Here is a 57,671-nt window from a genome sequence, read left to right as displayed (position 1 = left end):
AAGAGCACACCCCACAAGCAGCACAAGAGCTGTCTACTAAATGATTGTAATATTTTTTAATATCCTTTAATTTTGCTTTTGACTCATCATCATTTAAGCTTTCAAGGCGTTTAATCTCTCGTAAGATCGCAATTCTTTGTCTTGGAGTAATTGTATATTCATTTGATGGACAAAATCTTTCGCAAAATCCACATTCCATACAGGTATTTAATTTCTCATCAATCCAACTGACTTGTTTGATATTTTTCTTATAAATATCTTTATCATCGCTAATGATTACATCGGGATTAAATAAACTATCCTTATCAAAGATACTTTTGATTTTTTTATTGATCAAATAAGCTTGCTTACCCCACTCTACCTCCACAAAAGGTGCCACCATACGCCCTGTGCCGTGTTCAGCTTTTATACTTCCACCATAAGAAGCTACTATATTAGACATTTCTTTAACTAGATTTGAAAAATTATCAAATTCAAGCTTATTGCTTAAATCCGGTGTGATAATAAAATGGATATTGCCCGCTAATGCATGGCCAAAAATGATTCCATTATCACTAAAACCATATTTATAAAACAATTCTTGAATGCTTTTAATTCCATCAGCTAAATCCTCGATATTAAAACACACATCTTCAGTAATTACCGTTGAGCCTGCCTTTCTAAGACTAGCTGCTATAGGCAAGAGTGCTTTTCTAATCTTCCACCATAAATCATATTCGGCCTTATTCTTGCTAAAATATGACTTATAAGCCAGTTTGGAAATTTCTTTTATTTTATTTATATTTTCATCAAGCTTAAGCTCATTACTATGCTCACTTTGGATCAATACACAAGTATTACCCTCTTTAATATCAGCTAAAATATCTCTTAACTCATCATAAGTTGATGCAGCTTTTAAACTTGCATAGTCCATTATTTCAGCAGAACTTACAAAATCAACTTTAGCAAATTCTTTTATAGTGTTTGCAGCATTATTGATATTATCAAAAAACAATAAAGCAGAGGCCTTAAATTCCAAATCATCCAAAACAGCAAGCTTAACTTCGCTTACAAATCCCAAAGTCCCTTCAGAGCCAATAAGCAAGTGTGCTAAAATATCTATTTCATCATCATAATCAACAAAGGCATTAAGGCTATAACCTGTGGTGTTTTTGATTTTAAATTTTTTGATTATTAAATCTTTTAATTCTTTATTGGCATTAATCTCTTCTTTGATCTCTCTAAGTTCATTAATTAATTTTTTATTTTCATCTTTAAATCGAGCCACACTTAAAGCATCGCTGGTATCAAGCATACTACCATTTGCCAAAATCACCCTAATACTTCTTAAGGTTTTATAGCTATTATCCTTAGTTCCACAGCACATTCCGCTTGAGTTGTTATTTATAATCCCTCCAATTAAAGCTGAATTTATAGTAGCTGGATCAGGTCCTATTTTTTTCTTCAAAAAAGCAAGACTTTCATTAGCATGAATGCCTACTACACCACATCCTAAAGTAATTTCGCTAGCGTCTTTGTTAATTTTTATTTTTTTAAAGGCAAATTTAATCACTACAAGTACTCCATCACAAGAGCTTTGTCCACTTAAACTTGTACCTGCTGCTCTAAATGTTATAGGAGTTTTATAAGTATTTGCTAATTGAATAATTTGCTTAATTTCATCTTCATTTTTAGCAATAATCACTATTTTTGGAATATAAAAATAACACGACGCATCAATGCCATAAGCATAGCATCTAGCATAATCATTAAAAATTCTATCCTTAAAAATATACTTAGCCTCATTATAAAAAGCTTTAAAATTTGCCATAGTCCCTCTTTTTAATTTATTATCAATTATATAATTTAATAATTTAAAGATAATTTTAAATTTATATTTTTGAGCATAATTTTAACACAAGTCAATTTTTTTCTCCTTTTTTAAGATATAATATCTCTTTTAAAAAGGAGAAATTATGACAAAAGAACAAATACAAATCATCAAAGATAGTGTGCCTATTTTGCAAAAAAATGGAGCAGATTTAACCACTGAGTTTTATAAAACACTGTTTAATGATTATCCTGAGGTAAAACCTATGTTTAATATGGAAAAACAAATTTCAGGAAAACAACCAAAGGCTTTAGCGATGGGGATTTTAATGGCAGCTAAAAATATAGAAAATTTAGAAAATATGAGAAGCTTTGTTGATGAAGTTGCCATAACTCATGTTGCTTTAGGGGTTAAAGAAGAGCATTATCCTATAGTTGGAGCTTGCCTTTTAAAAACTATCAAAGTAGTATTAAATGCAGATGAAACCACACTAAAAGCTTGGGAAGAAGCTTACAAAGCTATCGCACAATTTTACATAGACATTGAAAAAGAAATTTATGCAAAAGCTGAGTAATCATAGGCTTTGATGTTCAAAGCCTATTTTAAAAATGCTATCCCTGCTTTAGCTATTTTTACATCCTCATCTAAGTGTGCTCCACCCACACCTATACCACCAACAACAACTCCATCTATAAAAATCGGCACCCCACCAGGCATAATGGAAAACTTATCATCTAAATAACGAATATCTTCAGGTATTTTACCATCTTTTACACCTTTAAAAATAACCGCTGTTTCTCTTTTTTGTGAAGTGGCCGTATAAGCTTTTTTATAACTAGCATTAAGTGTATGCACGCCCGCCTTATCATCTCTTAAAACTGCTAAAATTTGGCCAGATTTATCTACTATAGTAATACTTACATAAAAGCCATTTTTTCTTGCTTCTTTCTTTGCAAGCTCCAAAATCCCTTCAACCATTTGTGTAGTTAACACAGGCTCTTTTACAAGCTCAAAAGATTTTGCCATTAAACTTACTCCTAAAAATACACATAAAATGAGTAATTTTTTCATTTTTTTCCTTTAAAATTTTTCTACCGCATTTTTTGCTAGTTCTTTTATATCGCCTTTTAATTCACAAATTTGACCATTTTGTGCAAGTAAAATTCTATCAGCCATATCAAAATACACATCATCATGTGTGATAGCAAAGATTGTTTTACCTTGCTCTTTTAGCAAAGGTAAAAGTTTTTTATAAAAAAATCTTCTAAAAACAGGATCTTGATCAGCCGCCCATTCATCAAGCACTAAAATATCCCTTTCTTCAAGCAAGGCTATAAGCATAGCTAAACGCTTTTTTTGCCCTGTAGAAAGTTTGGTTAAAGTCAGTTCATTATCTTTGACACTTGTTTTATCTTTAAGTTCTAAAAACTCCAACCAAAAAGCAATTTTTTCTTCGCTTGCAAAATTTTCTTTATTTAAGGTTTTAGTAAAAAGATGAAAATCGCTAAAAACAGCAGAAATAAGAGATCTATACTCATCTAAATTTTTATCATCTATAAGCGTATCATCAACATAAATTCCGCCTTTGCTTGGCTTAAAAAGTCCTGTCAAAAGCATACAAAAAGTGGATTTACCACTTCCATTTTTACCTATTAAAAATACCAATTCACCTTTTTTAAGTTCTATATTTACAGGATTTAAATGAAAATTTTCTTCATAAGCAAATTGAGTATTTCTAAAAGAAATTTTTTTCCATTCACTGATATAATGTGTTTTTTTAAAACCTTCTATATAATCATCTAATTCCAATTTTGCGATCTTATCCAAAGCGATTTTTGCCAAAAGCAAAGTAGGAAAAGATCCTATCATAGATACTAAAGGGGTTCGTAAAAACAAAATAGAAAGAGCTATAGTTGTAGTATCTGCAACACTTGCCCATTCAAATTTTAAAGCTAAGTAAAACTCTACACCCACTAAAGCCAAAAGAGTTACATTTGTCCAGTTGTTTGAGAGATTGTTAAAAAGATTACCTAAAGTACTATTTTTCTTTTTTAATCTTGCATTATTTTCAAATTCATCTTCATAATAAAGCTTGGCTCTATCACGATTGATCAAAAGTTCTTTATGTCCATCTAGTATATTTTGGTAATTATTTTGCAAAGCATCATCATTTTCCCTTGCCTTTCTAAAATACTGATATACTTTCATCATCAAAAAATTATTAGTAATAAAAATAACCATAATCCATACCACACACAAAGCAAAAATTTGTGGTGAAAGATAACATAAATAAACACTAGTGCATAAAATCAATATACTTGATTGTAAAAAATCAGGCAATCTTAAAAGCCCAAAAGATATATTTCTCACATCACTTCCCAAAGAAGCTAAAATTCTAGCCTTACCTACTTTAGCGACTCTTAACAAAGGGGTGTCTAAGATCTGCTTTACTACGCGCCTTTGCATTTTAAAAATAAAATTTTGTCCAAAAATACTAAGTCCAAGTTCAACTATGGTAGAACTTATAAAAAAAATCAAAAGCAAAACAATAAAATAAAAAATAGGAATGTTTTGTGCATTTTTAAGCAAATAATCATTGATAAAAACAAGAGTTAAAACTCCAACAGCGCTTGTAATAAAAGAAAAAAGCAAAAAAGAAATCAACTTTAATTTATTTTGCTTAAGTAATTCCATAATAAAAGGCATTTATAAACTCCAAAATATAATTTTAATTATAACACTTTAAGAGTGATTATCAAAATTTTATTTTATCTTTTACTATAAAAACGGCACAAATAGCTAATAACGCTAAAAAAATCATATATATACTCATACCATATAAAAATGGATTTTCATTTTTACTCGCAAGTGTATTAAGCCAAAAAACGAGTTGCGGAGTAATACCGCCTGAAATTGCATAAGCAATATTATAAGAAAAAGAAATTCCTGAAAATCTTATTTTAGCTCTAAAAACTTCACTCATTAAAATAGGTGCGAACACATTAATCCCACCTAAAAAACAAACAATCGAATACAAAATACACACCAAAACCAAATTTTTAAGCTCATATAAAGCATAAAAATATAAAAAAGAAAAAAATACAAAAGCTAAAGAAAAGAAAATGCAAATTTTAAATAAACCAAATTTATCTACAAGATAACCCATAAAAACCCCGCCTAAAGCTATTCCCAAAATTCCTAATATCTGTAAATAACTTCCTTCAACCCCACTTAAATTTAAAATACTGGGCATAAATTTAGGCATTAATAAAACAAGCACAATAACACAACCTGTTAAAACCCAAGTCATCATCATTGATGAAAATAAATTTTTTACAATATCCTTTTCTTTAAATAAATCTTTAAGTGGAAAAGCACTCAAGCTTCGTTCTTTTTGCATTTGTTTAAAAATAGGAGTTTCTTGTAAAAATCTACGCAAATAAATAGAAATAATCCCAAAAATTCCACCCACAAAAAAAGCAATACGCCATGCATAAGCTGCAATTTCTTCAGTACTAAAAAAAGCATTAATCAGTAAAAATACCATACTTCCTAGTAAAATTCCCAAAGCCATAGCCGAATTTAAACAACTCAAAGAAAAAGCCTTTTGATTTTCTTTACAATGTTCCCTCACAAAAACCCAAGCACCGGGCAATTCCCCACCTATAGCTATACCTTGAAAAATTCTTATAAGTATAAGCAAAAACGGCGCTAAAAAACCAAGAGTTTCATAACCAGGTATAAAAGCCAATGTAAAAGTAGGAAGCACCATAAGCAAAATACTTAACATAAACATATTTTTACGCCCAAATTTATCACCAAAATGCGCCATCACTATACCACCTAAAGGGCGCGGCTAAATAACCCGCAGCAAAAGCTCCATAAGTATTTAACAAAGTCCAAAATTCACTCATATCTTTAGGAAAAAATACTTTTGCGATATATTCAGCAAAAAATACAAAGATGATAAAATCATAAAATTCTAAAGTTCCACCTAGTGACGAAAGTCCTAAAATTTTAAATTCTTTTGTGCCTAGTTTTGATTTTTTCATTATTTTATACCTTAAAGAATTTTAAAAATAACCATTATACTACAAATATTTATAAAACAAACAATCATTTTCAATTTAATTTAACCCATTTTGATGATAAAAACCATAAAACATAACTTAAGCAAAATTTTTAATAATTTTTGATAAAATTAGCAGTTTTATTTAAAATTTTAATGAGAGGAGAAAATTTTGGCAAAAGATGATGTGATTGAAATCGATGGCACAGTGCTTGAAGCATTACCTAATGCAAATTTTAAAGTTGAACTTGACAACAAGCATGTGATTTTATGTCATATAGCAGGAAAAATGCGTATGCACTATATAAGAATCATGCCAGGGGATAAAGTTAAAGTTGAACTTACACCTTATAGCCTTGATAAAGGGCGTATCACTTTTAGATATAAATAATATAAGTTATTTAAAAGCTAATTTTAGATAAAATTAGCGTTTTTGCGACAAAATGTATCGAACTATATGAAGAGGTATTTTTAAAATTCACCACTTATTTTAAAAATAGTTGGTTATTCATAAAACCTGATGCAGTCGTAAATGAAGTGGAATTCATTTAAGGAGAACTCATGAAAGTGAGACCATCGGTTAAAAAGATGTGCGACAAGTGCAAAGTAGTTCGCCGTAAAGGCGTGGTTCGCATTATTTGCGAAAATCCAAAACATAAACAAAGACAAGGATAAACATGGCTCGTATCGCAGGTGTGGATTTACCAAAGAAAAAAAGAGTTGAGTATGGACTTACCTATATTTATGGTATAGGACTTTTTACTTCAAGAAAAATCTTAGATAAAACAGGCATTTCTTATGATAAAAGAGTGCATGAACTAAGTGAAGATGAAGCAGCAGCTATCAGAAAAGAAATCCAAGAAAACTATATGGTTGAAGGGGATTTAAGAAAACAAGTTGCTATGGACATAAAAGCACTTATGGATTTAGGAAGCTTTAGAGGCTTAAGACACAGAAAAGGCTTACCAGTTCGCGGACAAAAAACAAAAACAAACGCAAGAACTAGAAAAGGTAAGAGAAAAACTGTTGGTGCAAAATCATAAGGATAAAAGATGGCAAAAAGAAAAATCGTAAAGAAAAAAGTAGTTAAAAAAAATATAGCAAAAGGTATTGTTTATATCAGTGCAACTTTTAACAATACCATGGTAACTGTTACAGATGAAATGGGAAATGCTATCGCTTGGAGTAGTGCAGGCGGTTTAGGATTTAAAGGTTCTAAAAAATCAACTCCTTATGCAGCACAACAAGCAGTAGAAGACGCTTTAAATAAAGCAAAAGAACACGGAATCAAAGAAGTAGGCATTAAAGTGCAAGGACCAGGAAGCGGTAGAGAAACTGCTGTTAAAAGCGTAGGTGCTATGGAAGGAATCAAAGTAACTTTCTTAAAAGATATTACTCCATTAGCTCATAATGGTTGCAGACCGCCTAAGCGTCGTCGTGTCTAAGATATAAGAAAAAATTAGGAGAATTAATTATGGCAAGATATAGAGGACCAGTAGAAAAATTAGAAAGACGCTTTGGTGTTAGCTTAGCATTAAAAGGAGAAAGAAGGCTAGCCGGAAAAAGCGCATTAGATAAACGCCCTTATGCACCAGGACAACACGGAGCAAGAAAAGGTAAAATCAGCGAATACGGACTCCAATTAAGAGAAAAACAAAAAGCTAAATTTATGTATGGAGTAAGCGAAAAACAATTCAGAAGACTTTTTGCAGAAGCTGCTAGAAGAGATGGAAACACAGGGGTTTTACTTATCCAACTTTTAGAGCAAAGACTTGACAATGTAGTTTATAGAATGGGCTTTGCTACAACTCGTCGTTTTGCAAGACAACTTGTAACTCATGGACACATTTTAGTAAATGGAAAAAGAGTAGATATCCCTAGCTTTAGAGTAGAAGCAGGAGCAAAAATCGAAGTAATAGAAAAAAGTAAAAACAATCCTCAAATCACAAGAGCGATCGAGCTTACTGCTCAAACAGGTATCGTTGCTTGGGTAGATGTGGAAAAAGATAAAAGATTTGGAATTTTCACTAGAAAACCTGAAAGAGAAGAAGTTATCATTCCAGTAGAGGAAAGATTCATCGTTGAGCTTTACTCTAAATAATAGGGGCTAAATCATGAGAAACATTACAACATCTGCTTATACGCCGACAGAATTCACTATAGAAAATATTAGTGATACTGTGGCTAAAATCAGTGCATGGCCTTTTGAGATCGGCTATGGTATTACCCTAGCCCATCCTTTACGCCGTTTACTTTATACTAGCACTATAGGCTATGCTCCAACTGCTATTCATATCGATGGCGTGGCGCATGAATTTGATAGTATGCGTGGTATGCTTGAAGATGTAGCACTTTTTATCATCAATCTTAAAAAATTACGCTTCAAACTTAAAAGTGATTCTAATAAAGAAATCGTTGAGTTTAGTTTCAAAGGCCCTAAAGAAATTTATGGCAAAGATTTAAATAATGATCAAGTTGAAGTCGTAAATACAGATGCATATTTAGCAACGATCAATGAAGATGCTGAACTTAAATTTACTCTTATCATAGAAAAAGGCATTGGTTATGTACCAAGCGAAGAGATTAAAGAGCTTTTAAATGATCCAAAATTCATAGCTCTTGATGCTTTTTTCACTCCTGTAAGAGAGGCGACTTATGATATTGAGAAAGTTTTATTTGAAGATAATCCTGACTATGAAAAAGTAGTTTTAACAGTAACTACTGATGGACAAATCACTCCAAACGAAGCTTTTCAAAATGCTTTAGAAGCTATGTATAAGCAATTATCAGTATTTGATAAGATTACAAATGTTAGAAGCATCATAAAAAGTCAAGCTACAAGCAATGAATTAGAAAATACTAAATTATTGCAAAATATTACTGATCTAAATTTAAGTGCAAGAAGTTACAATTGCCTTGAAAAAGCAGGAATTGTTTATATCGGAGAGCTTGCTTTAATGAGCGTTAATGAACTTGCTGGACTTAAAAATTTAGGCAAAAAATCTTTAGATGAAATCAAAAGCATTATGGAAAGCATAGGCTTCCCTGTGGGTACTTCTAAGCTTAGTGATAATAAAGATTTGCTTAAGAAAAAAATCGATGAATTAAAAGCACAAAACGAAGGATAAAGAATGAGACATAAACACGGATATAGAAAACTTGGCAGAACTTCATCTCATCGTGCTGCCTTGTTAAAAAATTTAACTATAGCTTTAGTTAATAGCGGTAAAATCGAAACAACTCTACCAAAAGCTAAAGAATTAAGAGGCTATGTAGAAAGATTGATTACTAGAGCAAGACTTGGAGATTTTAACGCTCACAGAGCAGTTTTTGCTGCTTTACAAGATAAAAATGCTACAAATAAACTTGTTACAAAAATAGCTCCAAATTTCAAAGAAAGAAATGGTGGCTATACAAGAATTATCAAAACAAGAATTCGCCGCGGTGACGCAGCTGAAATGGCTTTTATTGAATTTGTAGCCTAAAAATTCCAGCTTAAGCTGGAATTTTAAAATTCATTTTTCTTATATTTTTCTAATTTACTCCAACTTTTTATAAATCTAAAAATTCAAAATCATCTTTTAAATCCAATTCTAAAAATAAAAATTCTTAAATGATTATTTAAAAAATAATTTTTAGCCAAAATTTTAACTACTTATGCTAATATGTTTTTTTATTTTTATAAATGCAAGGATATAAAATATGCAAGAAAATTCTCGTTTGCGTATAGCTATACAAAAATCAGGCAGACTCTCTAAAGAATCCGTAGAACTTTTAAACAAATGCGGAATTAAAATGCATATACATGAGCAAAGCCTCATAGCTTTTTCAACCAACCTACCCATAGATATTTTAAGAGTTAGAGATGATGACATACCTGGTCTTATCTTTGATGGAGTCGTAGATCTTGGCATTATAGGGGAAAATGTTTTGGAAGAAAACGAACTCGAAAGAAAAAGCTTAGGCGAGGAAGCAAATTACAAGCTTTTAACAAAGCTTGATTTTGGTTATTGTAGACTTTCACTTGCCTTGCCTCAAGAGAAAAAATTTGATAATTTGAAAGATTTTGAAAATTTAAGAATCGCCACTTCTTATCCACAGCTTTTAAAACGCTTTATGAAAGAAAACAACATTCATTATAAAAATTGTATGCTTACAGGTTCAGTTGAAGTAGCTCCAAGAGCAAATTTAGCTGATGCGATTTGCGATCTTGTTTCAAGCGGTGCAACACTACAAGCAAACAATCTTAAAGAAGTTAAAGTTATTTACCAATCTCGTGCTTGTTTGATACAAAAGCAAAATACTCTAAGCGATGAAAAACAAGCTTTGGTTGATAAAATCATGCTTCGCGTTGCAGGAGTAATGCAAGCAAGGGAAAGCAAATACATCATGCTTCATGCTCCAAAAGAAAAACTTGATAAAATCCAATCCCTACTTCCAGGCGTAGAAAAGCCTACTATCTTGCCTTTAGCACACGATGAAAAAAATGTAGCCTTGCATATGGTAAGTAAAGAAAACCTTTTTTGGGAAACTATGGAAGCTTTAAAAGAAGAAGGTGCGAGTTCGATTTTAGTTTTACCTATTGAAAAAATGTTAAAGTGAGTAAAAAATGCAAATAATAAATTTTAACGAATTAGACGAAAAACAAAAACAAGAAGTATTAAAACGCCCTGCAATAGCAGCAAAAGATAAAATTTCACAGATAGTGAGCTCTATCATCAAAGAAGTTAGAGAAAAAGGCGATGAAGCTTTGATAGAACAAGCTTTAAAATTTGACAAAGCCCAAATTTCAAGCATTAAAGTAAGTGAAGAAGAGCTTGAAAACGCAAGCTTACGCTTGGATAAAGACTTAAAAGAAGCGATTTTAATCGCTTATGAAAATATCAAAAAATTCCACGAAGCACAAATTCCAAAAGAAATAGCCATTGAAACCACCAAGGGTGTAAAATGCGAAGTTTTAACACGCCCTATTGAAAAGGTAGGACTTTATATACCAGGGGGTTTGGCGCCTTTATTTTCAACGGTTTTAATGCTAGCAATTCCTGCAAAAATAGCTCAATGTGAAAAAATCGTTTTGGCAAGCCCTGCTAAAATAAACGATGCCACACTTTTTTGCGCCAAGCTTTGCGGAGTAGATGAAATTTATCAAATGGGTGGTGCAGGAGCCATAGCAGCACTAGCTTATGGAACCAAAAGCGTTTTAAAAGTAGATAAAATCTTTGGGCCAGGCAATGCCTTTGTTACCGAAGCTAAACGCCAAGTAAGTAGTGATATAAACGGAGCTGCTATAGATATGCAAGCTGGACCTAGTGAAGTTTTAGTCATAGCAGATGAGAAAGCAAATGTTAAATTTGTAGCAAGCGACTTGCTTTCACAAGCTGAACACGGCGCAGATTCTCAAGTGATTTTAGTATGCTTAAGCAAAGAATTTGCACAAGGTGCGAGTGATGAAGTAAGCCGCCAACTTGAAAATTTACCCAGAAAAGAATTAGCGTCTAAAAGCATTGCAAATTCTAAAATCATCATTGCAAAAAACTTAGATGAAGCTCTTTTAATCTCAAATCTTTACGCACCTGAGCACTTAATCATACAAACACAAAATCCTCGCGAACTTTTAGATAAAGTCAAACACGCTGGATCTGTATTTTTGGGTGAGTTAAGTCCAGAATCCATGGGTGATTATGCAAGCGGAACAAATCATGTCTTGCCAACTTATGGACTTACTAAAACGCATTCTAGCTTGGGCTTGGCTGATTTTAGTAAAAGAATGAGCGTGCAAGAACTTAGCAAAGAAGGCTTTTTAAATTTAGGAAAAAGTGTTGAAATTTTAGCTGCAAATGAACATTTAGACGCACATAAAAATGCAGTAACTTTTCGCTTAGAAAGTCTAAAATGAGTGAAAAAATCCTTTTTATCGATAGAGATGGCACCATCATAGAAGAACCAAAGAGTGATTTTCAAATCGATAGCCTTGAAAAACTTCGTTTTGAAAAAGGTGCTATCCCTACTCTTTTAAAACTTAAAAATTTTGGCTTTAAATTTGTACTTGTTTCTAATCAAGATGGTCTTGGAACTCAAAGCTTTCCTAAAGAAGATTTTGAAATAGTACATCAAAAAATGCTAGATATTTTACAAAGCTGTGGTATAGAATTTAAAGATATTTTCATTTGTCCACATTTTGAAAATGAAAATTGCGAGTGTAGAAAGCCGAAAACCGCCCTTTTAGATGAGTATATCAAGCACAATCTTTACAATAAAGAACAAAGCTTTGTGATCGGTGATCGAGATACTGATATGATCCTAGCTTCAAATTTAGGTATTCGTGGGCTAAAATACAGCGAGAATTTCACTTGGAAAGAGATAGAAGAAGAGATCCTAAATTCCTTTCGCACCGCAAGCATTTCGCGTATCACTAAAGAAACCAATATCCATGTAAAAGTATGTTTAAATGGTGGAAAAATTGCTATTAATACAGGAGTTCCTTTTTTTGATCATATGCTCGAGCAAATCGCAGTGCATGGGGGCATAGGACTTGAAATTTCTTGCAAGGGTGATTTGGAAATTGATGAGCATCATAGCGTTGAAGATGTTGCTTTGGCTTTAGGAAGTGCCATAAAACAAGCTTTAGGGGATAAGATAGGCATCACAAGATACGGCTTTGTCTTGCCTATGGATGAGTGTTTGGCAAGTTGCGCGATCGATTTTTGCAACCGTCCGCATTTGGTTTATAAAGCCAAATTTAAAAAGGAAAAATTAGGCGAATTAAGTACTGAAATGATAGAACACTTTTTTTATTCGCTAAGCTACTCAATGGGAGCGAGTTTGCATTTAAAGGTTAAAGGTAAAAACGATCATCACAAAGCCGAAGGGCTTTTTAAAGCTTTTGCAAAAGCCTTAAAAATGGCTGTAAAAATTGAAAGTGAAAATTTAGCCAGCTCTAAAGGGGTAATATGAAATTAATCATCATTGATACAGCATGTGCAAATTTAGCATCTTTGAAATTTTGCCTTGATAGACTAGGCTTTGATGCTAAAATCAGTAGAGATTTAAAAGATTTAGAAAATGCAGATAAACTTTTTTTACCAGGGGTTGGAACAGCAGCAAAAGCAATGAGCAATTTAGAAAGTTTTAATCTAACAAATTTTATCAAGAATACCAAAAAACCTTTACTTGGAATTTGCTTAGGAATGCAAATTTTAGGGAATTTTTCAGAAGAACTCGACCAAAAAACACTAAGTATCATCCCCTTTAAAACTCAAAAATTTGAACTTCCAAAAGAATATTCTTTGCCGCACATAGGGTGGAATAAAGTTGCAAGCTCGCACCCGCTTTTTAAGGGTTTAAATGGGGCTTATTTTTATTTTGTACACAGTTATTATATAGCATTAAATGACTATACTATAGCTACAAGTGATTATGGGATAAAATTCAGCGCAAGTTTGGCAAAAGATAATTTTTATGGTGTACAATTTCATCCTGAAAAAAGTGGAGAAGCGGGGGAAATTTTAATATCAAATTTCATTAAGGATATAGCATGATAATCCCTGCACTTGATTTGATCGATGGGCAAGTAGTACGCCTTGTTAAAGGTGATTATGAACAAAAAAAAGTATACAAATACGATCCTTTAGAAAAATTTAGAGAATACGAAAACGCGGGAGCAACTTGGCTTCATTTAGTGGATTTAAGCGGAGCTAAAGATCCAAATAAAAGACAGCTTGCTTTAATAGAAAAATTAGCAAATGAAGTCAGTGTTAATTTGCAAGTAGGTGGTGGAATTCGTACCAAAGAAGAGATACAAGCTTTGCTTGATTGTGGAATAAAGCGTGTAGTGATCGGCTCTTTAGCGATTACAAATCCTACACTTTGTGTTGAAATTTTACAACATTTTGGAAGCGAAGCTATCGTTTTGGCACTTGATACAATTTTAAAAAAAGATTATATGATAGCTATTAACGCTTGGCAGGATACGAGCGATAAAAGACTTTTAGAGGTTTTGGAATTTTATAATATCAAAGGCCTAAAACACATACTTTGCACCGATATTTCAAGAGATGGCACAATGCAAGGAAGCAATGCTGAACTTTACGCACTCATCCATAAAAACTTTCCTAAAATTCACACTCAAGCAAGTGGAGGCGTAGCAAGCTTAGAGGATCTTAAAAAACTCAAGGGTGTTTGTAGTGGGGTTATCGTAGGAAAAGCTTTATTGGATGGAGTTTTTAGCGTAGAAGAAGGGATAAAATGTCTAGCAAATTAAGCTATAAAGAACTTGCTCTAGAAATCTTAAAACAAAGTGCTAGACCTTTAAATGTGAATGAAATTTGGCAAATTGCTTGTGAAAAAGGATTGGATAAAAAGCTTAGTAGCATTGGACAAACTCCAATTGCTACATTAGGGGCTAGAATATATATGGATATAAAAGAAATGCGTGATAACTCCTTATTTATCAAAGCCTCTCAAAAACCTACAACCTTTTGGTTAAAAGAAAAAGAAAATGAACTCTTAAAATTTGAAAATAAAAATGAAATTATCAATGAAAAACAAGAAAAAAATAAATTTCACGAAAGGGATTTACATCCTTTACTTGTCAAGTTTCTATATGAAAATTTAGATTTTAATTTAAATTGTAAAACAATCTATCACGAACAAAGCAAAAAAGGCAAAAATGGAGAAGACAAGTGGAATTATCCTGATATCGTAGGGGTTTATTTTCCTTATGATGATTATGAAAAAGAGACCATAACACTTTTAGAAAATATCAAACAAAACAGCTATAAACTCTTTTCCTTTGAACTTAAAATTGCTTTAAATTTTTCAAATTTAAAAGAATGTTATTTTCAAGCTGTAAGCAATTCTAGTTGGGCAAATGAGGGCTATTTGGTTATTCTAAAAGAAATCGATAGTGAGGTTTTAAGTGAGTTAAGACGCTTAAATCAAAGTTTTGGCATAGGAGTGATAAAACTTGAAAAAGATATTTCAAATTCTCAAATTTTGCTTAGCGCAAAAGAAAGAGAACTTGACATTCAAACCCTCAATATGCTGATTAACAAAAATCCGAATTTCAAAGAATTTATAGATGATATAAATAAACAAATTAAAGTAGGCAAAGAAGCCAAAATTCAAGCCAAATTTGATAAGGTTAAAAGTGATGAAGAAATGCAAAAATATCTCAAAGAAAAAGATATTTGAAAGGATAAAATGCTTACAAAACGCATAATTGCATGTTTAGATGTAAAAGATGGTAGAGTAGTAAAAGGAACACAGTTTAAAAATCATAAAGATATGGGGGATATCGTAGAGCTTGCAAAGCGTTATTCTCAAAGTGGGATCGATGAGCTTGTGTTTTATGATATTGCTGCAAGTGCTAGAAAAGAACGCATTTCAAGAAAATGGGTAAGCGAAGTGGCTAAAAATATCAATATCCCTTTTTGTATAGCAGGCGGCATTAAAAGTGAAGAAGATACAGCCGAACTCTTAGCCAATGGAGCGGATAAAATTTCTATCAACTCCCCTGCTTTAAACGATCCAGATCTTATCACTCGTTTGGCCAAAAGTTTTGGGGTACAATGCGTTGTAGTGGGCATTGATAGCTTTAAAGATGAAAATGGAAATTTAAAGGTTTTCAAATACACAGGTGATGAAAACACGAGTAAACATAGCGGGAAAAATACGATCGAGTGGATTAAGGAAGTACAGGATTTGGGCGCTGGAGAGATAGTGCTAAATATGATGAATCAAGATGGTGTTAAAAATGGATATGATTTAGAACAATTAAGCCTTGTAAAAAAAGAATGCAAAGTACCTTTGATCGCAAGCGGTGGAGCAGGAAAGATGGAACACTTTTTAGAAGCCTTTGAAATAGGAGTGGATGGGGCTTTAGCAGCTTCTGTTTTTCATCAACAAATCATTGATATTAAAGAATTAAAAAACTACTTAAAAACCCAAGGTGTAAGTATAAGGATATAAAAATGCAAAATTTCCAAAATTTAAATGAAAAAATCGATTGGCAAAAAGTAAATGGGCTTATCCCTGTCATAATACAAGATGTAAAAAGCTGTGAAGTTTTAATGCTAGGTTTTATGGATGAAAAAGCTTTAGAAAAAAGCTTAGAAAGTAAAAAAGTCGTATTTTTTTCGCGTACTAAAAATCGCCTTTGGATGAAAGGTGAAGAAAGTGGAAATTTTTTAAATATCGTTGATTTAAGCCTTGATTGTGATAATGATACACTTTTGATTTTGGTTGATCCTATAGGAGCTACTTGCCATATAGGCAATATCTCTTGCTTTGAAAATGTATCAAAAAATGCAGATTTTGTCTTTTTAGCAAGATTAGAAAAACTTATAAATTCACGCAAAAATGCGGATGAAAACACTTCCTATACTGCAAAGCTTTTTAAAAAAGGAACAAAACGCATCGCACAAAAAGTCGGCGAAGAAGGTGTGGAAACTGCCTTAGCAGCGACTGTTAAAGATAAAGATGAGCTTATTTGCGAGGCGGCTGATTTGATGTATCATTTAAGTGTTTTACTCGCAGATGCAAATTTAAGTTTTTCAGATGTCATCGCTAAGCTTAAAGAAAGACATAAAGAATAAATTGAAAAATATTATTTTAGGCTTTTTGATCTTTTTTATCTACCCTGCATTAATGATATTTTTCATCTTAATGCATAGAAAATATATATCTGAAGTGCCAATGTTAGGTTTTCATACAAACATGGAAATTTTTAAACGAGCAGGTATTTATTATTTTTATCTTTTAGTAATTCATATCCCTTTATTTTTAGTGTGGAAAAAAGTTATTTCAAAGATAGAAAGTTTAGATTTTATAAATACTTTTTATTTTGGGATTGCTTTTAGCCTTTGTGTTTTTCTTGCTCACCTTGCCTTTAGATGGGCATTTAGCTTTAGTGCCTTTGCTATGCGTGTTGTTTAGTTTTGTCTTTGTTTTTAAATTTATTTATTTTTGTTTTAAGAAAATTTCTTATTTTACTTGGAAAAAACTTATTTTTATAATAACTACATTACTAGGTATTTGTGCAGGTTTAGCTTATATCTTTTTTTGCCTTTATTATCAACTTTATATTTTTGACAATTACGATTTTTTAGGTAAATTTTATAATATCCCTTCTTATAAAAGGCCTTTGAATTTTATATTTTAATGAAAAGTATGGACAAAAAAGCCTAAAATTAGGCTTTTGTCGATAATCTAGGGTAAATTAATGCAAAGCTTCGTTAAGCTTGATCGCTTTTTTATTTAAACTTACTATCATCGCTCCGCTGATAGAATCTTGACGGAAATGAAGTCCATTTAAGCCCTTAAGCTCGATACCCTTATAAATCTCTTTACTAAAATCAAAATAAGGATTAAGTTTAGTAAGCTCTTCACGATCTTTAAGTAAAAATTTCGTTCCTTCAAGCACTGCAATTCCCGCATCTACGATACAATTATCACCCAAAGGAATTCCTGTTACTGAATTTGCTCCTAAAAGACACGCTTTGCCTACACTTATAGCATTTCCACTTGTTCCACTTAAAACACCTAAAATCGAAGCACCACCGCCCACATCAGAACCTTCGCCTACGATAGCACTCGAACTTATACGACCTTCAACCATACAAGCCCCTGTTGTTCCTGCGTTAAAATTCACATAGCTTGCACCTGGCATGATTGTAGTACCCGCAGCTAAAGATGCACCCATTCTTACCTTAGAGCTTTCTAGAATTCTTGTATTATCTTCAGGAATGATATGTGCTAAAAATCTTGGGAATTTATCCACAAAATCGATTTTTGGATACTGATTGCTCATTTTTAAACGCATTTCATTTGCTCTTAAATACTCAAGCTCGATAGGCTTATCATCACTCCAAGCTACATTGCTTAAAAGTCCAAAAGCTCCATTTAGATTGATACTTCTTAAAGGTACTTTTTTAGTAGAAAGCAAATAAAGTTTCAAATAAACACTTTCCACACTCAAAGGCTCTTTATCTTCAAAAAGACAAACAAAAGCAAATTCATCGTCTTTAAATTTATCTTTGATAATCTTTAAAATATCGATATTTTTATGTCCCTCTTCTTCTAAAAAAGGTTTAAAACAAGCAAGCGCATAATCAATATCCTCAAGCTTAAGAATTTGTACAAATTCACTTGCTTCAAAATCAATCTCAACACCCCTTTGCATAAAAGCCTCAAGCATAATTGCTGCAGAACCAAAATTTTGCTCATAATTTACCAAAGCAAAACTGGCTTGTAAAATTTTATTTTTATTAAGCTGACCACGATCAAGTCTTGCTATACCAAAAGCTTTAGGTTTACTATATCCATTTTTTTGTTCAATTTGTTTGATTAAAAGTAAAAAATCTTCTTTAGTATTAATAATCATTTTTTCTCCTTCAAAATTTTAATGCGAACAAGCACTTTTTCCATTCATCACAGGTTGGATTGCAGAATTATCTACACCGCCTTCATTATTGATTTTTTCTATAAATTGCCAAATTTTTTCAGCTGCCATTAAATAACGCCTTGAACTCACACTTTCAGGGTGATAAAAACTCACAGGTTTTCCTTCATCTCCACCCTCTCTTACTATCATCTCTATAGGAATTTGTGCTAAAACTTCACTCTTATAAGCTTTTGCCATCTCCTCTGCAGTGCCTTTACCAAAAATATCATACTCTTTGCCATTATCAGGACATAAAAAGCCACTCATATTTTCTATCACGCCAGCGATTGGAATGTGAAGTTTATTAAACATATCTAAAGCTCTCTTACTATCATCTAAAGAAACGGTTTGTGGAGTACTTACGCAAACACCCGCAGTAATTGGAATGCTTTGTGCTGAAGTAATTTGCGCATCTCCTGTTCCTGGAGGCATATCTAAAAACAATACATCAAGTTCAGGCCAAATCACATCTGCAAGTAATTGCTCGATAGCTTTCATGATCATAGCTCCACGCCACATAAGCCCTTGACCTTCTTCGATTAAAACCCCCATACTCATCATATAAACACCATGACTTAAAATCGGCTTTAATCTTTGTCCTACTACTTCAGGTTGAGTTTTAGTTTCGCCTAACATCCTTGGGATATTTGGCCCATAAATATCTGCATCTAAAATCCCTACTCTTTTTCCCATTTTAGCCATAGAAATAGCTAAATTTACAGTGGTTGTAGACTTACCTACTCCGCCCTTTCCGCTTGAAACCATGATGAAATTTTTTACTTGAGGTGCGATATTTTTACCACTTCTTGAATTGCTTTTTTCTTCAGGAATTTTTGGAGTAATGATATGAATTTGTAAATTCTTTAAATTTAAAGAAGCTAAAGCCTCATCAATATTTTTGCGTAATTCTTCGCTTACTTGCGGATTTGATGAAACAATTTCAAGCTCAACGATAACATTCTCATTTTCGATTTTTATATCTTTTACAAAATTAAAACTCACTATATCCTTATCAAAACCTGGATATTTTACACTTTTTAATTTCTCTAAAATTTGCTCTTTCATCTCTTTTCCTTAATTTTTAAAAAATCAATTTTACTAATAAAATGATAAAATTTAGCTTTTTATAAGTGTATAATATGGTAACATTATATATAAAATTAATATTATAGCAAAGGGAAAAAATGGCTAATCTTAGCTTGATTATGCTAGCAGCTGGAAATTCTACTCGCTTTGATACGGGAGTAAAAAAACAATTTCTACGCCTTGGCGACGATCCTTTATGGCTTTATGCTACGCGAAATTTAAGCACTTTTTATCCTTTTAAAAAAATAGTTGTTACTTCTAGTAATACTTCTTACATGAAAAAATTTGCTAGAAATTATGAATTTGTTGAAGGTGGTGCCACTAGGGCAGAATCCTTAAAAAAAGCCCTAGAAATCATAGACAGTGAATTTGTAATGGTAAGTGATGTAGCAAGAGTTTTAGTAAGTAAAAGCTTGTTTGATCGTTTGATTGAAAATTTAGATAAAGCTGATTGTATCACTCCGGCTTTAAAAGTCGCAGATACCACGCTTTTTGAAAATGAAGCCTTGCAAAGAGAAAAAATCAAACTCATTCAAACTCCTCAAATTTCACGCACTCGCTTACTCAAACAAGCCTTAAATCAAAATTTAGATTTCACAGATGATAGCACAGCTATATCTGCAGTGGGTGGAAAAATTTGGTTTGTTGAAGGTGAGGAAAATACTAGAAAAATAACCTTTAAAGAAGATCTTAAAAAGCTTGATTTACCTCGACCAAGTAATGAAATCTTTTGCGGAAATGGTTTTGATGTTCATGAATTTGGAGAAGAACGCCCCTTGCTTTTAGGTGGAGTTGAAATTCATCCTACTATGGGCTTAAAAGCACACAGTGATGGAGATGTTTTAGCTCACTCTTTAACCGATGCGATTTTGGGTGCTGCCTGTCTAGGAGATATAGGCGAACTTTTTCCTGATACGGATGAAAAATTTAAAAATGCAAATTCTATGAATCTTTTAAAAGAAGCATATAAAAGAGTTAAGGAGTTTGGCTTTGAACTTCTCAATATAGATATTTGCGTGATGGCACAAACTCCAAAACTTAAAGATTTTAAAGAAGCCATAGCTCAAAATATAGCAAATACTCTTAATATCGATGAATTTAGAGTAAATATCAAAGCTACCACTACTGAAAAGCTAGGTTTTATAGGGCGTAAAGAAGGTATGGCTGTTTTAGCAAGCGCAAATTTAAAATATTTTGATTGGACGAAAATATGAAAGTTTTAATTATAGAAAATGAAATTTATCTAGCTCAAAGCATAAGTATTAAGCTTAGTGATGTGGGTTATAGTTGCGAAATTATCAATTCTTTTGATGAGCGTAACCCTGAAAAATATTATGATATTGTTTTACTTTCTACTAATACTAGTAATTTTTTAAAAGCGGTTACAGAATTTAAACATAGCATTATTATTTTGCTTATTTCTTATATCAGCACAGACACAGTTTCAAATCCTTTAAAACTTGGTGCGTGCGATTATATACAAAAACCTTTTATGATAGAAGAATTGATACGAAAAATCAAACATTATCAAGATTTTAAAAAGCTTTCCATTCTTAATAAAGCTTATAAAAGCTATATTAAATCAAGACTTCAAACAGTTAAAATTCCAGAATACAACTATAAAAAACTAAAACTTCCTGTTGTTTTAAAATCCAACAAACAAAGCTCAGCTGATGCCTTTGTATTTAATTATATCAACGAATATGACATCACTCTTTCTTATGTTGATCTATCTGTGAGTAATTCCGTAGAAAAAGCGATGAAACTTACAACGGAAAACAATCTTTTATTCTTGAGTAATTTTCAAGTTTTAAAACCGCTAGAGCGTGAAAAATTGCTTGAATTTATCAAAAACAAATCAGTTATTTTACATACTAATTCAAATATAGAAGATTTAGAGCTTCCGTGTATCAATCTTAGTGATAATGAAAAAAATATCGATAGTAATCAAATTTTAACCATAGATGAATATGTTAAATATATTATTTTAAATTATCAAAATGTCTTTCCTGATACAGATCTTTCAAAAAAATTAGGAATTTCTCGTAAGTCTTTATGGGAGAAAAGGAAAAAATATGAAATCAGCAAAAAAAAATAAAAGCATTATCATAGACAAAAACGAACTAGGCATTCTTTCTCTTATCAAAGAGGGTTTGCTTGGCAGTTGTACTCATTTAATGGATGAGAGCGAGACAAAACAAATTTTTAAAACGGGCAAATCCAACAACGAAAGCTTTCCTTATCCTCTATCCTTTGCTCCAAAAGTTTCAGAAGAATTTATTAAAGATATTCGCATAGGAAGTAAAATTGACCTCATTCTTGATGATGAAATAGTAGGAAATATCACGCTTAAAAGTAAATTTAAAAATGATAAAAATTTTTCCAATATCTTTAGCCCACACACCTGCTCTTTAGATAATATGGGTGAAATTTGTATCGGTGGAGAGATAGAAATTTATAATTCCACAATCCAAAAAATCAAAGAAGAATTTCATAAAACCAAAGAAAATCTTAATGCCCATAAGATTACCGCTATAGTTTCAAGCTTTGATCCTTTGCATAGAGCGCATGAAAGAATGTTTCGCTGGACTATAGATAAGGCGGATTTGGTTGTTGTTTTTCTTGTAGAATCTTTTGATGCCAATGGCTTTGATTTTGATTTGAAGCAAAATTATTTGAAAAAATTTATTCAAAATTATTTGCCACCGGATAGAATTTTTATCTTCCCACTTAAAGATATCAATCTTTTCCATGCTCATTTAAATCCTAGCTTAGAAAGCATTTTAGCTAAGAGTCTTGGATGTACCAAACTTGTCGTAGGGCAAAATCACACAGGACTTGGAATGTTTTATGATGATAATCAGCCTAAAACCATACTGGATGATTTTTCTAAAGATTATGATATAGAAGTGATTGTTTTGCCTGAATTTGTATTTTGCGATGCATGTCGTATGATAGTAAGTACTCGATCTTGCCCTCATGGATGCCATCATCATTTACATTATAATTCTCAATCCTTAAAAGAATTGTTAAGAGCAGGTATTGTGCCTCCTGCTGTTTTTATGCGAAAAGAAGTTTCAAGTATTATCTTATCTTCTATTTTTCCTAATCGATTTAAGAATTTGCAAAAAATCTATAATGATCTTTTTGCAACAGATGGAATTTTAGAATACAAAAGCGATGAAGAATTTTATCAAAAGCTTTTAGAAACTCATCAAATGTCTTATATGGTTTGAAAGGAAACAATGCAAAAACTTTTTTTAACTTTTTTTTATTCAGGGTGTGCAAAAAAAGCACCGGGGACTTTTGGAACTTTAGCAGCTTTAATTCCTGCTTTTTTTATATTAAAATATCTAGGAATCACTACCTTATTTTTACTCAGCATTTTAATTTTTATTGCTAGTATAAGAGTGATTGATGATTATGAAAGAAAAACAGGAATTCACGATGATAAACATATAGTAATTGATGAAGTTGCAGGGGTTTTTCTAGCATGTGCCATCGCTGCAAGCGGCGCTAATTCTTTACTGAATTTTTTTATGGCCTTCGTGTTTTTTCGCATCTTTGATATCACAAAGCCTTCTATCATAGGAAAAATCGATAAAAAAACCAAAGGTGGATTGGGTGTTATGCTAGATGATATGCTAGCAGGATTGTTTGCAGGGCTTTTAAGTGCAGTGATTTATGGTTTTTTGCTTAAATTTGATTTAGTCTTTTGGGATAAAGACTTGATAAATTTATTTTGAAATTTTGCTTAAATTAATATATTTTTAAATTTTATTCTTATATAATTTAGTCTTTAATTTCAAAAAAGGAAAATAAATGGCAAACCACAAATCTGCTGAAAAAAGAGCAAGACAAACTATCAAAAAAACAGAAAGAAATAGATTTTATAGAACAAGACTTAAAAACATCACTAAAGCCGTAAGAGAAGCTGCTGCTAAAAACGATAAAAACGCTGCTAATGAAGCTTTAAAAATTGCAAACAAAAGCATTCACGCTATGGCAAGTCGTGGCTTTCTTAAAAAACAAACAGCGTCTCGTCGTGTAAGTCGCCTAGCTCTTCTAGTAAATAAAATTGCATAATCTTTCATAATTTTTAATGTTAGCTAGCAAACTAGATCCTTTTTTAAAACGCTTTGAAGAGTTAAATTCTCTTCTTAGTAGTTCTGATATCATCAGTGATATCAGTAAAATGACTGCGCTTTCTAAAGAGCAAAAAAATTTAGAACCCATCGTCTTAAAAGCTAAAGAATACCTAAAAACTCTAGATAGCATAGAAGAAAACAAAACTTTGCTTAATGATGCTGAGCTTGGAGAACTTGCAAAAGAAGAGTTAAAAAATTTAGAAGAATTAAAACCCAAACTCGAAGAAGAGCTTAAAATTTTGCTATTACCCAAAGATCCGAATGATGAAAGAAATATTTTTCTTGAAATTCGTGCAGGAACAGGCGGAGATGAAGCTTCTTTATTTGTAGGCGATCTTGTTAAAGCCTATGCAAGATATGCTGAAAATCGTGGCTATAAACTTGAAATCGTTAGTTCTAGCGAAGGAAGTGTGGGCGGTTTTAAAGAAATTATCATGCTAGTTAAAGGTGCAGGAGCTTTCTCAAGACTTAAATATGAGGGTGGAACACATCGCGTTCAACGCGTTCCACAAACCGAATCTCAAGGACGCATACACACTTCTGCTATAACTATAGCGGTTATGCCTGAAGTAGACGATATAGAGATAGAAATCAATCCCAATGATCTTAAAATAGATGTTATGCGCTCTTCAGGACACGGGGGGCAAAGTGTAAATACTACAGATTCTGCTGTGAGGATCACTCACCTTCCTACAGGTATAGTTGTAGTCAATCAAGATGGAAAAAGCCAGCATAAAAATAAAGAAAGTGCTATGAAAGTCTTAAAAGCAAGACTTTACGAAATGCAAGAAAGCGAGCGTTTGGCTCAAGAAAGCGAAGCAAGAAAATCCCAAGTAGGAAGCGGCGATAGAAGTGAGCGCATACGCACTTATAATTTTCCGCAAAATCGTATCAGCGACCATCGCATCAATCTTACCCTATATCGTTTAGATGCTATTTTACAAGATGGACTTTTTGATGAAGTTATCGAACCTTTGATAGCACATTATCAAGCAGAATCATTACAAGAGCAAAATTTATAGTTTCATTAGTCTTGAAAACAAGACTAATGATTAGTGTTTATGCGGGAATTTGTGTGGGCTGCTATTTGACCAACATGAGTTACATTTTCATTTTCTATATCATAAGCTTGTCCAAAACCTTTTACAAAACGACCCTTTTGAAATTCAAGTTTTACAAGATGGAAATCAAGCATATTGCGTATGGTTTTTATTCCGCCTTCGCCGCCTGTTTGTTTTTCAAATTCATCATAAATTTTATCAAACACTTCCCCACGCTCGATAAAACTAGCCTTAACCTTATAACGCAATCTTTTACGAAGTATAACAGAAGCTGCCTTGCTTTCATCCTCTAAAAACATTATTTCTATATTGTTTGGATTTTCTTTGATATTATTAAAATGCTCGCTTACTTCACTGATATAAATATAATTTCCCCATGGAGTATTTACAAAGGGTGCATAAGAACAAACCACCTCTTTATCTGCACTTAAAGTCGCTAAAGAAACCGAATTAAAACTCAACATAAACTCTTTTGCTTCTCTTGCCACTCCGCTAAGATCTTTTTTAATCTTTGCACTCATACAAAGTTCGATAATAGCATCTTTAAGGGTTTCTTCGTTTGCTTTTTTAGGAAATTCTATGCGTAAATTTTCTTTATCATTATAAGCTATATCCAAGCCCTCAAAATCAACTCCGACCAATCTTACTCCCTTAGGATCCTTCACTGCCCCAAATTTTTTACAAAGATCGATCAAATTAGATTGATGATGATCGTTCATATGAGAAATAATACTTTCAAAACTCATTATCTTTATCCTTTCTTTAAATTTATAGAACAAAATATAAGTTAAAAATGGTATCAATTATCAAATTAAAAATTACTTAAAAAGATTAAAATCGTTTAATTTTCAAAAATTTATTCTAATTTAAGCTTATAAAAGATAAATTTTCTCTTCAAATATTATGATATATATTATCATTATTTATTTTATTTAAAAGGAGTAAAAATTTGAATCCAAGCAAAAGAGTTTTAAAGCTATCTTTACTAGTATTTTTACTAAGCACTGGTATCAATGCACAAGAATTGAATGATAAAGCCATTCAAATGCAAAAAGTTGTTGTAAGTGCAGCAGGATTTGAACAAGATGCAGACAATAACTTGCGTAATGTAATTGTTATCGATGGTAAAGACTTAGAAAAAAGAGGATTTAATACCTTAGAACAAGCCTTAGAAAGAATTTCAGGCATTAGTTTTGTAAATTTTGGACTAGGACGCAATATCGATATGCGTGGACAAGGAAGCAAGTCCAATATAGCTGTGAAAGTTATGGTAAATGGAAATGCTATTAATGTGCTTGATAATTCTCATGGCGTAACTCCTTTAGAAAGTGTCAATTTAAACAATATAGAACGCATAGAAATCATACCAGGGGGAGGCTCTGTGCTTTATGGAAGTGGCACTAGAGGGGGTGTGATTAATATCATTACAAAAAAAGAAAAATCCGATGCTTTTGCTCTAAGTCTTAAAGGCAGTAGTTACGATCATGGAAATTTAGGTGGAAATTTAGGTGTTTATGGGGCTAAAAAAATCAATGATTATCTAACATTTGGTTTTGATATACAAGGCTTTAACCGCGATGGCTATCAAGAGGGTTATAATGAAAAAGGCTATTTTGTCAATACAAAAGCCTATCTAAATACTAGCGATAATAGTGATTTATCCCTAAATTATAATTATTTTGAAAGCAAAAATACAAGCAGTGGCTATCTTACAAAAGCACAAATTCAAAGTGATCCGACCCAAAAAGGAAGTGGTGATAATATCACTCAAATCAATAGACCTGAAATTGCTTTAGATTATCATCATTATTTTAGTGATTTATACGAAATTCAACTCGGAGCATTTTGGCAAAATCAAAAAATAAGATATCTAAAAGATGAAATTCCAATGATGGGCACCATAGCTTATCAAACCGGTAGCGGTTTTGAAGATACGCTTACGGGTATAAATTTAAAAAATAAAATCAATTACAAAGATGATTCTTATTTTATCTTTGGCTATGAGTTTGCAAATCATGATGCCAAAAGAACAAGCATAGTTCATTATAATGTAAACACTCCAGTATCTCAAATAAGTCATACCATGACAACCCTAATGGATATGGATAAGCAAAGCCATTCTGTTTTTGCTCTAGACTCTCATCAATTTAATGATATTTTTAGTATTTCAAGTGGTGCAAGATACGAATACAGTCTTTATGATACCCACAGAAGTTACACAAGTAAAATGATAATGGGCGGTACACAACGACCAAGTAATCCAGAGCTTTTTGACGCTGATGATACAAGCAATAACTTTGCCTTTGAAATCACTCCAAATTTCAAATATTCTGATACTGGAAATATATATGCTAAATACGAAAGAGGTTTCATCTCTCCAACTCCTGCACAACTTGTTAACAAAGATCAAGCAACTCAAAAATATTACACTGCCAATTTAGATCCTGAAATTTTTGATACTTTCGAACTTGGGATTAATGATTTTTGGTGGGATTTTTATGGCTTTAATTTGACTTTATTTTACACTCTAAGCAAGGATGAAATTTCTTATCTTGGAAATCCACACTCCACAGGAGGAGCATTTTGGAAATATTATAATATCGACCAAACACGTCGTTTAGGAGCGGAATTAAACCTTCATCAATTTTTATTCAATGATAGCTTAATCCTCAAAGAAAGCCTAAGCTATCTTGATGCTCAAATTTCTAAAGGTGTTAATGACGGACTTAGAATTCCTTATGTTTCAAAAATCAAAGCCACAGCCGGAGTAGAATACGCTTGGAATAAAAATTTATCAAGCTATATAGATCTAAGCTATTTTTCAAGAGCAAAAGATGGCGGGGTTGTTGATGAAAATACAGGAAAGATGTCTAGAAATTCTTGGATTAAGGATTATTTTTTAACTGATATTGGTGTAAATTATAATTATAGAAATTTACAAATTCTAGCAGACATTCGCAATCTTTTTGATAAGCAATATTACACTTATCAAGACAGCACAAATGATCAATATCTAGCCGGAAATGGTAGAAATTACTATGTTGAATTTAAATATGCGTTCTAAAAATCTAGTGATTATAGGGCTTTTTTTAGCCTATATAATCACCTGTATCATCGCACTTTGCTTAGGAGATGAAAATTTAAGCCCTAAAGAACTTCTCTCCTATGCTTTTGGTGAAAATGAAATTTTGCGTCAAATCATCATCGATGGGCGTTTGCCTCGTATTATAATGGCTATTTTAATCGGTATGCTTTTAGCTAGCAGTGGAGCAGTAACGCAAAATGTATTTTCAAACCCTATAGCAGATCCTTATATCATAGGTATAGCTTCAGCAGCAACCTTTGGATCTGTTTTAGCGTATTTGTTAAAACTGCCTGATTATTATTATGGAATTTTAGGCTTTATTTGTTCTGCTATTTTTTCATTAGCGATCTTTAAAGTATCTTCAAAAGCTTCCATAGCTACTTTACTCATCATAGGCATTGCTGCTTCATCTTTTTTGGGAGCTTTTACCTCATTTTTTACCTATCTTATAGGGGAAGATTCTTTTAAAATAGTTGCTTGGCTTATGGGAAATATAGGTTCAGCTTCTTGGTTTCGTATAGGAATTTTGATTTTGCCTTTGATTTTTTGTCTTATGTATTTTTATGCGCATAAAAATGAATTAAATATCATTTTAAGCGGAGATGATGAGGCAAGAAATTTAGGAGTTGATGCCCAAAAATTAAAAATCAATCTTTTGATAGTTTCTTCTTTGGCGGTTTCTTTTGCGGTAGCTTTTACAGGGCTTATTGCTTTTGTAGGGCTTATAATCCCTCATACCGTAAGACTCTTGCTTAGAAATTATGACAATGCTTTGGTTATTCCTTTTTGTACCGCTTTTGGAGGGCTTTTTTTACTCATTTGTGATACTCTAGCAAGGACTCTAATAGCCCCTGTGCAAATTCCTATAGGAGTTTTAACAGCATTCTTTGGAGCTCCTGTATTTTTATACTTGGCTTTAAGTGCTAGGAGATTTTTATGATATTAAAGATACAAAATTTAAGTTTTAGCTATCATAAAAAAGAATTGTTAAAAAATATCAATTTAGAGCTTCAAAATAAAGCTTTTATAGGCATTTTAGGGCCTAATGGCTCGGGTAAAAGCACGCTTTTAAAGCTTATACTTAAGAATTTAAATATAAGCAAGGGCGAAATATCGCTTTTTAATACCGATATAAAAAACTTTTCCCTTAAAGAATTTGCACAACTTTGCGGTTTTGTGCCTCAAAATTCGGGTTTAAACACGCCCTTAAAAGTTATCGATGTGCTTTTGATGAGCAAATTTACAAATTTAAAACATGCTTTTTGTGATTATTCTAAAGAAGATATTTTAGAAGTTGAAAATTTTGCAAAAACTTTAAAATTGGAAAACTTTTTAGAAAGAAATATACTTTCTTTAAGCGGTGGAGAATTTCAAAGAGTGCTTTTAGCAAGAGCCTTGCTTAAAAAACCCAAAATTCTTTTTTTAGATGAACCCACTTCAGCACTTGATTTAAACCATGCTATCGAGCTTTTAAGCCTTTGCGAAAGATTGATAAAGCAGAACAATATCGCAGTTGTAGCGATTTTGCATGATTTAAATTTAGCCTCTATGTTTTGTGATAAGGTATTGTTTTTAAAAGAAGGAGAAATAAAGTATTTTGGAAGTACAAAAGAGCTTTTTACCAAAGAAATTCTAAAAGAAATTTACAATTTAAATTGTGAGATTGTCTATAAAGACTTAAAACCTTATATCTTAGCTTTAAAGGAAAAAATATGAAAAAAATTTTAATCATTATGAGTTTATTTTTAACCCTACTTAATGCCAAAGAACGCATTGTAGTACTTGATCCTGCAAGTATAGAAACACTTTTTATGCTAAATGCACAAGATCAAATCGTAGGTATTGCAAATTTGCAACACTCAAATATCTACCCTGAAGAAAAAACTTCAAAAATAACTAGCGTAGGAACTTTTTCACACCCTTCTCTTGAAAAAATAGTTGCCCTAAAGCCAAGCTTAGTGATATTAAGCTCGTATTCTTTAAATTTAGAAGAAGGGCTTAAAAACTTTGGAATCAAAAGTATCAATTTAAAAGCCCAACGCCTTGATGAAATCAAAAGCAATATTCAAATTCTTGCAAAACTCATAGATAAAGAAGAGCAAGGCAAAAAACTTTTAGAAGAATTTGAACAAGGATTACAAGAATTGCAAAAAAATCCCTTAAATAAAAGTGGAATTTACCTTTATTCTAGTAATCCACTCATGGCCTTTAATGATAATTCTTTAATAGCGGATATATTAAGACTCATAGGCATTAAAAACCTAAGTCCTCAAAGTGAAATAGCGCGCCCTATAATCTCAGCAGAATACATCCTAAAACAAAATCCTGATTTGTTGATCTTAGGCATTAATGCAGATGGCAACATTTTAAATGCTAATGCTTTGTTAAAAAATACAAAGGCAGCTCAAATGGGACAAATTTATCACAATGAAAACACCCATGTATTGTTACGCTTAAGCCCAAAAATCATAGATAGAATTAAAGAATTTAAAACAAGATTGGAAAATCAAAATTTTTAATCGCTCAATCTTATTTTAAAAAATTCACAGCTTTGACAAAGCTTTTCTATGCGCTTGTTTTCTTCAAAGGCCTTTTTGATTTCTTGAATGCGTTTTGAATCAAGAAGGCTCTTAAATTCAGCATTAAAAACATTACCCAAAGATATATCGCCTTTAGTATCCAAACAACAAGGCACGAGTGTGCCGTCACTTAAAATGCCTATTTGCTCTTTTAAAGCATGACATTTTCCTTGAGTATAAAGGGGTTTATCTTTTAAACTTGGCCATTTAAAAAGCTTATTTTGATGAAGCAAAATATGCCTTTGAAGACGATTTTTAGCCAAATGTGTAAGAATTCGAACCCCAAATTCTTTACTTAAAAATTCATAAATGGGCAAATTTTCACTAGGAGCTTTAAAGTTAGCATCTAAATTCCAAAGTCTAAGATTGATAAAGCTTGATTTTTTATACTCTAAATGCTCTTTGCAAAACTCTAAAATAGGCTTAAAATATTGCTCTAAAGAAAGCTTGTTTTGGCTTAAAAAGGCCATTAAAGAGATATTGATTTGATGGATATTGTCGTATTTTAATAACAATTTAGAATTTTTAGGACTAAAATAAAAACCACTTGTGGTAATTTCTAATTTCATGTGATGATTTTTAGCAATTTGTAGATATTCTTCTAAATTATTTAAAAGCAAAGGATCTCCCAAAAGATGAAAGGTAAAAATTTCGCTTTTATCCCAAATTTGCCTTGCAAGTTTAGAAAAATTTTCTACACTCATCACTCCGCGCAAAGCTTTTTTTGAGGGACAAAAATCACATTTTAAACCGCAAATATCGCTTAATTCTATGTATAATTTTTTAAATTTCATTATATATCCAAGAGTATTTTTTAGCAATATTTTAAAAATAAGTAACATTTTATACATATTTTTATATATTTTTTAATTATTTTATATATTTTCAAAACTTTTAAATAAAATCCACATTATACTTGAAAAAATTAAAACTTTAAAATGAAGGAAATTTTATGCAAGAACTTACTCGAGCGAAAAAAATCCGTTCTATTGTAGCTGCAAGTAGCGGAAATTTGGTAGAATGGTTTGATTTTTATATTTATGCTTTTACAGCAACTTATTTTGCTCATACTTTTTCAACCTCTGATAATCCTATCGTGCAGCAAATCAATGCTTTTGGAGTCTTTGCTGCGGGCTTTTTTATGCGTCCTATAGGCTCTTGGCTTTTTGGTTCTTTAGCTGATAAAGTGGGTCGTAAAAAATCCATGGTTGTATCTGTAGTTTTAATGGCTTTAGGCTCTTTTATGATAGCAGCTTTACCTAGTAAAGATGTGGTGGGGGATTTTGCTATTATCTTGCTTTTACTTGCAAGACTCATACAGGGACTAAGTGTAGGTGGGGAATACGGCATAGCAGCGACCTATCTTTCCGAACTTGCCACAGAAGGCAAGCGGGGTTTTTACTCTTCTTTCCAATATGTAACCCTCATAGGCGGACAGCTTTTAGCAGTAGCTAGTATCAGTATAATGCTTTTCTTTTTTAGCATTGATGAAATGAAAGATTATGCTTGGAGAATACTTTTTGTTGTGGGTGGAATTTTAGCCCTTGGCTCTCTTCTTGTGCGTAAAGCGATGAATGAAAGCGCGACACAAATTCACAAACATGAGGATAGAGGGACACTCAAAGCTTTATTTACAAGCTCTTGGAAACAATTTTTAATGGTACTTGGTATCACTGCAGGTGGATCTTTGGCGTTTTATACTATCACTACCTATACCAAAACTTTTATGGAAAATTCAGGTATGGATAAAACACTGGTTAATAATCTCTTTTTAGGTGCTTTATTTATACTTATGATTATACAACCGCTTTTTGGATATATCGGCGATAAGATAGGACATAAGCGATCCTTAATCATCTTTTGTATCTTAGCTTTTGTAGGAATTTATCCTATTTTCAATCTTATATCAAGCAATGCTCAAAACAATGCTTCTTTAGTGTTTATCTTAGTGGTGCTTTTATTTATTATTCTAAGTTTTTATACTTCAGTGGCTGGAATTTTTAAAGCCAAACTTTTCCCTGAACATGTAAGAGCCTTAGGCACAGGCTTGGGTTATGCGATATCTAATGCCATCTTTGGGGGATCTGCACCTTGGGTGGCCTTACAATTTAAAAATGCAGGAATGGAAAATGGCTTTTTTGTTTATATCGCCGTGCTTACTCTGCTTATGTTTATAGCAACTTTGTGCCTGCCTAAAAAATCAGAGCTTAATTAATCTTAAAGCCTTTAAAGAAAGTATCGAAAGTGCGGTACTTTCTAATTCTTTTAAGCTTTTAAATTGATAATTTTTATTTTCCTCTTTTAAAATTTGATGATAAACTTTAATATTTAATTTATACTTTGTATAATGATGTTTAAACTCTCCTAACAATTTCATATTTTTAGAAATTTCGCCTTCCTCTTCCTTAAAAAAAGGAAAATTATACATACCCTTATAAAGCTTATCTTGACTTTTTTGTATAGCAAATTTTTTATCCCATTCAAATACAAAAAGACTTAAGTTTGCATTCTCATAAGATGTTTTTTTAATTCCAGGATAAAGCTCTGTATTGAATTTTCCTTGGCAAAAATCATACAAGGGGCAAATTCCACATTTTGCATTTTTACTCACACATATTAAAGCACCTATATCAAGTAAGGCTTGGTTGTGATTAAAAGCATCTGCTAAATTTAAAAGCTCCTTAGCCTTTCTTTCAAGCTCACTCATTTTCGGATTTTCCAAGGCAAAAAGGCGTGAAAGCACACGGCGTATATTGCCATCAACAAAAGAAACTTTTTGATCATAAGCAAAACAAGCAATGGCTCCTGCGGTATAAGTTCCTATACCACTTAAATTTTTTAATTCATCAAGTTTTTTGGGTAATTTGCCTTCAAATTTATCCACACACTCTAAAGCTGCTTTTTTTAAATTTCTAGCACGAGTGTAATACCCAAGCCCCTGCCAAGCCTTTAAAAGCTCATCTTCATTTGCCTTAGCTAAACTTTGTAAGGTAGGAAATTTTTGCAAAAAAGGAAAATAAAACTTCTCTAAAACTGATTTTACCTGAGTTTGCTGGAGCATAATTTCACTGATATAAACTCCATAAGCTCTATCAATATCTTTTAATCTTTCATCACAATCTTTACTTTCTAAATTGCGCCACGGCAAATTTTTGCGTCCATTTTTATCATACCAAAGAAGTAATTTATCTTGTAAATTTTGAATCATTTGTTTTTGCATGGGTTAGAGTATAACAAAAATTGCATAAAAATTTATAATGTATTATAGTGATATTTTAATAATTAAAATCAAAAATCATTTTATCAATTTATATAAAAAATCCCATTTTATATACAATACAAAGCTACAAATAATAAAAATGCAAAAATAAACACAACTTAAATATAAATTCAAATAAAAAAAGCAAGGAAATATAGTTATTTTCAAAGCTTTAATTTAGAATAAAATATTTAAAATACGTTTTTAATTTTCAAAATTATATTCTTTGTTATAATTATTAAATCAGTATTTTTAAACGCATTTAAAGGGTTAAATCAATGGATCATCATAAGCTAATTCCTTTAGGATGAACGATATAATATCAACCATCAAAAAATCGATACCCAACACCAAAGACTCTTCGAACTTGCAGCACAAGTTGAAAATGCGGTTTTTAAATTTGTTAAGCGCGATGAATTAAAAGAAATTTTAACCGAACTCTTTGCTTATATGAAAGAACATTTTCATGATGAGGAAGAATTTATGCAAGAAATTCAATATCCACGCCTTTACGAGCACAAACAAATGCATAAAAATATCATACATGAAATGTCTCAATTGATACAAAATATAAAATCTACAAATGATTTAAAAGAAAAACTATACTCTATCATGTCAAAATGGCTTTCTAGGCATATTTTAAGCCATGATGTTATGATTATTGCTTGGGTAAATGAGAATTTAAAAAAAGATGAAAATAAAGCACTTGAGTTAAACGATTTGCCACCAAAACAAACCCTAACACAGGAGGAAAATTTCGAATTTATCTATTCTTGTCCTTGCAAGATAGATCATAGGTTAAGCTTTAAAGAGCATGAAAGTATTACCAATGAAGGCAAGGTTATGAGATGTAAAAAATGTCAAGAGCTTTTATTTTTTATTAGAAGCCAAGAAAAAACTTATAAGGGATAAAGCTTGCTTCCAAAATGGGATAAAATCTATAGCGTTCATAATGGCAAAATAGACAACCAACACAAAAAGCTGTTTGAACTTGCAGCCAAAGTTGAACATGTATTTGATAAACCCGTTCATAGAGATGAAATTAAAGCTTTGCTTACAGATTTTTTCAACTATATGAAATACCATTTTGATGATGAAGAAAAATATATGCAATTCATTCGTTATCCAGACTTTGAAAGGCATCGCCAAATTCATAAAGAAATCATCCAATCCATGATAAAAATCATTCAAAACATAAAAACCACCAACGACCTAAAAGAAAAACTTTATATCATGGTAAAAAAATGGCTTTTAGAACACATACTTTATGAAGATATGAAAGTAGAACAATGGAGATTAGGTTCTTTAAGCTCTGAAAATGGAGCTGATATCACTTTTGAAGAAATTAAAGATAATGAAGATGAGGCTGTAATTTATTTTTACGCTTGCGAGTGCATAGGGCAAATTCATGATGTACCTTCTGGAATTCATAAAAAAATACAAAATGAAGGTGCAAAATTTAAATGTAAAAAATGTAAATTTCCTTTAGAATTTTTCAAAAAAGGGTATTAATTTTTATATTTATTTTGTTAAAATTATTTAATTTTTATTAAAGGATGAAGAAATGTTAGCATTTTTTAAAGGTTTAGGGATAGGATTTTTATGTTTGGTACTTTTTGTAGCTGGAGTGATTTTTAATGTAGAGTTTTTAAATAAAAACAAAACTACTCAAACTTTAAATTTCTCAAGAAGTATAGAAACAAGTATGGAAGCTAAACCCGATATTTTTCATGCAAATATCAACTTTTGGGCAAATGAAAATTTAAGCACTCAAACCTTTTTAAGCAATGAAGATAAAATTCAAATTTCTAACACTTTTAATCAAATTTTAGAACGCTCTAAAAAAGAAAATTTTTGCAGTGGCGGAAGTTTTTCACTTGAACCTAATTTTTCTTATAAAGATGGAGTTCAAACCCCTAAAGGACAAAGACTTCATGCAAATTTAGAATGTGAGTTTACAGCAGATAAACTAGAAAATTTTAACAAACTTTTAAATGATTTAAACTCCATCATTGCAAAAAGTGAATTTATAGGTATTTCTACACCTGCCTTAGAGCCTAAATTCTCCAAACAAACCCTAAAAGACAATAAAGAAAAACTTTATAGCGAACTTCTAAAAAAAGCTTATTCTTATGAAAAAATTTATTCTTTAGATCTTAACAAAACTTGTATGCTGAAAAATCTAAATATTGAATCAATTCCAAATTTTTATCCAAGGGCTTTAAATAGTATGAAAAGCGCTGATAATATGGAGCTTTCCTTACCTATAATAAAAGATGAAGAGCAAAGCATTAGTGGCACTGCTTTATTTATTTGCAAATAATCAAAGCAAAATAAACTCATTTTAAGTTTATTTTGCTAGAATTTCATCTTTAGCTTTACGCGGGAATAGCTCAGGGGTAGAGCACAACCTTGCCAAGGTTGGGGTCGCGAGTTCGAATCTCGTTTCCCGCTCCATTATCACCCGCCCGGGTGGTGGAATTGGTAGACACAAGGGACTTAAAATCCCTCGGAATTTTTCTTCCGTGCCGGTTCAAGTCCGGCCTCGGGCACCACTTTTTCTAAAAATTATCAGGGCGACATAGCCAAGCGGTAAGGCATGGGCCTGCAAAGCCTTGATCTCCGGTTCGAATCCGGATGTCGCCTCCAAAAAAGGCAATTAATTTTTACAACTTCAATTCGGGAGATGGCTGAGTGGTCGAAAGCGGCGGTCTTGAAAACCGTTGAGGGTCACACCTCCAGGGGTTCGAATCCCTTTCTCCCGGCCACTTTGAAATTTTCATTAGTTTAACAAACTCTGTTATGATAAATTGATTTGATCTAAAAAATAAGGAAATCAATTTATGAAAAAATTCATCTTAATCTCATCTATACTTTCATCTTTTTTTATATTTGCCGAGGCAAATGAACTGCCAAGCGATAAAATCCAACCTGAAGTAAAAGCTATCAAAGAACATTTTAAAGACAAAGTAGAAAAGATAGAATTTGAAGCATGGGCAAAAGGCATGGGTTTAAATTTCTCAACCCAAAAATATCTTAACAATCAAAACTATAAAAAATATGCTAAAACCATGGCAAAACTCATTAGAAAAACAAGAGGAGTTAAAGGCAAGGTTGAAATTTGTTATGAAGGAACACCTCAAAAACGAGTTCACAAATGCAATAAATTTTAATTCCTGACTTAAATTAATATCATATAAAATTTTTAAGTTTTTTTCACTATAAAAAAGCTACAATTTCTTAATTATATATCATTAAGGAAAAGGCATGTTTAAAATTATTTTACTCATATCAATAATCTTCGGCTTAAATGCTTGCAAAGGAGAGGATATGAATAACAATGAAGATACCAATAAAGATATTAAAATGGTCTATACTCCCAATGGAGGAGGTATAAAACTCAATACAAAAACCAATGAATTTTTATTTAATCAACGAGAAAAACCCACTGGCAAATACACCAAAGAATACACCAAAGCCCTTTTAGAAGCTGTCAATATAGTCGATAATTCCCCTTATAAAAAATTTTATGAGCCTAAATATTTAGATCCAGAGTTTCACACAGGAGAGAAATCCACTTTGCTTGAATTTAAAGATTGGCAAAAGATCTATTTAAAAGATCCTGTTAAAGGAAGCTTAGCTCCTTGGACCAAAGCAGAAAAAGCTTATTATAATTCTTTAGATGGAGAAGGAAGGTATAATTATTTAGTAAAAAGAAGTGGCTTAGTATGTACTCCCATAGATTTAAAAGATAGTGCTTTAATAAGACCTAAAAGACCTAAAGAAAAAAGATTTATAAATGCTTATAAAGAAGGTATGAAAGATTATAAAGAAGCTAAGAGACTAGATTATAAAGGATATGATCTTTTTCAAAAAGCCATTAAGAATTTAAGCTATGCTTATGAAGAGGGTAAAGATTATAAAGCAGGACTTGCTTTAGCAGAACTTGGATATTCAAAAGATTATTTTAGAGCCATTATAGATAAATTAGACCAAGATGAAAACAATGAAGCTTTGTTGTATAAACTAATCAATGAATTTTTAAATGCTAATTATAGAAGCATAAGGATTTATGAAGAACTTATAGAAAAGTATGACTTAGGGGATGCTTATTGGGGTTTATATGTTTATTCTCGTAAAATAGAAGATACAGTATTTGATGATAGATTTTATTTTGCCCAGCTTAAAGATAGCAGTGAAGAGCTTTATAAAAATGCTTTTGAACATGGAGCTTATGGAGCTTTTGGTGCTAAGGCAAATACTATATATTCTGATTTAATTGCAGGAGAATATCAACTTTGCTTAGGTATATTGGGCAATAAAAAGGCTTTTTATGAAGCAGCTGTATATCTTAGTGATTCTGGTTTAAAATCAAGAGCCTTTCAAGCTCTTTGGCTTGGAGTGCAATTAGGAGATGAAAAGGCTTTAGAAAAATTGTATGATTATCCTTTACAAATAGTACATAAAAACCCTTTAAAACAACAACTTATCAAAGACTTTGCTAAAAATCCTCCTTATGATAAATACGGAATGCTTCCTTTTTTAGATGAGTTAATCTCTACAGAATGGATTATAGATGTAAATGAATATGATTTTATTTATGATATTAACAATAGAGTAATAAGGGCAATGCTCAGAGGAATCAATGAGGGTAAATATAAAGATCCAAGAGATGTGGATTCTACTCCTGAAAGTAGATGGGAATTTGACCAAGAAATAGATGCTTATAAAGAAGGTTCTGTAAGAAGTTATAGTTATAATTTACCCAATCACTGGAGTGAAGCAGATGTAGAAATTTATTTAGAAGAGCTTTATTTACATGCCAAACTCGCAGCCCTCACTCCTCCTCAAGGCTATCCTAATGCACCAAGATACTATAGTCCTGAAAGATTAGAATTTATTTACAACAAACACAAACTTGATTCTAAACTTGATCCTAGAATCCCTGCTATTTATAGAGCTAACTTTCCTGAAGAGCTTAGAGCTAAGCTAAAGAGTATAATATAAAGGAATGAAATGAAAAATTTTTATATGAATTTAGCATTAAATGAAGCTTGGAAATATCAGTTTTTAACCTACCCTAATCCTGCTGTAGGTTGCGTTATACTAGACAAAAATGAAAAAATTTTAGCCATAAAAGCCCATGAAAAAGCAGGATGTGCTCATGCAGAATTAAATGCTATAGCTCATGCTTTTACAAATTTAAACCCTGAAATTTCATTACCTCAAGAAGCCAATGCGATGCATGAATTTATTTGTAAAAACCATAGAGGTATTTTTAAAGATAGCATAGCCTTTGTCACACTTGAACCTTGCTCTCATCAAGGAAAAACACCTCCTTGTGCCAAACTTTTTAGCGAGCTTGGCTTTAAGAAAGTTTTTATCAGTGTTAAAGATGAGAATGAGATTGCAAGTAAAGGTGCGGAGTTTTTAAAAAAACAAGGAGTAGAGATTGAATTTGGTGTGCTTGAAGATGAGGGAAAAAAACTTTTAAAACCCTTTTTAAAATGGCAAAAAGGACAATTTAAACTTTTCAAACTCGCTCTTTCTATGAATGGCTCGCCTTTTGGCAAAATCGTAAGCAATGAGCTAAGTCGCACTTATGCGCATAAAATTCGTTCTGTGATTGATCTGCTTGTGTTAGGAGGAGAAACGATAAGAAAAGATCGTCCCATACTTGATGCAAGACTTTGTAAGGGCAAGGCGCCCAATCTTTGTATCTTAAGTCATCAAAATTTAGAAAATTTTGACAAAAGCATTCCTTTATTTAGCGTGCCTCATCGCCAAATTTATACTCAAATTCCTAATAAAGCTAAATTTTTAATGTATGAAGGCGGAGAAAATTTCCTAAAAAAATTCAAAGATGAGATGGATATGTTTTTGATTTTTCAAAGTTCAAGTTTAAATGATGAAAAAAATGTTACAATGCCTTTGAATTTCAAGCCACTTTATAGAAATTTTTTAGGGAGTGACACTTATGGCATTTATGAGCTTTAGCGGATTTTTTTATGCAAGAAATGATTTAAGATTATTTAAAATAGAAAAGAAAAGCGAAATCAAATCTTTTTTTTATAAAGATTATACGCTAGCAAGCTTCAAAGATGAGCTAAATTTAAACAATGAAATCTTTTTTTATCAAAGTTTGAAAGAAAATTTGTTTAAAGAAAATGATGAAATTTTAATTTCAAATTTAGGCAAAAAAATCATACTTTTTAGAAATTTTACTCAAAATAGTGATAATTTTGCTGAAGCAAAATTAAAACAAGTCTTGCTTTTAATTTTTTTATTTTTAGCGAGTATATTTTTTGCAAGTTTAGCTGCGATCAATGAATTTGGTGCTGTTGATCTTGTTTTTTTGATGATTTGCTTGTTACTTTTAGTTATGGGTATCATCAACCTTGGCTTACTTTTTAAACAAATTCGCATTTTAAAAAGTTTTAGCAAAGAAGAAATGAAAGAATTTTTAACCCAAAGAATGAAAAAATACGCAAAAAAATAAACAAAAATACCTTAAATTTTATAAAAATTTATTTATTTAAAAGTGTGCAAAGTAAAATCTTAGCACACTGTTTTTAAATTTGTAGCAAGTCCACCTAAAGAAGTTTCTTTGTATTTGTAATTCATATCCTTACCAGTTTCATACATGGTTTCTATCACCTCATCAAGGCTGACTATAGGAATAGATTTGCGTGTCATTGCCATTCTAGCTGCACTGATAGCTTTTATCGCCCCAAAGGCATTTCTTTCTATGCAAGGAATTTGCACAAGTCCTGCAACTGGATCGCAAGTTAGACCTAGATGATGTTCCATTGCCATTTCAGCAGCATTACATGCTTTAAAAGCATTAGCTCCTAAAACTGTTGCCATTGCTCCTGCTGCCATAGAACTCGCACTTCCTATTTCAGCCTGACAACCTGCCTCTGCCCCACTAATACTTGCATTTTTTTTATAAAAAGAACCTATGAGCATGGCTACTAATAAAAATTCAATTGCCTTTTCGTCATTAAAACCTATGGTATGGTTTTTAAGATAAAGCATAACAGCAGGGATAACAGCACATGCTCCATTTGTTGGTGCGGTTACGACTTTTGCTCCGCTAGCATTTTCTTCAGCAATCGCAATAGCATATAAAGAAATAAAATCGATAATACCCATAGGATCAGCTGTCATCGTTACTCTTTCTTTAAGTCCCTTTGCTCTACGCTTTAAGTGAAGTTTTCCTGGTAAATAATCCTCGTTTGGATGTGTGCCATTATAATATACTTCTTGCATCACTTCCCAAATTTCTAGACAATACGATCTTATTTCTTCTTTCGTATGAAATTGCAACTCATATCTATAAGAAAGTTCGGCCAAATCCCAATCTCTTTTATCGCAAAGTTCTAAGGCTTGCTTTGCATTATTAAGTTCTATATCTAGTTTTTTCTTTCTGCCTTGGGATGTTCCTTTGTTTCTCTTTTCTAATTCCGCAGCCGTTAAAACAAAACCACCACCTATAGAATAGTAAGTTTCTTTATCCACAATCTCACCACTAGCATCAAAAACTTGAATTTGCATACCATTCTCATGTAAAGGTAAAAAATCTTTAGAAAATATCAAATCTTTTTCATAATCAAATCGAAGCTCTTTTTCTCCGCATAGATTGATCTTACCCTTATCGGTGGCATTTTTGTTGACTTCTTCTTGTATGGCCGCACTTAAATTTTTAGCCTCTAAAGCATTCAAGCCCCAAATAACCGCTTTATCACTTAAATGCCCCCTGCCTGTTAAAGACAAAGAGCCATAAAGAATGATTTGAATTCTTTCAATTTTTTCTAATTTTTTAGCAATTTTTTTACAAAATAAATTTCCTGCAAGCATAGGTCCTAAAGTATGTGATGATGAAGGACCTACACCTATTTTAAAAATATTTAAATTACTCATTCACCACACCTTAAAAAGTATAAATTACAGTGATGATTGTTAAAACACCTGTAATAAAAACAAAAGCATCTAAAGCTTTATTTTGGAATTTTTTCATTTTTGAAACCGTATAAATTGCAATAATTGGCATTAAAAATAAGATTGCTGCGATAATTGGACCGCCCAAACTTTCAATAAAACCTAAAATACTAGGATTGATATAAGCAGTAATTAGCATAATAATATACATAACTAAAGTTGAATAAATAGCAATTTTTTTCAAATCAGGATTTTCACTACCTGCTAATTTGCAACATTTTCTTACTATACCATAGGCACCCTCTCTAGCACCAAAATAATGCCCAAAAAATGAACTAGAAATCGCTAAAAATGCAATCAATGGACCACCATAAGAAATAAAAGGATTATCAAGCTTATTTGCAAAATAAGAAAGCACAGGTATATTTTGTGCTCTAGCTTCATTAAGCTCTTCAGGACTTAAAGAAAGCACGCAAGATATCACGAAAAACATAACGAAAAAGAGTAGCATTGTAGAAGTTCTAAATAAAATTTGATCAGCTTTTTCTACGGCATGTTCTTTATATTGTCTTTTTACACTTAAAGAAAAAGTAGAAATAGCGGGCGAGTGATTAAAAGAAAACACCAAAACCGGCAAAGTCAGCCATACTATAGTGATAAATTCTTTTGCACCAGGGATAGCACTAAAGCTTTCAAATGACCATTGCGGAATAAGATACAAAGAAAATATAAATAAAATAGCACACAAAGGATATACAAGCCATTCACACACTTTAGTAATCAATTCTTCACTAAAAAGCATGATAAGCATAAAAACACTTACCAAAATAAAAGCTAAAAGCAAACGATAAAAAGGAAATAAACTCGCTACAACTTTTTCTTTATCATCTGTGCTTACCTCATACATGGCACGAATAATATCTGCAAATACACCCTCTGAATTTAAAAGGGGTAAAAATTGATGGTAGATAAAACTTTCAAAAGTATTGGTTATACCCACACAATACGCTAAACAAATTGGAAAAATTGCAAAGAAGTAAAGCACAGAAATAAAAATACTCACCCCTCTACCAAAATACTCCTCGGCAGCATGAGTAATGTCTTTATCATTACCATTTGCTTGGCTTACAAAACGGCTTAAAGCTCTATGGCTTAGATAAACCATTGGAAAAATAATCACAGCCATTGCAATAACCGGCCAAAAACCACCCACGCCTGCCTTAATAGGTAAAAATAATATCCCCGCGCCCACAGCGGTTCCAAAAAGAGATAAAACCCATCTCGTGTCATAACGAGTCCACTTAGGAGTATTCATACATTTTCCTTAAAATTTGATATCGCAAAATTAAGCTTATTTTAACACACTTACTGGGTAAAAAATCTAAATTTCTAGCATTTTTCTTTAATTTATGTAACATTTTGTAAAATATTAGTCTTATTAAAATTATATTTTAAGATTTAATTTAAGTAAGTTTTGGAGATGGTTTTTTATATAAAAAACCATATTTGGATTAACAAAGAGAAATTTTTAAACTCATTTAAAAATTTGGAAACATAAAGTCTCCAAATTTACATGCTTTTAGAATTAATAATCAAATTTTTGTCCTAAGATATTACCCTGTGCATCAGTATAAATTTTTAATTGATTGCTTAATTCAAATTTATATCCGTTGATTTCTCTGCTTACTTCTATGATTTGAGCGTTTGATGAAGCACTGATTTTTGGCATAATATTTGGCAAAATGCTATTTGGCAGAGCTTTGTATTTTCCATCTACATCTTTCCACTCTCCAGTGATAATAAAGTCAATTTCTGTTCCATCATTTAAAGTCACATCATAAGAATCTATATCTTTTTTTACTAAAGCAATTTGTGCAGTTTTAAAATTCTTAGATATAAAATCTTGTGCATTTCTTGGAAGTTCACTCGCAGGAACAATTATATCTCTAGCAAAAAGCACCGTAGCACCCAATAAAGCCGCTAAACCTAATTTTAATTTCATTTTTTCTCCTTTTTGTTTTGTGTTTTGGTTGAGAGAAGTTTAACTTATCTTTGTGAAGTGAATGTGAAACTAAAAAATAATTTTTAAACTCTCATTTTCAACACCTATGCCTTGACTTTTCTTAAAAGAAAGTATTCTACCATCTTCAAATTTTAAAGTATCACCATCTTTTAAACTTAGATCATAAGTTAAAATATGCAAAATAATGTCATACAAAGTGAAGAAAAGCTCTTTTTCTTCTATATTTGCATCACAAACCTCAAGCTCTAATTTATCGAAATTTCTAAGACCATAAGTGTAGGCATTATTGCCATTATCACCTGGATAAACGCTTACATAAATCCAATTATAAACAGGCAAGCGATTTTCTTTTAGCATTTTTGCATTTTCTATATAAAACTTAGGCTCTAAAACAACTCCTCCTGTATAAAATCCCAAAGCATGCTTATCTTGCAAACACACAGATGATATTTGAGTAAAAAGTTTAGCTTGATCTAGCTTTGATTCACTCTGACTTAAAACAGATACAAGAAGATGTGCTTTATGTTTTTTGGGTTTGCTCTAAAGCATCTTTCCACATAAAATTAAAATTAGCATAATATTCTGCTTCGTTATTGGGTATAGGATTTTTAATCAAATTTAAAGTAACGATCATATTTTTAAAAGAAAAAATTACTCCATCTTGAGTAAAATTTTCATCAGCAATCCATATATCAAAATCATCTTCAAGTATCTTTTTCAATTTCAAAAAATCAAACTTGGCTTCATCAAGAAGAACAAAAGAAATAAAATTATGATTTTCTTGCATACTTTTCCTTAAGAGTTAAAGTATTTAAAAAATTATAACCTAAATTTTTAAGCCAAAGACTTGTGAAATTATGATTATTTAAAAAATTATGATAATTAATATTAATTATAATTTTATTTTTATTGTAGTATAATCGCCAAAATTTAATCAAATCATGGAGTTAAATATGGAATTTTTAAAAGATTATATTGATTTAATTATCTTTATAATTTTAGGAGTTATGGCATTTATAGCTTTTTGGTGCGTAATTGAAAGAGTATTATTTTTTAGAAAAATAGATTTTAAAAATTATGAAAATCAAGAGCAATTTGATGATGCAATTAGCGAGAATTTAACTACCATTTATATTATTTATTCTAACGCTCCCTACATAGGACTCTTAGGAACTGTTGTAGGGATTATGATTACTTTTTATGAAATGGGAATAGCGGGAAATATCGATGTCAAATCCATAGTCGTAGGACTTTCTTTAGCTCTTAAAGCTACAGCCTTAGGACTTTTAGTCGCCATACCTGCCTTAATGGCTTATAATGCTTTACTTCGCAAGGTTTCACTTTTAAGTAATGCTTATAAGGTGAGTAAAAATGCTTAAATTGCCTAAAAATGAAGGGTTAAATATAGTTCCTTTCATAGATATAATGCTTGTTTTACTTGCTATCATTCTTAGTATTTCAACTTTCATTGCTCATGGCAAAATTCAAATCAATCTACCCGTTAGCGAAAATGCTCTAAGTCTTAACAATGATGAAAAAAAATTATCCATTAGCATTGATGAAAACAATATTTTCTATCTAGACGATAAGACTACAGATTTAAAAGGCTTAAGCGATGCCATTTCTTCGCTTCATAAAAAAACCATAGTGGAATTAAAAAGCGATAAAAATGCAAAATTTGAAAGCTTTATTCAAATCATTGATTTATTAAAAGCTAAAGAGCATGAGAATTTCCAAATTATAACAGAGAAAAATAGATAAAAAATGCTTTATTGAACCGCAATCACAAGCTTTTTATATATCTTTTTTCTTAGCTCTAGTTTTTTAATTCTGCTAATTTTTGAAAAATAGAATTAAATAGCTTTGCTTTGACTCTAAAACAATCTATAACTTAAACTAATCAAAGCTAAAAAACCTGATACAAAACTAATAAGAGCACTTAATCTACACCCAAAGTAAATACTATAAATATTTCATTTATTTTTAAATTTTTACACTCTTTTGTTCACAAATATGGCTTCATTGTTACTTATTTGCACCATTAAATCTTTTTTCAAATCTTTGCCTAAATTCTGCAAAGACTTATTTTGAAGTTTTTCAAAAATCTGTGGATTACTTGCCTTAAGTTTTGCTTGCTCATCTGCACTTAGGGCACTTAGTCCTTTTTCTTTGGCTTTTTGAAGCAAATCTTCGTCTTCTTTTTCTTTGATATTATTTTCCTTATCATCTTTTTTATTGATTTTTTGCGGATCTATGGTTTTCATAGCATTAGCTCCACCACCTGATGCTTCTTTAATGTCGCTTAAAATTTCTCTCATACTAGGTTCTTTAACATCACTACCATCAACTTTACCATCTTTATTTACATCTTTATCAATAAAAAAATTTAATTTTTCTTCTATATTTGCATCATCAGATATTTTTTCATCGCTTGTTTTAAAGCCTAAATTTTGCATACTTTGCTGAAGGGTACTTGTATTAAAATTTAATTTTACACTTTGTTGTTTATTATTTAAATTTGAATTTAAAGAACCAAAATTATCTTTTACACTTTCAAACCAATTTGAAACAAATTGGTTTGCTTCGCCATTAAGCCTTATACTACCATCATTTCTAGCAACATAATTCGTATAAGAACTGAAATTTTTTTGTAAACTACTATAATTCTCATTGCTTAAATTTAAAGCTATAAGTTCACCTTGCTTATTTTCAAAAACAACCTTAACACCATCGCTATTTAAACTCGAAAGATCTTGCACGGGAATTTTATCTTGATCTTCTTTTTTTAATTCTAAAATTTCTTTACGATTTGTAACATTTTGAGAACTTGGTAAAGAAACATTAAAATCATTGATTGTTAATTTATCCATAATAACTCCTTAGAAATTTTAAAGCCCAAGCATTTAACTTGGACTTGTTTATTTTATTTACAAGCTGCAAATAAGCCCAAACGACACATTTGTCTTTGATATTGAGTAGGCAAAGAATTGCATCGTTTCAATCTTATTTCATAATCAACGCAAGAACTTCTAACTTGTGGGCTTTTATTATTCTCAGTTTTGCCATAAGCAAAAGAACCAATAAAGCAAGCAACTAGTGCAACAGAGAGTAATTTTCTCATAGCAAACCTCCAAAAATAATTGTAATCTTAAAATTATTTGATACAATTACAAATTTGATATCGGCAAAAAAATCAAATTTATTTATACTAACAAAATTATTTTTTAAAAAAGGAACATAAATGAAAGCATTAGCTCTTTTTAGCGGCGGGCTTGATAGTATGCTTGCAATGAAACTCATCACTGCACAAGGCATAGAAGTTAAAGCTCTAAATATCAATATAGGCTTTGGAAGCACAAGCGATAAAAGCGAAATCATGAAAAAGCGTGCAGCAATGGTAGGTGCGGATTTTGAAATGATAGATGTAAGAAATTCCTATCTTCAAGAAGTGCTTTTTAATCCACAATATGGCTATGGAAAACACTTCAATCCCTGTATAGACTGCCACGCTTTTATGTTTAAAACCGCACTTGCAATGTTAAAAGAAGAAAATGCAAGTTTTATCATCACTGGTGAAGTTTTAGGACAACGCCCTATGAGCCAAAGAGGCGATGCGATGGCTAAGGTTAAAAAGCTGGCTTTAGATGAGGAGGATTTGATACTTCGCCCTATGTGTGCAAAAAATTTGCCTTTAACCAAGCCTGAAAGAGAAGGCTGGGTGGATAGAGAAAAGCTTGAAGGTATTAGCGGAAGAAGTCGCAAAAGACAACTTGAACTTGCCTCTCAGTTTGGTTTAGAAGACTTTGAAAGTCCTGGTGGAGGATGCTTGCTCACGCTTGATAGTTTTGCTAAAAAAATTCGAGATTTCATAGAATTTGACAAAGATATGCAGGTAAATGATGCGCAACTTTTAAAATACGGACGCCATTTAAGACTGCCTAATGGAGCTAAAATGATCATAGGTAGAAATGAATTAGAAAATGAGCTGCTAAGAAATTTAAAAACACCCAAATATGAAGTGATAGAACTTGGGGATTTAATCGGTGCTTATTCTTTACTTAGTGCAAATGCAGATGAAAAAGATTTAGAACTTGCCTTAAAAATCGCTCTAACTTACACCAAGCATGAAGCAAACAAAAGCTATGAACTTCAATTTAAAGATAAAAACTATAAAAGTATAGCTTTTGGGGATAAAAAAGAAATCAATCCATTTTTCATTTCTTAAACTTAAAAAAATACAGAAGCCCTGAGATAAATAGGAATCGTTTCGCTTGGCATATTCGAAGATTTATGCAGGGCTTTAGAAGCTGTTAAATTTAAAGAAAGATAATTTAAGTTGTATCTAAAACCAAAGGCGACACCGGCTAAAAAATCTTTATTGGGTAAAAGATAATCCCTACCATAACCCATATCCAATCCAACAAAAGGCTCTAATACTCTTAAATATTTAGGCGCATTTAGAAATTGCAAATAAATCGTATTGTTACTATATGCTCCATAATCAAGAGCAGCAGAGCTTTCTTTAAATCCCCTAACTGTGTATTCATCACCGATTAAAAATTTATCAGCATACAATAAGGGTTCATTAGAATAACTCGCACCCAAGCTGTTTTGATATAAAAATGCTAGGCCATCATTTGCATAAAAACTTTTTTGATAGCTTAAATTAAAATTGACTTTGTTAAATTCGATTTTATATAAAGAATCTTTAGAATCTTTTTTAGAACCCAAATTCGATTTTATATAAAGAATCTTTAGAATCTTTTTTAGAACCCAAAAATGGAATTCCTTTTTCGTATTCTAAATTTAAAAACAAAAATCCACCAAATGCCAGCGTTGAATACTCAACCCCGCTAGCAATACTTGAATACCTACCACTTGAACTCTCTAAACGAAAATTATCAATCTCATTAACATCATCTTTAATGCCTAAATTAGCATAAATTGAAAATTTATCCTTGCTTGTGCGATGTAAAATTTTTTTTAACATGATTTTATGTCTTAAGCTTGTATCTGTATTTTTTATAAAAGAATTATCATATCCCTCAATCATATTTATATTATCACTATATTGCATAGAATAAGACAATTGATAACTCTGTATGGGCAAGGTATAATTTGCCACATAAACATTTTCTCGCTCTTGACTCATATCTTTTAACAATCCTTTGATAAAACCAAAGCGTATGGAGTCGTTAAGATTTAAAATATTACTTAAAGAAAGATAGGCACTAGCTTTATATTCTCCTTTAGCTTATAGCCACTATTATCAAAGTCCAATATCAAATCAGGTGGCTTTGATTTAAGATTGATAAATATATCAGAATAACCGTAATTTTCACTGGCTTTAACAGCAATTTTAACATCTCTTGCACCATTGTTTAAATTTTCTATGCCTGTATCTAAATCGTAAATATTGAATTTATCGCCCTTTTTTAAAGGCATACCAAAATCTAATCTTGTTGTATTATTATCCCCATTAAGATATACCTCCCCTACAAAACCATATTTTAAATCAAGAAAAAGTATATCGCGTTCTTGATCAATCCCATCAATAGTTACACTAGAAGTTGAATAGCCCTTCGCAACGATAAAATTTGTAAGCTCTTTAATCATATTATAAATATCATTAACACTTAAAGGCTGATTAATGTATTTTTTTAAAATATTATTTGCTTGCATGGTAAGCGTATCGTTTTTCTTAAATTGAATTTGTTTGAAAATATAAATTTTATCTTCAGAATCTTGATTTTCTAAATACACATCCTTTTCTTGCTGTTGCTTTTTTTCCAATTCATCAAATTCTTTTTGTATATGTAATTGTTGTTGTCTTTTATCTAGTAAATTCAGCGTTTTTGCAGAGTCATCTGCTTGCAATAAGTAGATAAAACTCATAAGCAAAAAAATAATTTTTAAAAATTTCACCTATAACCTTGTAGTTTGTGTGCTTTCATTGATATAAGGTCCATCTGATTTAGAGGGTTGGTTTGATGGTTGATTAGAAGTAGAATCAGATCCAGTAACCTTGCTTATCCCATTTTTTATTTTAGAGATTGAAGAATTAAGATTTATAGTACCTCCTGCCCAAGAATGATCTTGTGTATCTGTGGTATTTTGAGTATCTGTACTTATACCATGATTTTTGTTATTGTTTATATTGATATTGGCTGCAGAATTTACACTGCCTGTCTTGTCAATATGATCATCTATATCAACCACTCCTCCAAAGCTTTGATTTGTCCCGCCACTTAATCTTATCGTAGCCCCATCGCTTTTTTCATAGACACTTACTTCAGAATTTGTAACTTTTCCATCAACAAGTAAATTTCCTTTTTGATTATCAGAATTTAAAATTCCCCCTTGCAAATTTAAATTTCCATTAACATGGCCATTGATTTCATTTCCTGCACTGATACCACTTTGAGTTGTAACAGTTGTTTTATCTGTTTTAGCATATCCTATACCTAAAGTGCCTGAAACACTTCCTGTAACAAGATGATTGCTTGATAAGCCTCCAGTTCCTGATGCATTCAATAAAGCGCTATATTTTTGAGAATTAAGACTATCAGCTAAAGAATTTACTTCCAAATTTCCGCCTACATTTAAAATAGCATCATTAGAAGCTTTAACATTGGCTCCATTGAGTGTAAAATCTTTACCTGTGTTGATATTGATATTATTAGCATTTAAATTCGCATTGGTAAATTGCGTTTCGTTTGATTTAGAATACGACGCACTTGCAAAACCTTCAATGCCTTCACCCACAGTTCCACCATCAACTGCATGATATCCTGCGGTTTGCTTGTTAGTTGCTGCAATTTCCAAAGAAGAGCTAGAAGAAGAATTTTTAGATTTTGCAGCATTTAAGATAACATTATCTTTTGCCTCGATATTAATGCTATTAGCCTTAGCTTCCACTCCATTTAAAACAATACCTCCTTTTGTACTTTCTAAATTTAAATTACCGCCTGCATTGATTTTAGAAATATTCTCGCTAGAACTTTGGCTTTTATCTTGATTGAATTTAAAACCTAGAGTTTGATTAGAAGTGGTATTTATGAGATTGTTGCTAAATATATTAGCAGTATTGGCTAAAGCTTGAGAAGCTACTATTCCATAATTTACGCCTAAATTTTCATTCTTAGCAGCTGCATTTTGAGCCGATTGATTGATAGCAGAAGCGATGGGACTAGTAGCTTCAATTCTTTCTTTAATATACAAGCCAAAGCCTGCACTGCTTTGTGTTTTAGTATCTTCATATTTAGTACTAACAATCTCTCCTGCTCTTAAATTAATATCCTTATTAGCCTCAAAATTAGCTCCACCTATATCTAAAGCATTATTTGCATTGATATTAATATTTGAACCTTTAATAGTATTTGAAACATGGGAAAGCTCATCACTTATTTTTTCCGTTTTAGAAAATTCCAAACCAGCCTCTGCAGTTCCTAAAAGATCAGATCTTACCCCACCTTGTGTGATACTATTAGAACTATTTGTGGTATTAGCATTTGCTTTATCTTGCACAAAACTATAGCTTAAAGCAACCCCATTTCCGGTTAATTCTAAATTAGCATTAGCAAAAACCCCAATAGCAATCGAATCGCTTTCTGTATGGGTTTTATTTTGCGCAGCTATAAAATCAACCTTATCAGCCTTAATATCAATCTCGCCTCCATTAAGCTCACTTCCTTTAATGCTTACATTTTTTTGAGCATTTAAATTTAAATTATCGGATTGAATTTGTGATGAAGACACCAAAGAAGCATCAGTATTTACAGAACTTTGCTTATATCCAGCAATAGAACTTGTTGAAGAATGAGAAGAACTTGAAATTTTATTTTCTCCATTTTCTATTGTGATATTTTCTCCATTTAAATTAGCAGATTTATCCGCTTGTAAAGTTGAACCTGTGATTGCTATATTGCCATTGGTATTAATATTAATATCACCTTTTGAATTTAAAGTACTGCTTATTGACTTTGAAGCTTCTAAATTAGCGCTTTCATAACTGATCTCTACAGGTTTTAAATACACACCATCGGTTTTAGTCTTGCTAAGCTCGTGTGCATCTTTAATATTAACATTGTTAGCATTGATATCTATTTTAGAATCAGCATTGATATTGCTAGCTATAATATTTACATCTTGATTGGAAACAATTCCTACATTTGCTCCTTTGATATTGGTGCTTAAAACCCCATCTATACTCGTTGTAGTATTGGATTTTTGACTATCTGTATTAATTTGCTCAAATGAGGATGATTTAGAATAATCGTTTTTGATATTTACATCACCCTTTTGAGATATAAGAACAATTTTAGAATCATTCGCACTAGTAGAAATATCACTATTTTTGATATTTAAATCATTTACCGAATCAATATTAACAATATTATTTGCTTTAATCTCTCCTTTTTTAATTGAATTATAAGAGCCTTTTTCATCTATACCTAAAACAGTGTCTATATTGACATTATTGGCACTTAAATTTATATTTTGCGCATTTAAATTAGAACTTTGCAAATTAATCTCGTTGCCAGCATTGATATTAATCTGACCCTCTGAAGCTATGCCGCCTAACAAAGAATTAAATGATTGCGTATTAATATCTACGCCTGTTTTTCCTGCAAGATTTGATTTTATTTCATTATTTGCAATTGTCTCTTTAGAAAGATACAACATAGGAGCCATTATATTTTTACCGTTTTGTTTGATTGTTACATATAAAATCATATCTTGATCAACAGCTTGATTTTTAGCCAAACCTTGACCCAAATTTAAGCCATTTTCATTGGCATATTTTGCTCCATTTTCAAGTAATTTTTTAATTTCTTCTTCGCTCAATTTAGTATTGGATTGTAGTGCGTTTGCATACATTGCATTAATAAGCTGATTTTCAAAAAAAGGATCTCCTATAACTATAAATTCGTTGAAGTTTTTATTTTTAAATTGATTTAAAATACTTAAAAATCCAAAATACTCACTTTCATCTATGATAGAAGTATTTGTAGTGTATTCATAAGTAATATTATCATTTGTTTTATTTTCAAGAGTAAATAAGCCTGAATTGATAAGATCAGGTATAGAATTTAAAATTAAATCTTGACTATTTGTCGCTTTTTTTAAATCCGAATCAAGTAAGGCAAAATTTTTATCCAAAGAACTGACTAAATCTTGATTGTATTCCTTAGCATTAAGATCTAATTTACCCTTTGAAGCAATAACAGCCTCGGATTTTGCTTTAAAAACAATCTTTGCATCAAGATTCCATTCTTTTTGATCAGGAACAAATCTTTTTGAAGCATAATCACTACCAAATAATAAAGAAAAATATTGGTTTAAAGCTGAATTTTTAGCTGCTGCATCTTTAAGCGCATTCCACGCTGATTCTCTTTGATGATTTTTTGCTTGGGTGGTAGAAAAATATTTCAAAGCATCAAGCAAGCTTTCATGATCTACAAAATAATAAGTTGAATTTGTATTCCAAGAACCAAGATATTCTTTAGCAAAAAATCCATTAACTCTAATTTGCTCTAAAATTTCACCTACAGAAATTTCTTTGCTTAAAGACTTATTGTCTATATTTCCAAAAGATACGATATTGCCTTGAGCAAGAATTTTTCCGCTGTTGTTGATTTGTCTAGCATTATCTTGTGATTGGGTATTGATATTTATATCTTTACCTGCTTGGATAGAAGCTTGCTTGCTGTCTAATAAATTATTATATTTTACAATACCCGTAACACCTACTTCCATATTCCATCGTTTAAAAGCAGTATCACCGTACCCTACTTGACCAAAACCTTGAGAATACTCAGTCGAAGTCTCAAGCGTGCCTGTTAAATTTGCATTATTATTTAAAATATTTGCCTCGATATTGATATCTTCGTCTGCAAAAATTAAAGCATTATTATGAATCGTATGGGCATTTAAATACAAATTATTTAAGCTATTAAAAGTAGAATTATTTGTAAATCTTGTAGCTTGGGCTCTAAGATCGCCATTTGAAAATAAATAAGCATCATTTACAAGATTTTCATCTGCATGAAGATTTAATTCTTTTTCACTAGCAACAAGGTTTTTAACATAAATATTTTTCGCATCAAGCTCTATTGAAGAAGTATTTTCGAGTTTTGAATTGATATTTAAATCATTCAAGCTTTTTATATGAAGCAAATTTTGTGCGTATAAATTTCCATGATTTAAAGTTAAATCTTTATTAGCTTGTATTTGAATATCATTTTGGCTTAAAATTTTGCCATTATTAATAAAAGCATCATCATTAAGCATTAAGCTTATATCTTTATTTGCTGAAATTTCTCCTTGATTGTCAAAAGAATTTGTACCCACTTTAATATCATTTAAAGCATTGATAAATACAAAATTGCTAGTTTTATCTAAAGTATTTAAAGTTAAACTGTCTGCAAAAATACTTGAATTTTCTTGATTTATCTTAAAAATATCTTTTGTTTCTTGGCTCAAATTTGTTTGCTTTGCATTTTCAAAATTATTGGCATTGATTTGAATTTGCTTGCCTTTATAAAGTCCTTCATTTGTAACTTTTCCACTTGCTTTTAAATCAATTGTATCTGCATTGATTAAAGAGGTTTTAATGTCTTTAGCGTCTATCTTAACACTTCCATTTGTATTTACACCTATAGCTTGAAATTCAGCCTTATCTTTTACTTTTACTATAACATCTTCAATTCCGCGTATTACTCCACTATGTCTTACACCAACACCCTCTTCTGTGCTAATAAGAGTAACTGTATTTGCATACATAGATCCTAAATATTTCCCATCAATACCATAATCAATTTTTTCATCTTTTTGTTTTGAAGCAATAATTTTTGGAGCATTTGAAGTACTTAAATCGACCTTATTAAGCCCAGCTATAAAATTAATATCGGATAAATTTTTACCACTTTGATAGTGGGCAATACTACCTGCAAGGTCAATCCCACGGCTGATTACATTAAAATAATCCCCATCAACCATTACCCCCTTTTCTCCAATGGCTACCCTACCATTGCTTGTTACTTCTGTAAAATCTCCATTGAATTTGCCTGTGCTAAGTGTAACCCCTTTAGGTATTTAAAAAAGCTGCTCCATTTACACTAAAACCATTTTCATTAGCAAAAATTAAATTAGCACTTTTTCCAAATACCTCAACAGCGCCATTGATATTAGAAGCTTGCTTACTTGAAATTTCATTTATAATAGTATTGGCATTTTGTTTTAAATTTGGATTTTTCCCTACCTATCCTCCAATTTGAGAATTTCCATCTTTTAAACTATTATTAAAAATTACTCCATCTTAGACACTGAATTCATCAAATTGATTGTGTGATACTCCATTTTGATTTGGGTTTTTGATATTAATTACATCAGTTTTATTGCTTGATTGCGTAAGATCTGTTGTTCTTGAAACAATAACATTACCATTTCTTTGACGCAAGTCTGCTGAGAACAATACGCAAGGAAATAAAGCACCAAGAAGTGTTAAATTCAACGATAAACGAACAATTTTCTTTTTATTAAATTCCATCAATCCCTCCTTGTAATATCTTTAACCATTTTAATATTAAAATAGTAATTTTTATCAATATTTTTAATTAATACTAAAAAAATCCTAAATAAAAATTCCTTTTTTACACACTTAAAATAAAAATAATATTAATTTGTTTTTTTAAACTTATCAAAATGTATAAAAAATATAAAGATTAAGTGTTAAAAAATTTATAAAAGAGACGATATGGAGTTAAATCTTTTCAAAATATTGCAAATTAAAGCCCAAAAATGGGCTTTATCATTTTTTTATCCCATAAGCATTTTTTAAATTGTTTAAATTCGCACTCGCATTCAAAAGCAAACAATCAGCCAAAACTAAACGCACCATAGCACTAGCTACAACACTTCCTCTAACACCTACACAAGGATCATGCCTACCTTTGAGTTCAAATTCCAAATTATTGCCAAATTTATCTATACTTTCTTGCTTGGAAAAAATAGAAGGAGTAGGTTTAAAATAAGTTTTTAAAATAAGATTTTCTCCATTTGAAATTCCTCCTAAAATTCCTCCGCTATGATTACTTAAAAATTCACCCCCTTTTAAAGCATCATTATTTTGCGAGCCTCGCATTTTACTCGCATTAATCCCCTCGCCTATCTCAACAGCTTTTACAGCATTAATCCCCATTAAGGCATGAGCCAATTTAGAATCTAATTTATCATAAAGCACTTCTCCAAGTCCTACAAGCATTCCCTTAGCTCTAGTATAAACAGAAGCACCCACACTATCTTTTGAGTTTCTAGCGCTTAAAATTTCTTTTTTAAATTCATCTTCTAAATTAGGATCTAAGCAAAAAATCTCACTTTGTTTTGCAAATTCAAAATCCAATTCTTCCTCTTTTAAATTTGAAACAAATCTTCCTACCCCAAAAACACCACTTTGAACACAAATACCAAATTCACGCAAAAGCATCGCTGCAACTGCACCACCAGCCACTCTAGCAACACTTTCCCTAGCACTTGATCTACCCCCACCCCTATGATCTCTTATGCCATATTTATAAAAATAAGTAAAATCCGCATGAGCGGGACGAAATAGATCTTTTAAATTATCATAATCCTTAGAATGGGCATTTTCATTAAAAACCACTATAGCTATGGGATGACCCGTTGTATATCCTTCAAAAACCCCGCTTAAAACCTGAGCTTTATCGCCTTCTTTTCTTGGAGTTGCAAATTTGCTCCCACCCTTGCGTTTATCAAGTTCGCTTTGCAAAAACTCTTCATCAAATTTAACCCCTGCAGGCATTCCATCAATCACGCAACCCACTGCCACTCCGTGGGATTCTCCAAAACTTGTAAATTTTAATCTTGTACCAAAAGTATTCACTATAAAGCTCCTAATTTTTCAAGTGTAATTTTTGCTGCCATTTGCTGTGCTTCTTTTTTGCTTCCTGCAATAGCTCTTGCAAGTTCTTTACCATCAAGCATTAAAGCAATTTCAAATTGCTTTAAATGATCAGGGCCAAAAGCACGCACGGTTTCGTATTGTGGGGTTTGTCCTAATTTTGCTTGTGTAATTTCTTGCAGTTTTGTTTTATAATCTTTAATGAGATTTTTTGCATCAATTTGTGGGAAGTTTTTTTCTATAAGCTTTAAAGCGATATTTCTTGCAAAATCAAATCCCGCTTCTAAATGTATAGCCCCCATAATCGCCTCTAAGGCATCAGAAAGTATAGAAGGCTTTTCTTTACCTCCATTGTTTTCTTCAGCCGCGCTCATAAAAATAAAATCGCCCAAATTTAAACTATTTGCGATCTTTGCAAAAGATTTTTCATTGACCAAAGCCGCTCTTAATTTTGACAAATCCCCCTCAGCGTCTTTAGCAAATTTATGAAAAAGATATTCGCCCACGACTAAATCAAGCACCGCATCGCCTAAGAATTCCAAACGCTCATTATTGTAAGGTTTTTTAAAACTTTTATGAGTTAGAGCATGGATTAAAAGATCTTTATCTTTGAACTTATAGGCTAATTTTTGTTCTAATAATTCAATATTTTTCATCATTTTCCCTTGCAATTTTTAAAGCGGCTTCGCGTGCTAAAGTATCACACCTTTCATTTTCTAAATGCCCATTATGTGCTTTTATCCAATAAGCTTTTATCTTATGAGGTTTTGCCACATCGATATATTCTTTCCATAAATCTACATTTTTTTTACCTTTAAAATCTTTTTTTATCCAAGCTTCTAGCCATTCATTAATACTTTGAACCATCAAATTAGAGTCTGTAAAAAGTGAAATTTCACAAGGTTCTTTTAAGGCTTTTAAAGCTTCGATAATCGCTTTTAATTCCATTCTATTGTTTGTAGTATTAGCTTGCGCCCCAAAACCTTCTTTTTGATGTTGATTATAGCGTAAGATATAAGCCCATCCTCCAAAACCTGGATTTTTAAGGCAAGAACCATCAGTATAAATTTCAATATGTCTCATTATTTTTCACTTCATAAATAATTTGACAAGTATTAAATTCATAACAAACAGGGCAATGATAAAAAAACAAAGGCATTACGCTTTTGCATTCTGTGCAACGATATGAAAATTCAAGCCTTGCTTTAAAGGAATTTTCTTTCAAAATTTTTAGCATTTTAAAATT

General features: G+C 31.4%; 55 protein-coding genes, 4 tRNA genes and 7 pseudogenes (2 of these 66 cut by a window edge). 42 read left to right on the top strand and 24 right to left on the bottom strand.

Annotated features, from left to right (window positions below; genetic code table 11):
• On the bottom strand, window positions 1–1,810 hold the 5' portion of the coding sequence (locus BGS43_RS02985; RefSeq protein WP_096568714.1) for an FAD-binding and (Fe-S)-binding domain-containing protein. Its footprint begins 962 nt before the window's first position; 1,810 of the gene's 2,772 nt are visible here — the first part of the coding sequence; the start codon lies at window positions 1,808–1,810; its stop codon lies off the left edge, out of view.
• 145 nt (window positions 1,811–1,955) lie between these two features.
• On the opposite strand from BGS43_RS02985, the gene cgb reads away from it, so the two are divergent.
• Window positions 1,956–2,384 carry a single-domain globin Cgb gene (cgb, locus tag BGS43_RS02980; RefSeq protein WP_025398662.1) on the top strand — a complete coding sequence of 143 codons (429 nt, stop codon included), beginning with the start codon at window positions 1,956–1,958 and terminating at the stop codon, window positions 2,382–2,384.
• A gap of 23 nt (window positions 2,385–2,407) precedes the next feature.
• Here cgb and BGS43_RS02975 read toward each other — a convergent pair whose 3' ends face one another.
• The 3 genes and pseudogenes from BGS43_RS02975 to BGS43_RS02965 all read right to left on the bottom strand — a co-directional run bounded on the left by BGS43_RS02975 (window position 2,408) and on the right by BGS43_RS02965 (window position 5,862).
• Window positions 2,408–2,881 (bottom strand): GlcG/HbpS family heme-binding protein, encoded by a 474-nt coding sequence (locus tag BGS43_RS02975; RefSeq protein WP_002783438.1) that lies wholly within the window; start codon window positions 2,879–2,881, stop codon window positions 2,408–2,410.
• A gap of 9 nt (window positions 2,882–2,890) precedes the next feature.
• On the bottom strand, window positions 2,891–4,516 hold the full coding sequence (locus BGS43_RS02970; RefSeq protein WP_002824957.1) for a multidrug ABC transporter permease/ATP-binding protein: 1,626 nt from the start codon (window positions 4,514–4,516) through the stop codon (window positions 2,891–2,893).
• A 49-nt stretch (window positions 4,517–4,565) separates the two neighbouring features.
• Window positions 4,566–5,862 (bottom strand): annotated as a pseudogene (locus BGS43_RS02965) (MFS transporter).
• A 189-nt stretch (window positions 5,863–6,051) separates the two neighbouring features.
• On the opposite strand from BGS43_RS02965, the gene infA reads away from it, so the two are divergent.
• The 16 genes and pseudogenes from infA to BGS43_RS02885 all read left to right on the top strand — a co-directional run bounded on the left by infA (window position 6,052) and on the right by BGS43_RS02885 (window position 17,040).
• A complete protein-coding gene (gene infA / locus BGS43_RS02960; RefSeq protein ID WP_002781436.1) occupies window positions 6,052–6,270 on the top strand; it encodes a translation initiation factor IF-1 in 219 nt (72 codons plus the stop codon).
• A gap of 170 nt (window positions 6,271–6,440) precedes the next feature.
• Window positions 6,441–6,554 carry a 50S ribosomal protein L36 gene (gene rpmJ, locus BGS43_RS02955; protein WP_002781429.1) on the top strand — a complete coding sequence of 38 codons (114 nt, stop codon included), beginning with the start codon at window positions 6,441–6,443 and terminating at the stop codon, window positions 6,552–6,554.
• 2 nt (window positions 6,555–6,556) lie between these two features.
• Window positions 6,557–6,922 carry a 30S ribosomal protein S13 gene (gene rpsM, locus BGS43_RS02950; protein WP_002824953.1) on the top strand — a complete coding sequence of 122 codons (366 nt, stop codon included), beginning with the start codon at window positions 6,557–6,559 and terminating at the stop codon, window positions 6,920–6,922.
• Between the two features lie 9 nt (window positions 6,923–6,931).
• Window positions 6,932–7,324: a 30S ribosomal protein S11 gene (rpsK, locus tag BGS43_RS02945; RefSeq protein ID WP_002779544.1), complete on the top strand. Its 393-nt coding sequence runs from the start codon at window positions 6,932–6,934 to the stop codon at window positions 7,322–7,324.
• 29 nt (window positions 7,325–7,353) lie between these two features.
• Window positions 7,354–7,980 (top strand): 30S ribosomal protein S4, encoded by a 627-nt coding sequence (rpsD, locus tag BGS43_RS02940; RefSeq protein WP_002779543.1) that lies wholly within the window; start codon window positions 7,354–7,356, stop codon window positions 7,978–7,980.
• A gap of 13 nt (window positions 7,981–7,993) precedes the next feature.
• Window positions 7,994–9,007 carry a DNA-directed RNA polymerase subunit alpha gene (locus BGS43_RS02935; RefSeq protein WP_002779542.1) on the top strand — a complete coding sequence of 338 codons (1,014 nt, stop codon included), beginning with the start codon at window positions 7,994–7,996 and terminating at the stop codon, window positions 9,005–9,007.
• 3 nt (window positions 9,008–9,010) lie between these two features.
• Complete coding sequence (gene rplQ / locus BGS43_RS02930; RefSeq protein ID WP_025398659.1) at window positions 9,011–9,364, top strand: 50S ribosomal protein L17; 354 nt, start codon at window positions 9,011–9,013, stop codon at window positions 9,362–9,364.
• A gap of 217 nt (window positions 9,365–9,581) precedes the next feature.
• A complete protein-coding gene (hisG, locus tag BGS43_RS02925) occupies window positions 9,582–10,481 on the top strand; it encodes an ATP phosphoribosyltransferase (RefSeq protein WP_002779540.1) in 900 nt (299 codons plus the stop codon).
• 7 nt (window positions 10,482–10,488) lie between these two features.
• On the top strand, window positions 10,489–11,775 hold the full coding sequence (gene hisD / locus BGS43_RS02920) for a histidinol dehydrogenase (RefSeq protein ID WP_002789750.1): 1,287 nt from the start codon (window positions 10,489–10,491) through the stop codon (window positions 11,773–11,775).
• Complete coding sequence (hisB, locus tag BGS43_RS02915) at window positions 11,772–12,833, top strand: bifunctional histidinol-phosphatase/imidazoleglycerol-phosphate dehydratase HisB (RefSeq protein ID WP_002824948.1); 1,062 nt, start codon at window positions 11,772–11,774, stop codon at window positions 12,831–12,833. The genes hisD and hisB overlap by 4 nt, the downstream gene beginning before the upstream one ends.
• Window positions 12,830–13,417 carry an imidazole glycerol phosphate synthase subunit HisH gene (gene hisH, locus BGS43_RS02910; RefSeq protein ID WP_096568711.1) on the top strand — a complete coding sequence of 196 codons (588 nt, stop codon included), beginning with the start codon at window positions 12,830–12,832 and terminating at the stop codon, window positions 13,415–13,417. Before hisB ends, hisH begins: the two co-directional genes overlap by 4 nt.
• The gene (gene hisA / locus BGS43_RS02905; RefSeq protein ID WP_061474908.1) at window positions 13,414–14,139 is read left to right on the top strand and encodes a 1-(5-phosphoribosyl)-5-[(5-phosphoribosylamino)methylideneamino]imidazole-4-carboxamide isomerase; all 726 of its coding nucleotides are present in this window, start codon (window positions 13,414–13,416) and stop codon (window positions 14,137–14,139) included. The genes hisH and hisA overlap by 4 nt, the downstream gene beginning before the upstream one ends.
• Complete coding sequence (locus tag BGS43_RS02900) at window positions 14,124–15,071, top strand: COG2958 family protein (protein WP_021033636.1); 948 nt, start codon at window positions 14,124–14,126, stop codon at window positions 15,069–15,071. Before hisA ends, BGS43_RS02900 begins: the two co-directional genes overlap by 16 nt.
• Before the next feature lie 9 nt (window positions 15,072–15,080).
• Entirely contained in the window at window positions 15,081–15,848 is a 768-nt protein-coding gene (gene hisF / locus BGS43_RS02895) for an imidazole glycerol phosphate synthase subunit HisF (protein ID WP_002824940.1), read from the top strand.
• A gap of 2 nt (window positions 15,849–15,850) precedes the next feature.
• The gene (hisIE, locus tag BGS43_RS02890) at window positions 15,851–16,474 is read left to right on the top strand and encodes a bifunctional phosphoribosyl-AMP cyclohydrolase/phosphoribosyl-ATP diphosphatase HisIE (protein ID WP_002824938.1); all 624 of its coding nucleotides are present in this window, start codon (window positions 15,851–15,853) and stop codon (window positions 16,472–16,474) included.
• Window position 16,475: 1 nt separating this feature from the next.
• Window positions 16,476–17,040: pseudogene (locus tag BGS43_RS02885) on the top strand (hypothetical protein).
• 57 nt (window positions 17,041–17,097) lie between these two features.
• Here BGS43_RS02885 and BGS43_RS02880 read toward each other — a convergent pair.
• Together BGS43_RS02880 and BGS43_RS02875 are read right to left on the bottom strand one after the other, a co-directional pair.
• Entirely contained in the window at window positions 17,098–18,258 is a 1,161-nt protein-coding gene (locus BGS43_RS02880; protein ID WP_025398656.1) for a tetrahydrodipicolinate N-succinyltransferase N-terminal domain-containing protein, read from the bottom strand.
• 21 nt (window positions 18,259–18,279) lie between these two features.
• Window positions 18,280–19,386 carry an Mrp/NBP35 family ATP-binding protein gene (locus BGS43_RS02875; RefSeq protein WP_002824932.1) on the bottom strand — a complete coding sequence of 369 codons (1,107 nt, stop codon included), beginning with the start codon at window positions 19,384–19,386 and terminating at the stop codon, window positions 18,280–18,282.
• 119 nt (window positions 19,387–19,505) lie between these two features.
• Here BGS43_RS02875 and BGS43_RS02870 point away from each other — a divergent pair, with 119 nt between their 5' ends.
• The 6 genes from BGS43_RS02870 to prfA all read left to right on the top strand — a co-directional run bounded on the left by BGS43_RS02870 (window position 19,506) and on the right by prfA (window position 24,577).
• Entirely contained in the window at window positions 19,506–20,621 is a 1,116-nt protein-coding gene (locus tag BGS43_RS02870) for a bifunctional 2-C-methyl-D-erythritol 4-phosphate cytidylyltransferase/2-C-methyl-D-erythritol 2,4-cyclodiphosphate synthase (protein ID WP_096568708.1), read from the top strand.
• On the top strand, window positions 20,618–21,505 hold the full coding sequence (locus tag BGS43_RS02865; RefSeq protein ID WP_002824929.1) for a response regulator: 888 nt from the start codon (window positions 20,618–20,620) through the stop codon (window positions 21,503–21,505). The genes BGS43_RS02870 and BGS43_RS02865 overlap by 4 nt, the downstream gene beginning before the upstream one ends.
• On the top strand, window positions 21,483–22,643 hold the full coding sequence (locus BGS43_RS02860) for a sulfate adenylyltransferase (RefSeq protein ID WP_052783428.1): 1,161 nt from the start codon (window positions 21,483–21,485) through the stop codon (window positions 22,641–22,643). Before BGS43_RS02865 ends, BGS43_RS02860 begins: the two co-directional genes overlap by 23 nt.
• A 9-nt stretch (window positions 22,644–22,652) precedes the next feature.
• On the top strand, window positions 22,653–23,153 hold the full coding sequence (locus BGS43_RS02855) for a phosphatidylglycerophosphatase A family protein (RefSeq protein ID WP_002779527.1): 501 nt from the start codon (window positions 22,653–22,655) through the stop codon (window positions 23,151–23,153).
• A 76-nt stretch (window positions 23,154–23,229) separates the two neighbouring features.
• Window positions 23,230–23,493, top strand: a complete 264-nt coding sequence (gene rpsT / locus BGS43_RS02850) for a 30S ribosomal protein S20 (protein WP_002824926.1) — start codon at window positions 23,230–23,232, stop codon at window positions 23,491–23,493.
• A gap of 16 nt (window positions 23,494–23,509) precedes the next feature.
• A complete protein-coding gene (prfA, locus tag BGS43_RS02845) occupies window positions 23,510–24,577 on the top strand; it encodes a peptide chain release factor 1 (RefSeq protein ID WP_002779525.1) in 1,068 nt (355 codons plus the stop codon).
• 30 nt (window positions 24,578–24,607) lie between these two features.
• Here prfA and BGS43_RS02840 read toward each other — a convergent pair.
• Window positions 24,608–25,362, bottom strand: a pseudogene (locus BGS43_RS02840) (HugZ family heme oxygenase).
• Between the two features lie 203 nt (window positions 25,363–25,565).
• Here BGS43_RS02840 and BGS43_RS02835 point away from each other — a divergent pair.
• The 4 genes from BGS43_RS02835 to BGS43_RS02820 are packed head-to-tail and all read left to right on the top strand — an operon-like array spanning window position 25,566 to window position 30,220.
• Window positions 25,566–27,680 (top strand): TonB-dependent receptor, encoded by a 2,115-nt coding sequence (locus BGS43_RS02835; protein ID WP_096568705.1) that lies wholly within the window; start codon window positions 25,566–25,568, stop codon window positions 27,678–27,680.
• Window positions 27,655–28,641 carry a FecCD family ABC transporter permease gene (locus BGS43_RS02830; protein WP_002779522.1) on the top strand — a complete coding sequence of 329 codons (987 nt, stop codon included), beginning with the start codon at window positions 27,655–27,657 and terminating at the stop codon, window positions 28,639–28,641. The genes BGS43_RS02835 and BGS43_RS02830 overlap by 26 nt, the downstream gene beginning before the upstream one ends.
• Window positions 28,641–29,417, top strand: coding sequence for an ABC transporter ATP-binding protein (locus tag BGS43_RS02825; RefSeq protein WP_025398650.1), 777 nt, complete (start codon window positions 28,641–28,643; stop codon window positions 29,415–29,417). Before BGS43_RS02830 ends, BGS43_RS02825 begins: the two co-directional genes overlap by 1 nt.
• Window positions 29,414–30,220, top strand: a complete 807-nt coding sequence (locus BGS43_RS02820; RefSeq protein WP_002824919.1) for an ABC transporter substrate-binding protein — start codon at window positions 29,414–29,416, stop codon at window positions 30,218–30,220. The genes BGS43_RS02825 and BGS43_RS02820 overlap by 4 nt, the downstream gene beginning before the upstream one ends.
• Here the strand turns inward: BGS43_RS02820 and BGS43_RS02815 are convergent.
• The gene (locus BGS43_RS02815) at window positions 30,217–31,074 is read right to left on the bottom strand and encodes a radical SAM/SPASM domain-containing protein (protein WP_025398649.1); all 858 of its coding nucleotides are present in this window, start codon (window positions 31,072–31,074) and stop codon (window positions 30,217–30,219) included. The two genes, BGS43_RS02820 and BGS43_RS02815, sit on opposite strands and share 4 nt — an antisense overlap.
• A gap of 158 nt (window positions 31,075–31,232) precedes the next feature.
• Here BGS43_RS02815 and BGS43_RS02810 point away from each other — a divergent pair, with 158 nt between their 5' ends.
• Window positions 31,233–32,495: an MFS transporter gene (locus BGS43_RS02810; protein WP_052783430.1), complete on the top strand. Its 1,263-nt coding sequence runs from the start codon at window positions 31,233–31,235 to the stop codon at window positions 32,493–32,495.
• Here the strand turns inward: BGS43_RS02810 and mutY are convergent.
• Window positions 32,481–33,488: an A/G-specific adenine glycosylase gene (gene mutY / locus BGS43_RS02805; RefSeq protein WP_002792108.1), complete on the bottom strand. Its 1,008-nt coding sequence runs from the start codon at window positions 33,486–33,488 to the stop codon at window positions 32,481–32,483. The two genes, BGS43_RS02810 and mutY, sit on opposite strands and share 15 nt — an antisense overlap.
• Before the next feature lie 329 nt (window positions 33,489–33,817).
• Between mutY and BGS43_RS02800 the strand changes: the two are divergent.
• From BGS43_RS02800 to BGS43_RS02750, 11 genes and pseudogenes are all read left to right on the top strand, one after another.
• Window positions 33,818–34,451 (top strand): annotated as a pseudogene (locus BGS43_RS02800) (bacteriohemerythrin).
• 3 nt (window positions 34,452–34,454) lie between these two features.
• Window positions 34,455–35,051 (top strand): bacteriohemerythrin, encoded by a 597-nt coding sequence (locus BGS43_RS02795; RefSeq protein WP_096568702.1) that lies wholly within the window; start codon window positions 34,455–34,457, stop codon window positions 35,049–35,051.
• Between the two features lie 52 nt (window positions 35,052–35,103).
• Window positions 35,104–35,862, top strand: a complete 759-nt coding sequence (locus BGS43_RS02790) for a hypothetical protein (protein WP_002788920.1) — start codon at window positions 35,104–35,106, stop codon at window positions 35,860–35,862.
• A gap of 59 nt (window positions 35,863–35,921) precedes the next feature.
• Window positions 35,922–35,996, top strand: a tRNA-Gly gene (locus BGS43_RS02785).
• A gap of 9 nt (window positions 35,997–36,005) precedes the next feature.
• Window positions 36,006–36,094 (top strand) — tRNA-Leu (locus tag BGS43_RS02780).
• A 20-nt stretch (window positions 36,095–36,114) separates the two neighbouring features.
• Window positions 36,115–36,188: transfer RNA gene (locus BGS43_RS02775), tRNA-Cys, on the top strand.
• A 31-nt stretch (window positions 36,189–36,219) separates the two neighbouring features.
• A tRNA-Ser gene (locus BGS43_RS02770) sits at window positions 36,220–36,307 on the top strand.
• A 75-nt stretch (window positions 36,308–36,382) separates the two neighbouring features.
• Window positions 36,383–36,712 carry a hypothetical protein gene (locus BGS43_RS02765; RefSeq protein ID WP_002791289.1) on the top strand — a complete coding sequence of 110 codons (330 nt, stop codon included), beginning with the start codon at window positions 36,383–36,385 and terminating at the stop codon, window positions 36,710–36,712.
• 157 nt (window positions 36,713–36,869) lie between these two features.
• Window positions 36,870–38,546 carry a hypothetical protein gene (locus BGS43_RS10035; RefSeq protein WP_257841422.1) on the top strand — a complete coding sequence of 559 codons (1,677 nt, stop codon included), beginning with the start codon at window positions 36,870–36,872 and terminating at the stop codon, window positions 38,544–38,546.
• Window positions 38,547–38,555: 9 nt separating this feature from the next.
• Complete coding sequence (ribD, locus tag BGS43_RS02755) at window positions 38,556–39,536, top strand: bifunctional diaminohydroxyphosphoribosylaminopyrimidine deaminase/5-amino-6-(5-phosphoribosylamino)uracil reductase RibD (RefSeq protein ID WP_002813517.1); 981 nt, start codon at window positions 38,556–38,558, stop codon at window positions 39,534–39,536.
• Window positions 39,517–40,038 carry a hypothetical protein gene (locus BGS43_RS02750; protein WP_002826423.1) on the top strand — a complete coding sequence of 174 codons (522 nt, stop codon included), beginning with the start codon at window positions 39,517–39,519 and terminating at the stop codon, window positions 40,036–40,038. Before ribD ends, BGS43_RS02750 begins: the two co-directional genes overlap by 20 nt.
• A gap of 59 nt (window positions 40,039–40,097) precedes the next feature.
• Here the strand turns inward: BGS43_RS02750 and BGS43_RS02745 are convergent, their stop codons facing one another.
• The 4 genes and pseudogenes from BGS43_RS02745 to BGS43_RS02730 all read right to left on the bottom strand — a co-directional run bounded on the left by BGS43_RS02745 (window position 40,098) and on the right by BGS43_RS02730 (window position 44,290).
• On the bottom strand, window positions 40,098–41,462 hold the full coding sequence (locus BGS43_RS02745) for an L-serine ammonia-lyase (protein WP_057980591.1): 1,365 nt from the start codon (window positions 41,460–41,462) through the stop codon (window positions 40,098–40,100).
• 10 nt (window positions 41,463–41,472) lie between these two features.
• On the bottom strand, window positions 41,473–42,795 hold the full coding sequence (locus BGS43_RS02740; RefSeq protein WP_025398645.1) for an aromatic amino acid transport family protein: 1,323 nt from the start codon (window positions 42,793–42,795) through the stop codon (window positions 41,473–41,475).
• A gap of 270 nt (window positions 42,796–43,065) precedes the next feature.
• The gene (locus tag BGS43_RS02735) at window positions 43,066–43,482 is read right to left on the bottom strand and encodes a PepSY-like domain-containing protein (protein ID WP_002782432.1); all 417 of its coding nucleotides are present in this window, start codon (window positions 43,480–43,482) and stop codon (window positions 43,066–43,068) included.
• A 69-nt stretch (window positions 43,483–43,551) separates the two neighbouring features.
• A pseudogene (locus BGS43_RS02730) lies at window positions 43,552–44,290 on the bottom strand (DUF4261 domain-containing protein).
• 166 nt (window positions 44,291–44,456) lie between these two features.
• Here BGS43_RS02730 and exbB point away from each other — a divergent pair.
• Window positions 44,457–44,882, top strand: coding sequence for a TonB-system energizer ExbB (gene exbB / locus BGS43_RS02725; RefSeq protein ID WP_002782436.1), 426 nt, complete (start codon window positions 44,457–44,459; stop codon window positions 44,880–44,882).
• Window positions 44,875–45,264: a TonB system transport protein ExbD gene (gene exbD / locus BGS43_RS02720; protein WP_002826419.1), complete on the top strand. Its 390-nt coding sequence runs from the start codon at window positions 44,875–44,877 to the stop codon at window positions 45,262–45,264. The genes exbB and exbD overlap by 8 nt, the downstream gene beginning before the upstream one ends.
• Before the next feature lie 230 nt (window positions 45,265–45,494).
• Here the strand turns inward: exbD and BGS43_RS02715 are convergent, their stop codons facing one another.
• Both BGS43_RS02715 and BGS43_RS02710 read right to left on the bottom strand, forming a co-directional pair.
• A complete protein-coding gene (locus tag BGS43_RS02715) occupies window positions 45,495–46,373 on the bottom strand; it encodes a hypothetical protein (protein ID WP_057040374.1) in 879 nt (292 codons plus the stop codon).
• Window positions 46,374–46,426: 53 nt separating this feature from the next.
• Window positions 46,427–46,624, bottom strand: coding sequence for a hypothetical protein (locus tag BGS43_RS02710; RefSeq protein WP_002781938.1), 198 nt, complete (start codon window positions 46,622–46,624; stop codon window positions 46,427–46,429).
• Between the two features lie 120 nt (window positions 46,625–46,744).
• On the opposite strand from BGS43_RS02710, the gene BGS43_RS02705 reads away from it, so the two are divergent.
• Complete coding sequence (locus BGS43_RS02705; RefSeq protein WP_057032592.1) at window positions 46,745–47,728, top strand: MnmA/TRMU family protein; 984 nt, start codon at window positions 46,745–46,747, stop codon at window positions 47,726–47,728.
• 2 nt (window positions 47,729–47,730) lie between these two features.
• On the opposite strand, the pseudogene BGS43_RS09930 reads toward BGS43_RS02705, so the two are convergent.
• The 9 genes and pseudogenes from BGS43_RS09930 to BGS43_RS02660 form a co-directional block, all read right to left on the bottom strand.
• Window positions 47,731–49,161: pseudogene (locus BGS43_RS09930) on the bottom strand (ShlB/FhaC/HecB family hemolysin secretion/activation protein); the annotation flags it as partial.
• Window positions 49,140–49,428 (bottom strand): annotated as a pseudogene (locus tag BGS43_RS10240) (hypothetical protein). The pseudogenes BGS43_RS09930 and BGS43_RS10240, both read right to left, overlap by 22 nt.
• Window positions 49,429–54,504, bottom strand: a complete 5,076-nt coding sequence (locus BGS43_RS10190) for a hemagglutinin repeat-containing protein (protein WP_308203084.1) — start codon at window positions 54,502–54,504, stop codon at window positions 49,429–49,431. It abuts the pseudogene before it with no gap.
• 88 nt (window positions 54,505–54,592) lie between these two features.
• Window positions 54,593–54,691: a hypothetical protein gene (locus BGS43_RS10300; RefSeq protein ID WP_438356825.1), complete on the bottom strand. Its 99-nt coding sequence runs from the start codon at window positions 54,689–54,691 to the stop codon at window positions 54,593–54,595.
• A 132-nt stretch (window positions 54,692–54,823) separates the two neighbouring features.
• Complete coding sequence (locus BGS43_RS10295) at window positions 54,824–55,054, bottom strand: hypothetical protein (RefSeq protein WP_002822768.1); 231 nt, start codon at window positions 55,052–55,054, stop codon at window positions 54,824–54,826.
• A gap of 261 nt (window positions 55,055–55,315) precedes the next feature.
• Window positions 55,316–56,407 carry a chorismate synthase gene (gene aroC, locus BGS43_RS02675; RefSeq protein ID WP_002822764.1) on the bottom strand — a complete coding sequence of 364 codons (1,092 nt, stop codon included), beginning with the start codon at window positions 56,405–56,407 and terminating at the stop codon, window positions 55,316–55,318.
• The gene (gene rnc / locus BGS43_RS02670; protein WP_002826409.1) at window positions 56,407–57,081 is read right to left on the bottom strand and encodes a ribonuclease III; all 675 of its coding nucleotides are present in this window, start codon (window positions 57,079–57,081) and stop codon (window positions 56,407–56,409) included. The genes aroC and rnc overlap by 1 nt, the downstream gene beginning before the upstream one ends.
• Window positions 57,068–57,508 carry a ribonuclease HI gene (rnhA, locus tag BGS43_RS02665; RefSeq protein ID WP_002792064.1) on the bottom strand — a complete coding sequence of 147 codons (441 nt, stop codon included), beginning with the start codon at window positions 57,506–57,508 and terminating at the stop codon, window positions 57,068–57,070. The genes rnc and rnhA overlap by 14 nt, the downstream gene beginning before the upstream one ends.
• Window positions 57,495–57,671: the 3' end of a CDC27 family protein gene (locus BGS43_RS02660; protein WP_002826407.1), read on the bottom strand. 807 nt of this gene lie beyond the right edge of the window; only the last 177 of its 984 coding nucleotides appear in the window; the start codon falls outside the window, past its right edge; the stop codon is at window positions 57,495–57,497. The genes rnhA and BGS43_RS02660 overlap by 14 nt, the downstream gene beginning before the upstream one ends.

The sequence above is a fragment of the Campylobacter sp. 110 genome, assembly GCF_002383965.1.
Classification (GTDB): domain Bacteria; phylum Campylobacterota; class Campylobacteria; order Campylobacterales; family Campylobacteraceae; genus Campylobacter_D; species Campylobacter_D coli.
The sequence above is the reverse complement of the archived record's forward strand: the minus strand, read 5'-3'. Positions and strand labels throughout refer to the sequence as shown.

Excerpts from the sequence above, each read along its gene's own strand:
- cgb (WP_025398662.1), top strand. The coding sequence starts at position 1,956 with ATGACAAAAGAACAAATACAAATCATCAAAGATAGTGTGCCTATTTTG.
- BGS43_RS02975 (WP_002783438.1), bottom strand. The coding sequence starts at position 2,881 with ATGAAAAAATTACTCATTTTATGTGTATTTTTAGGAGTAAGTTTAATG.
- BGS43_RS02970 (WP_002824957.1), bottom strand. The coding sequence starts at position 4,516 with ATGCCTTTTATTATGGAATTACTTAAGCAAAATAAATTAAAGTTGATT.
- rpmJ (WP_002781429.1), top strand. The coding sequence starts at position 6,441 with ATGAAAGTGAGACCATCGGTTAAAAAGATGTGCGACAAGTGCAAAGTA.
- rpsM (WP_002824953.1), top strand. The coding sequence starts at position 6,557 with ATGGCTCGTATCGCAGGTGTGGATTTACCAAAGAAAAAAAGAGTTGAG.
- rpsK (WP_002779544.1), top strand. The coding sequence starts at position 6,932 with ATGGCAAAAAGAAAAATCGTAAAGAAAAAAGTAGTTAAAAAAAATATA.
- rpsD (WP_002779543.1), top strand. The coding sequence starts at position 7,354 with ATGGCAAGATATAGAGGACCAGTAGAAAAATTAGAAAGACGCTTTGGT.
- BGS43_RS02935 (WP_002779542.1), top strand. The coding sequence starts at position 7,994 with ATGAGAAACATTACAACATCTGCTTATACGCCGACAGAATTCACTATA.
- rplQ (WP_025398659.1), top strand. The coding sequence starts at position 9,011 with ATGAGACATAAACACGGATATAGAAAACTTGGCAGAACTTCATCTCAT.
- hisG (WP_002779540.1), top strand. The coding sequence starts at position 9,582 with ATGCAAGAAAATTCTCGTTTGCGTATAGCTATACAAAAATCAGGCAGA.
- hisD (WP_002789750.1), top strand. The coding sequence starts at position 10,489 with ATGCAAATAATAAATTTTAACGAATTAGACGAAAAACAAAAACAAGAA.
- hisB (WP_002824948.1), top strand. The coding sequence starts at position 11,772 with ATGAGTGAAAAAATCCTTTTTATCGATAGAGATGGCACCATCATAGAA.
- hisH (WP_096568711.1), top strand. The coding sequence starts at position 12,830 with ATGAAATTAATCATCATTGATACAGCATGTGCAAATTTAGCATCTTTG.
- hisA (WP_061474908.1), top strand. The coding sequence starts at position 13,414 with ATGATAATCCCTGCACTTGATTTGATCGATGGGCAAGTAGTACGCCTT.
- BGS43_RS02900 (WP_021033636.1), top strand. The coding sequence starts at position 14,124 with ATGTCTAGCAAATTAAGCTATAAAGAACTTGCTCTAGAAATCTTAAAA.
- hisF (WP_002824940.1), top strand. The coding sequence starts at position 15,081 with ATGCTTACAAAACGCATAATTGCATGTTTAGATGTAAAAGATGGTAGA.
- hisIE (WP_002824938.1), top strand. The coding sequence starts at position 15,851 with ATGCAAAATTTCCAAAATTTAAATGAAAAAATCGATTGGCAAAAAGTA.
- BGS43_RS02875 (WP_002824932.1), bottom strand. The coding sequence starts at position 19,386 with ATGAAAGAGCAAATTTTAGAGAAATTAAAAAGTGTAAAATATCCAGGT.
- BGS43_RS02870 (WP_096568708.1), top strand. The coding sequence starts at position 19,506 with ATGGCTAATCTTAGCTTGATTATGCTAGCAGCTGGAAATTCTACTCGC.
- BGS43_RS02865 (WP_002824929.1), top strand. The coding sequence starts at position 20,618 with ATGAAAGTTTTAATTATAGAAAATGAAATTTATCTAGCTCAAAGCATA.
- BGS43_RS02860 (WP_052783428.1), top strand. The coding sequence starts at position 21,483 with ATGAAATCAGCAAAAAAAAATAAAAGCATTATCATAGACAAAAACGAA.
- BGS43_RS02855 (WP_002779527.1), top strand. The coding sequence starts at position 22,653 with ATGCAAAAACTTTTTTTAACTTTTTTTTATTCAGGGTGTGCAAAAAAA.
- rpsT (WP_002824926.1), top strand. The coding sequence starts at position 23,230 with ATGGCAAACCACAAATCTGCTGAAAAAAGAGCAAGACAAACTATCAAA.
- prfA (WP_002779525.1), top strand. The coding sequence starts at position 23,510 with ATGTTAGCTAGCAAACTAGATCCTTTTTTAAAACGCTTTGAAGAGTTA.
- BGS43_RS02830 (WP_002779522.1), top strand. The coding sequence starts at position 27,655 with ATGTTGAATTTAAATATGCGTTCTAAAAATCTAGTGATTATAGGGCTT.
- BGS43_RS02820 (WP_002824919.1), top strand. The coding sequence starts at position 29,414 with ATGAAAAAAATTTTAATCATTATGAGTTTATTTTTAACCCTACTTAAT.
- BGS43_RS02815 (WP_025398649.1), bottom strand. The coding sequence starts at position 31,074 with ATGAAATTTAAAAAATTATACATAGAATTAAGCGATATTTGCGGTTTA.
- BGS43_RS02810 (WP_052783430.1), top strand. The coding sequence starts at position 31,233 with ATGCAAGAACTTACTCGAGCGAAAAAAATCCGTTCTATTGTAGCTGCA.
- mutY (WP_002792108.1), bottom strand. The coding sequence starts at position 33,488 with ATGATTCAAAATTTACAAGATAAATTACTTCTTTGGTATGATAAAAAT.
- BGS43_RS02790 (WP_002788920.1), top strand. The coding sequence starts at position 35,104 with ATGTTAGCATTTTTTAAAGGTTTAGGGATAGGATTTTTATGTTTGGTA.
- BGS43_RS02765 (WP_002791289.1), top strand. The coding sequence starts at position 36,383 with ATGAAAAAATTCATCTTAATCTCATCTATACTTTCATCTTTTTTTATA.
- BGS43_RS10035 (WP_257841422.1), top strand. The coding sequence starts at position 36,870 with ATGAATAACAATGAAGATACCAATAAAGATATTAAAATGGTCTATACT.
- ribD (WP_002813517.1), top strand. The coding sequence starts at position 38,556 with ATGAAAAATTTTTATATGAATTTAGCATTAAATGAAGCTTGGAAATAT.
- BGS43_RS02750 (WP_002826423.1), top strand. The coding sequence starts at position 39,517 with ATGGCATTTATGAGCTTTAGCGGATTTTTTTATGCAAGAAATGATTTA.
- BGS43_RS02745 (WP_057980591.1), bottom strand. The coding sequence starts at position 41,462 with ATGAGTAATTTAAATATTTTTAAAATAGGTGTAGGTCCTTCATCATCA.
- BGS43_RS02740 (WP_025398645.1), bottom strand. The coding sequence starts at position 42,795 with ATGAATACTCCTAAGTGGACTCGTTATGACACGAGATGGGTTTTATCT.
- BGS43_RS02735 (WP_002782432.1), bottom strand. The coding sequence starts at position 43,482 with ATGAAATTAAAATTAGGTTTAGCGGCTTTATTGGGTGCTACGGTGCTT.
- exbB (WP_002782436.1), top strand. The coding sequence starts at position 44,457 with ATGGAATTTTTAAAAGATTATATTGATTTAATTATCTTTATAATTTTA.
- exbD (WP_002826419.1), top strand. The coding sequence starts at position 44,875 with ATGCTTAAATTGCCTAAAAATGAAGGGTTAAATATAGTTCCTTTCATA.
- BGS43_RS02715 (WP_057040374.1), bottom strand. The coding sequence starts at position 46,373 with ATGGATAAATTAACAATCAATGATTTTAATGTTTCTTTACCAAGTTCT.
- BGS43_RS02710 (WP_002781938.1), bottom strand. The coding sequence starts at position 46,624 with ATGAGAAAATTACTCTCTGTTGCACTAGTTGCTTGCTTTATTGGTTCT.
- BGS43_RS02705 (WP_057032592.1), top strand. The coding sequence starts at position 46,745 with ATGAAAGCATTAGCTCTTTTTAGCGGCGGGCTTGATAGTATGCTTGCA.
- BGS43_RS10190 (WP_308203084.1), bottom strand. The coding sequence starts at position 54,504 with ATGGTTGATGGGGATTATTTTAATGTAATCAGCCGTGGGATTGACCTT.
- BGS43_RS10295 (WP_002822768.1), bottom strand. The coding sequence starts at position 55,054 with ATGGAATTTAATAAAAAGAAAATTGTTCGTTTATCGTTGAATTTAACA.
- rnc (WP_002826409.1), bottom strand. The coding sequence starts at position 57,081 with ATGAAAAATATTGAATTATTAGAACAAAAATTAGCCTATAAGTTCAAA.
- rnhA (WP_002792064.1), bottom strand. The coding sequence starts at position 57,508 with ATGAGACATATTGAAATTTATACTGATGGTTCTTGCCTTAAAAATCCA.